Raw genomic sequence first — 56,514 nt, 5'->3', positions numbered from 1 at the left:
GTACGACGTCCCGGGCGCGGCCGAGGTCGAGGGCCGCGGTGGCACGGGCACGGGTCGCCTCCAGGCGCAGGGCTTCCGGGCGGGCGGCCGCGGTGCGGTCGGGGAGGTCGGCCAGGGCGGGGCCGTGCCAGAGGGCGAGGGCTTCGGTGAGGGTGCGGTGGGCGGTGGCGGGTTCGCCTCCGGTGAGGGCCCTGGTGCCCGCGTGGGTGAGGCGTTCGAAGACGTACAGGTCCACGTCGTCCTCGGTCGCTTCCAGGCGGTAGCCGCCCTGGGTGGAGACGACGGTGTGTCTGCCGAGGGTGCGGCGGAGGCGGGCGACGAGGGCCTGGAGGGCGGCGGGGGCGTCCTGGGGCGGGGTGTCCGCCCAGACCTCGTCGATCAGGGTCTCGGGGGTGGTGGTGCGGCCGGGGCGGAGGGCGAGGGCGGTGAGGAGGGTGCGGAGGCGTTGGCCGCCCAGGGGTAGGGGGGTGCCCTGATCGTCCGTCGCTTGGGTTACCCCCAGGATTCTGTACCGCACCGGGTCATTGTTGCGGGGGGCCGGGGGTTGGGCCACGGTGTTTCGGCTCCGGGAGTTTCCGGGTGCGGGTCGGCTGCAGGCCGTAACCGGAGCTGATCGGCGTCCGGAGCCGCGGTGGGCCGGGGGCGGGGTGGGCCGCAGGTGGGGTCGCCTGCCCGCGCTGACGGGGTGCCGCTGCGCCCACCCGTGCCGCCCGGGGCCCCCAGCTCTTGAAGGCACTGGGGGGAGGCACGACTGCCCGCAGCTACGTCCGGGCGGCCGGCCCTGTCCTGTTCAGGCTCCCGAGGCCAGGGCGTCTCTTCTGGGTTGGATTCCGGAGGGGACCGCGCGTGCGCGTGCGGGGGTGCCTGTCCAGCAGGTGCCTCGACGGGAGAGGAGACGGCGGAGCCAGAGCTCGAGGGAGATCAGGTCGGCGAGGCCGTCCAGGGGGAGGGTTTCGCCGGCCGCGGCGGCGCGTACGGCCTTGCGGACCACTCGGGCCTCCACCAGGCCGGCCTCGGCCAGGAGAGGTGTGGAGAACAGGTCCACCAGGGAGTCCGCGGCCAGCCGCAGCCCCGCGCGCGTGGCCGCCGCGGAGGAGGCGTGGGAGGGTGCGCCCCAGCCGGGCGGGAGGTTGGTGACGCCGGCGCCCTCCAGGACCGTACGCAGGACGGCGGAGCGGGCTCCGGGCTGGACGCGCAGGGATTCGGGAAGGGCGCGGCAGGCACGGACGACCTGGTTGTCGAGGAAGGGCGCGTGCAGCCGCTGGGAGCGGATCTCCGCGGCCTGCTCCAGGACGCGCAGGTCGGCCGCGTGGCGGGCGAGCACGGCACGCGCGCGGAACTCGCCGGGCCGCTGCGCGGAGCCCACGGAGGAGCGGTCCGCCCCGGCCTGCAGCAGAACCGATACTTCAGCCAGTGCCTCCCCTGTCAGCCAGCGCGCCGCCGGCCCGGGTCTCGCCCAGGCCAGCGCGGCGAGGGACGCACCGACCGCACCCCCCGGCTCGTCGAAGCGGTGCCGGATCAGCCGCTCGGCGAGCAGTTCCAGGCCGGACCGGTACGGGGTGCGGGCCAGCCGCCGGGCCGCGCCGTACACGCGCGCGGGGACCATCACCGAGCCGTCGGCCCGGGCGAGCGCCGCGACCGGCCGGACCAGGTGGCGCCGTTTGCGGTCCATGAGGAGGTCGGCGAGGCGGGCGGGGTGGGCGTCGAGGACCTGGCGGGCGCCGTGGCCGGTGAAGTGGTCGGCGCTGCCGGCGGCGAGGCGGGCCCGGTGGCGGGCCGCCGTGACCAGCGAGGGGCCGGGCTCGTCGGTGAGGGGGCCGTCGAGGTCGGCGTAGGGCAGGGTCTCCTCGCCGCCGGTGACCACCACGTGGTGCAGGCGCGGGTTGGCCGCGAGGGTTCCCGCGCGCTCCAGTTCGGCCTCGTGGCCGCCGACGGCCAGGTCGTTGAAGGTGACGGCGAGCAGTCGCTCGCCCGCGCCCGTGCCGTGGCCGAGCAGCGTGCCCGGTCTGCCGGGCAGCCCGGCGGCGAGCAGCGCCAGCGTGCCGGAGGCCGGTCCGCCGGACAGGTCGGCGCCGATGCCCGGCACCGGCATCCCGCGCGCGGCCCGCCGCTCGGCGGGCCCCATGCCCGGCACCGGACCGGGGTCGAGGTCGGGCACGTGCCGCGGCGCCGACAGCCGCGCGCGTACCGCCTCGACGAGCGCGTCCCGTACGGCGTCCACCGCGCGGTCCGGGTCGGCCGGGGGCGCGGCCACCGCGAGGGAGGCGACCGGCTCGTACCCGGCGATCTCACGCGCGCCCGCGCGCAGGACGAGTGCGTGCCCCGGCGGAATGCGCCGTACCCCGTCGTACGGGGTGGTGTCGCGCAGTGCGGCCGGTACGTCGGGGGCGGCGAGCAGGGCCGCCAGATGACCGAAGTCGAGGTTGGCCTCGATGAGGTCGGCGAGCGGCAGCGCGGCCGTGGCGTAGGCCGTACCGCCTGCCCAGGGGGTGTAGAACACCGGGCGGGCGCCCGCGAGATCGCCGCAGACGGTGACCCGGCGGCCCACCTGGACGACGGCCGTGTAGCTGCCGGGCCAGGTGGTCAGATGGCGCAGTGCGCCCCCGCGCGCGGTGAACAGACTGCGCCGGAGCTCCTCGTCGCCGACGCCGCAGGTGCCGAGGACGGCGATGCGGTTCTGTGCGTCGGCCTTCACCACACGCACCTCGTCCGGACGCCAGTCGCCCACGGCCCACAGGGGATCGGGGTCGCCCCACAGGAGCTGGGAGCCGACCGGGTGCAAGGTCTCGCCGTCGTATCCGGTCGCGCCCGCGGAACCGATCCCGGCGGCGCCCGCGGCGGTGCTGCTCCAACCCACCAACCACCGCATCGACGCCTCCACAGGCTGTGGACAACCAGTGCACCGCACGAACCGGCTCCCCATGCTGCCATGAAGAACGCGCCGCGGAGGGGCGGTGGCACCGCCTTCGATCGAGGGAAAATCACGGACGGGCCGACGCGGGGCACGGGAGGGGCGCCGTGCGGCGGCCGGGTGAAAGCCCGTACGGGTCAAGGCGGGTGGCGGGAGGGCTCCAGGCGAGTGCGACGCGAATGCGCCCCCGATACGCGCCCTGAAAGCGCCCTTCACGCCCTCAAGTTCCGTGGTGGGAGCAGGAATCGCCCGCGCGGGCCGGGGGCGATTTTCAGCCAATCCCACAGCGGCCCATCGGATTTGAGCACGCTCCGTACAGGCCTGGGGAGCGCGCGGCGGGACGGGAACGCGCACAGTCCGGGAGGCGGGCATCGCCTCCCGGACCGGTCCGCCACCCGCGGGGATGAAGGTGACGGTGTCCCCCAGCCCACTGGATCCAGTACAGCGGGCCGACCCACGCAAGAGCCATGGAACCGCTCCCCCGGTGGCCGGAGAAGAGCGCACGCACGGGCGCACGGCCACACGAGCGGGGGCACGCCGCGACAGCGTGTGCACGGTGCGTACAGGGCCGTACTCCCGTACGGACCACAATCCCGCCATCCGGAACAATGCCCCTTAACGCTTGGGATGCGGCGAACTACGCTGGGTTTACGAATGCCGCACGGTTATGCCAGCGCGGCAGCCGTCTGTGTCGAGGGGTGGCGCATGTCCAGGGAGCAACGCGGGCCGAACGAAAAACTCGGCGCCGTTCTCGCCCTCGCGGGAATCAGCAACGCAGGACTCGCGCGACGCGTCAACGACCTTGGCGCTCAACGCGGGTTGACTCTTCGCTACGACAAGACCTCGGTGGCGCGCTGGGTGTCGAAGGGGATGGTGCCGCAGGGAGCGGCGCCGCACCTCATCGCGGCCGCCATCGGCCAGAAGCTCGGCCGCCCGGTCCCGCTCCACGAGATCGGCCTGGCGGACGCGGATCCCGCACCCGAGGTGGGCCTCGCCTTCCCCAGAGACGTGGGACAGGCGGTGCGGTCGGCCACCGAGCTGTACCGGCTCGACCTGGCCGGGCGCCGGGCCGGCGCCGGCGGCATCTGGCAGTCGCTCGCGGGGTCGTTCGCAGTGAGCGCATACGCAACGCCTGCCTCACGTTGGCTGATAACCCCCGCCGACAGCTCGGTCGCGCGGGAGGCGAACCCTGCCGAGGGCTCCGGCGCACCGATCAAAGTCGGCCACAGCGATGTGCAGAAGCTGCGGGAGGCCGCCGAGGACGCCAGGCGCTGGGACTCCAAATACGGAGGCGGCGACTGGCGTTCGTCCATGGTGCCCGAGTGCTTAAGGGTGGAGGCGGCGCCGCTGCTGCTCGGCTCGTACTCCGACGAGGTCGGCCGGGCGCTGTTCGGGGCCTCTGCCGAACTCACCAGGCTGGCGGGCTGGATGGCCTTCGACACCGGCCAGCAGGAGGCGGCACAGCGGTACTACATCCAGGCGCTGCGGCTCGCGCGCGCGGCGGCCGACGTACCGCTCGGCGGCTATGTCCTGGCCACCATGTCACTGCAGGCGACGTACCGGGGCTTCGGCGACGAGGGCGTCGATCTGGCGCAGGCCGCGCTGGAGCGCAACCGCGGGCTGGCGACCTCGCGGACCATGAGCTTCTTCCGGCTGGTCGAGGCGCGGGCACACGCGCGCGCGGGAGACGCGCAGGCGGCGGGAGCGGCCCTGAAGGCCGCCGAGGGATGGCTCGAGCGGTCACGGGAGGGCGACAACGATCCTTCTTGGCTTGGTTTCTATGGATACGACCGTTTTGCCGCTGATGCGGCGGAGTGCTACCGGGATCTGAAGGCGCCACGGCAGGTGCGCAGGTTCACCGAGCAGGCCCTGTCCAAGCCGACGGAGGAGTTCGTGCGGTCGCACGGGCTGCGGTTGGTCGTCTCGGCCGTCGCCGAGCTGGAGTCGGGGAATCTGGACGCCGCCTGCGAGCAGGGGGTGCGGGCCGTGGAGGTGGCCGGGCGGATCTCCTCCGCCCGGACGACCGAGTACGTGAAGGATCTTCTGCACCGGCTGGAGCCCTACGGCGACGAACCGCGGGTGGTGGAGCTGCGGGAGCGGGCGCGGCCCCTGTTGATGGCCCCGGCGTAGGGCGCGGCGTTTGAAGGCGCTGTCAGTGGCGCAGTGCACTATCGAGGTGGGAGGTGGTGCAGGTGCGGGACGGTGCGTACGACTGCGACGTGCTGGTGATCGGGGGCGGCATCGTCGGGCTGTCGACGGCGTATGCGATCACGCGGGCCGCGCCGGGTACGCGGGTGACGGTGCTGGAGAAGGAGCCAGGGCCGGCCCGGCACCAGACCGGGCGCAACAGCGGGGTGATCCACAGCGGGATCTACTACCGGCCGGGCTCGCTCAAGGCGCGGTACGCGGTGCGGGGCGCCGCCGAGATGGTGAAGTTCTGCGCCGAGTACGGCATCGCGCACGCCGTCACCGGAAAGCTGATCGTCGCCACCGAGCGGGAGGAGCTGCCGCGGCTGCACGCGCTCGTGCAGCGCGGGCGGGAGAACGGGATCCCGGTACGGGAGCTGGGCGGCGCGCAGATCGGTGAGTACGAGCCGGAGGTGCGGGGACTGGCCGCGATACACGTCGGTACGACCGGTGTGTGCGACTTCGTGGGCGTCGCCCGGCAGCTGGCGCAAGGCTCGGGGGCGGAGATCCGGTACGGGGCGCGGGTCGTACGGGTGGACCGGCGGCCGGAGCGGGGCGTGGCCGTGCTGACGGCGGGCGGGGACGTCGTGCGCGGGCGGGTGCTGGTGAACTGCGCGGGGCTGTACTGCGACGAGGTGGCGCGGCTGACCGGGGACGAGCCCGGGGTGCGGATCGTGCCGTTCCGAGGTGAGTACTACGAGCTGGCGCGGCCCGAGCTGGTGCGGGGGCTGGTGTATCCGGTACCGGATCCGGCGTTCCCGTTCCTCGGGGTGCATCTGACGCGCGGGATCGACGGAGGTGTCCACATCGGGCCCAACGCGGTGCCGGCGCTGGCCCGGGAGGGATACGGCTGGGGGGTCGTACGGCCCCGGGAGCTGGGCGGGACGGTGGCGTGGCCGGGGTCGTGGGTGATCGCCCGGCGGCACTGGCGGTACGGGGCGGGGGAGCTGCGGCGGTCGGTGTCCAAGGGGGCCTTCCTCCAGGCGGTGCGCAGGTTGCTGCCGGCGGCCGAGGAGGGGGATCTGGTGCGGGCCCCTGCCGGGGTGCGGGCGCAGGCGGTGCTGCGGGACGGGACGCTGGTGGACGACTTCCTGATTCGGGAGGGGGCTCGGACCGTGCATGTGCTGAACGCGCCGTCTCCTGCGGCCACCGCTTCCTTGCCGATCGGCAGGGAGGTGGGGCGACGGGCCCTGTCCATGCTCGGCTCGCTGTGAGGTGCGGTGCGCTCTGCGGCTCGGCTCGGCTCGGCTCGGCTCGGCTCACTGTGACGTACCCCGCACTCGGGGCGCCGTACCAGGGGGCTCCCGGCCTGCGCCCACCCACCACCCGTCTCGGTCGGCCCAGAAGGCACCGTCCGGGGTTGCTCGGTAGGCCGAGAAGGCACCAGAGCGGTCGGCCGAGCGGGCACCCGTCAAGCAAGGAAGGGCTCTCGCCGTAAAATCGGGTTCACTGTGTCTGAGTCGTTGAATGCCTCCGAAGTCTCGCGAGCCGGTTCTGCCGGGTCGGTGTCCTCGCATGTTCCCGGTGTGTCCGTGCGGCACAGCCGGGCCAAGGGGGAGCCCCGGTTCCCGGACGGGCCCAAGGCCGATCCCGCCGGCTCGCACTTCGAGCGGCGGATCCGGAGTTTCCAGCCGCGGCGGAGCCGGGTGACGGCGGGGCAGGCCGATGCGCTGCAGCGGCTGTGGCCCACATGGGGTCTGGACATCGACGGGCAGTGCGTCATCGATCCGGGCGAGCTGTTCGGGAACGGCAACCCCGTCGTGCTCGAGATCGGGTTCGGCATGGGCGAGGCCACCGCGCGGATGGCGGCCGGGGACCCCGGAACGAACATCCTCGCCGTGGACGTGCACACGCCGGGGCAGGGCAACCTGCTCAACCTCGCCGACCAGAACGGGCTGTCCAACGTCCGGGTGGGCAACGGGGACGCCATCATCCTGCTGAGGGAGATGCTCCGGCCCGACTCGCTCGACGGGCTGCGCGTGTACTTCCCGGACCCCTGGCCCAAGAAGCGGCACCACAAGCGGCGGTTGATCCAGCCCGAGTTCCTGACGCTGGCCGCGACCCGGCTGAAGCCGGGGGCGGTCGTGCACTGCGCGACCGACTGGGAACCGTACGCCGAACAGATGCTCGAGGTGCTGACCGCACATCCGGACTTCGAGAACACCCAGGCCGACGGCGGTTTCGCGCCGCGTCCCGGGTTCCGGCCACTGACCCGTTTCGAGGGCCAGGGACTGGACAAGGGACATGTGGTGAACGATCTGCTCTTTCATCGCGTACCGCATCAGAACCCATAACCACGTCAGGACCAACAGCTCCGTCAGCAGCACCAGTCCCTTCGTCCGGTCACCGTTAGGGTCGATGCCGTGGCCACCAGTCCTCCGTACCCGACCTACTCACCCGGCCCCGGAAGCGGAGCGCACCCGCACTGGTGGCAGCGCCGGTGGGTGCGCTACGGGGCGCTGATCACGCTCCTGGCGCTGTCCGGACTGGTCATCCTCGCGATGGTGCGCAGGCAGACCGGCACCGAGGGTTTCCTGGTCGGGCTGGGGCTGGCCGTCCTGCCCGTGCCCTGGCTCATAGCCGCCTTCCGCTGGCTTGACCGGGTGGAGCCGGGCCCCTGGCGGAATCTGGTCTTCGCGTTCGCCTGGGGCGCCTGCGCGGCCGCACTGATCGCGATCGTCGCCAACAGCTTCGCGACGAAGTGGATCGCCACGGCGACCGCCGACCCGGCCAGTGCCGACACCCTCGGCGCGACCGTGATCGCGCCCGTGGTGGAGGAGTCCGCCAAGGCCGCGGCCGTGCTCCTGGTGTTCCTCTTCCGCAGAAGGGACTTCACCGGGATCGTCGACGGTGTCGTGATAGCGGGGATCACCGCCACCGGGTTCGCCTTCACCGAGAACATCCTCTACCTCGGCACGGCCTTCGGAACCGACCAGCTCACCGGCGGTCGCGGCATCGCCTCCGTCACCGCCGCCACCTTCTTCGTGCGCATCGTGATGTCCCCGTTCGCGCACCCCCTGTTCACCGTGCTCACCGGCATCGGCTTCGGCGTCGCCGCGCTCTCGGCCGAACGGCAGCACGCCCGGCGCATCCTGGTCCCGTTCGGCGGGCTGCTGCTCGCGATGAGCATGCACGCCTTCTGGAACGGCTCCTCGACCTTCGGCGAGCTCGGGTTCTTCGCCGTCTACGGCGCCTTCATGCTCCCTGCCTTCGGGCTGCTGACCTGGCTGGCGATCTGGACCAGGCAGCGGGAGCTGCGGACCGTGCGGGAGGAGCTGCCCGCGTATGTGTACGCCGGGTGGCTGGGCCCTACGGAGCCGTTCGTCCTCGGGTCGATGCGGGCGCGGCGGACGGCCCGGGACCACGCCCGCCGGCACTTCGGGGGGCGGCCCGCGGCCCGGGCGGTGGCGCAGTACGAGGCCTACGCCACCTCGCTCGCGTTCCTGCGGCACCGGGGACGGCGGGGACGGGCCGGAGCCGACTTCGCCGTACGGGAGCGGGAGCTGCTGGCCGAACTGTGGAAGCGGAAGGACGTCGCCCGGCCGGCGCTGGAGTACGCGGCCCGGGCTGCCGCCCCCGCACCGGGGTCCTGGGCGCCGTACGGCCACCCGGCCGTGCCGAATCCCGCGTACAACCCGTATCCCCTGTACAACCCGTACCGGTCGTAGACCCGCACGGCAGCGCTGGAAGGAGGCGTCAGGCCGACGCCTCCGTCAGCTTCCTCAGCTCCTCGTCCGTCAGCCGCAGCTCGGCCACCCCCAGCAGCGCCGGGAGCTGCTCCACCGTGCGGGCCGAGGCGATCGGGGCCGCCACCGTCGGCTGGGCGGCGAGCCACGCGAGGGCGACCCCGGCCACCGGGGCCTCGTGGGCGGTGGCGATCTCGTCCAGGGCCGTGAGGACCTGCCGGCCGCGCTCGGACTCGAGGTGCTTGGCGGCCGAGCCGGCACGGGCGCTGTCGACCTTCGTACCGGGCCGGTACTTGCCGGTCAGGAAGCCCGAGGCGAGGGCGAAGTACGGGACGGCCGCCAGGCCCTCACGGGCGGCGAGGTCCTGCAGCGGGCCCTCGTAGGTGTCGCGGGAGACCAGGTTGTAGTGGGGCTGGAGGGCGACGTACCGGGCGAGGCCCTCGCGGTCGGAGAACTCGAGGGAGGCCCGCAGCCGCTCGGGGCTGATGTTGGAGGCGGCGATCTGCCGGACCTTGCCCGCCTTCACCAGCTCGTCCAGCGCGCCGATGATCTCCTCCACCGGCACTTCGGGCTTGTCGAAGTGGGTGTAGTAGAGGTCGATGTAGTCGGTGTCCAGACGGCGCAGGGAGGCGTCCGCCGCGGCCTTGATGTTGGCCGCGGTGAGGCCCGGGTACTCCGGGTGCTGGCTGACCTTGGTCGCGATGACGACGTCCGAACGGTTGCCGCGGGCCTTGACCCACTTGCCGATGATCGTCTCCGACTCGCCGCCCTTGTTGCCCTCGATCCACGCCGAGTAGGAGTCGGCGGTGTCGACGAAGTTGCCGCCGGCGGCCGTGTAGGCGTCGAGGACGGCGAAGGAGCTCTCCTCGTCGGCGGTCCAGCCGAAGACGTTGCCGCCGAGGGCGAGCGGGAAGACCTCGAGGTCGGAGGAGCCGAGTTTGCGCAGAGAAGCAGTCATGCTTCTTTTCAACGGTCACTCCCGCACCGCCCATTCCGGGATTCCCGCGAACGGTGTGTGAACACACGACCGGCAGCCCTGACGTCGGGGGGTGCCGTCAGGGCTGCCGGGGAACTGGACGAGGGGGCCGGGCGGGGCCGGCTCAGCGGCCGGTCAGGGGGTGAGGCCCTTGCCGTGCAGCCACGCCATCGGGTCGATGCCCGTGGCCTGGCCGTTCGGGTGGACCTCCAGGTGGAGGTGCGGGCCGGTGACGTTGCCGGTGGCGCCGATCCGGCCGATGACGTCGCCGGTGCCGACCTTCTGGCCGACGGAGACGTTGATCGAGGACTGGTGGCAGAACCACAGCTCGGTGCCGTCGTCCAGGGTGAGGATCGTGCGGTAGCCGTAGGCACCGGCCCAGCCCGCCTCGGTGATGGTGCCACCGTGGACGGCCTTGATCAGCGTGCCCGTCGGGGCGGCGAAGTCGAGACCGGTGTGGTAGCCGGAGGACCACATCGAGCCGGGCTGACCGAAGGTACCGGTGATCGTGTACGAGACGACCGGCAGCTGGTACTGCTTGGCCAGTTCGGCCAGGCGCTCCGCCTCGGCCTGCTTCTTGGCGGCGGCCTCCGCCTGCTCCTTGGCGTCGGCGGCCTTGGCGGCGGCTTCCTTCTCCGCCTTGGCGGCCGCGTCGGCGGTCTGCTTCTCGGCGGCGGCGACGGCGGCCGCGGTGGCCTTGCTCTCGGCCTTGCTCTGCTGCTGCTCGGCCTGGGCCATGATCCGGTTGCGCAGGGCCTCGCCCGCGTCGCTCTCGTCGCTGTCGGCGGAGGCCGTGCCGACGGTGCTGAGCGAGGCCGTGGTGGCCTTGGGGGCGTCGGAGGAGCCGTCGCCGAACAGGGAGCCGACGGAGGGCAGGTCGGGCATGGAGATGGACACCGGCGGCTTGCCGGTGTTGGCGCTGGCCATGCCGCCCGCGCCGACAGCGGCTATGACGCCGACGCCGAGGACGGTGGAGCTGCGGGCGAGTCCGCCGCCGCGCTGCTTGGCGACGCGGTGCCGGCCGCGCACGGGACGGATGGAGTCCTCGGTGGGATTCCACTCCTCCCAGGGGCCCTCTTCGGTGCGGTACTCGCCGTAACCGAAGGTGTCGATCTCGCGCTGAGCCGGCACGAACGGGGCTTCTGGGGCAGGCCGGTTGGACGCCACGCGGGCGTACTCCTTTCCTTCCTCCGCCTACCGGGTTAGCTGACGGGTTCGGAGCAGGAAGGTCTCCTACGCGCGTAAACCAGATGTGGACCAGTGCGGTTCACAGCGGCATCCGCGTGATTCACCCCAAGGTGGTGGTTCCCCGGTTCCCTTACGGGATTCGGCGCGTGCGCACGGAGCCGCCTCTTGTGACGGCTGGGACGACCGCGCTGCGTTATCGAACGTTAATAGACCCACCTGTCAGATTCCAAGCCGTTCGGCTTGATCATTAACCTTTTCCCGGACGGACGTAACGTGCCAGGAGAGGCGGAAATCGGGCGAGTTGGCCGACACTCAGGAGTCACAACGGTTTTGATGGTGTCTCAGATGTTATGCGGAGGGCTTCCGTCCGATCACCGTCGGTGATACTGGTCAGGGTCGTCGTACGGCCAGCAGCGCCATGTCGTCCGTCATCCCGCCCCCGGAGTGCCGTCGCACCTCCGCGGCCAGGCGGACGAGCAGAGCGCGCGGGTCGGGGAAGCGGCGTCCGACGAGCCGGCGCCAGGGGTCGTAGAAGCGGCCGTGGGCGTCGCGGGCCTCGGACAGGCCGTCGGTGTAGAGCAGCAGGGTGGCACCGCTCGGGAAACCGGACTCGGTCGCGCGGTCGGGCCACAGGCCCAGATCGCTCATGCCTAGCGGCAGCGCGGGTTCGTGCGCGGTCAGGATCCGCAGGGTGCCGTCGTCGTGCAGCAGCAGCGGCGGGGGATGGCCGCGGTTGACGATCCGGACGACGCCGTCGCCGTGCGGGAGTTCGGCGAGGACGGCGGTGGTGAAGCCCTCGAAGGCGTCGATCCCGCCCCGCCGGGTGCCCTCGCGGGCCAGCGCGCGCTCCAGCCGTTCGGCGACCGCCTCCAGCGTGGCCTCCTGCTCGGCGGCCTCCCGGAACGCCCCGATCACCACGGCGACGGCGGCGACCGCGCCGATCCCCTTGCCGCGCACGTCCCCGACGACCAGCCGGACGCCGTACGGGCTGTCCTGCACCGCGTACAGGTCGCCGCCGATGAAGGCGTCCGCCTGCGCCGCCTCGTACCGGGCCGCGATGTCGAAGCCCGCGAGCCGCGCGTCGGGCTCGGGCAGCACGGCCCGCTGGGCGGCCTCGGCGATCTCCCGGGCGGAGGCGAGGCGCCGGTCGCCGAGGCGGACGACGCGGTTGATGGCGACGGCCAGCAGGGCGACGGTGGCCACGGTGACCACCTCGGTGACCAGGTTCACGTCCGTGCCGGTGCCGAAGCGGGCGTGCACGGCGAAGGTCGCGGCCAGGGCGGCGAGGCCGGTGAGCACCGTGGTGCGCAGCGAGGACAGGGGCGCGGCGACCAGCGGGGCGGCCGTGAAGAACGGGACGGCGGTGAAGTCGCGCGGGGTGAGCAGGTCGTACAGGATTCCGCCGGCGATCAGGAGCGCGGGCAGGGCGCGGGCCAGGCCGCGCGGCGTCGGACGGTGGCCGTGGCACTTCTCCGGCAGGAGGGGCGCGGGGTCCCGGCCGAGGCCGGGGCCGGGCACGGGGTCGCCGGGGAGCCGCCCGTCGGCCCTGGCGTACGGGCTCTCCTCCACCTCACCAGGGCGCACTGCTCGTCTCCCGTGTCCTTGACCTGCGTCCAGCGTGGCGGGAGCGGGTACGGCGGGCGACCGCTGTGGACCGAGCGGATGACTGACTGTGACGTACGCCACTCGACGTCAGGTGGGCGCGGCGGAAAAACACTCAGGGCCGGAATCCTTTGCTGGATTCCGGCCCTGAGCCTTCAGTAGCGGGGACAGGATTTGAACCTGCGACCTCTGGGTTATGAGCCCAGCGAGCTACCGAGCTGCTCCACCCCGCGTCGTTGTGACTCCAGTGTACGCCATCCGCAGAGGTCGAAGCACACGGGTTTTCCGTGAGGTGCCGCTCAGGGCAGCAGATGGGCGTTCGGCGCCTTCGCCGGACCCTCGTACTCCGGCAGCAGTACGACGTCCACGCCCGCGCCCGCCAGTACCCCGGCGCCGTCGGCCGCCGTCACGAAGGTGTCCGGCTCCCGCCAGGCCGTGACCACCCGGCGTACGCCCGCCCGCAGGATCAGCTCGGCGCAGGGGGCGGGGCGGGAGGCGCGGCGGGAGCAGGGCTCCAGGCTGCTGTAGACGGTGGCGCCGGGCAGCCGCGGGTCCGTGGGGTCGAGCTTGGCGAGGGCCGCCTCCTCCGCGTGCACCACGGGGTCGCCCCCCTCCCGGGAGTACCCGCGCGCCAGCTCCGTGCCGTCGGCGGCGACCACCACCGCGCCGACGCTGAAGGCGGTCCGCGAGGGCGGGCACAGGGCGGCCAGCTCGCAGGCGGTGCGCAGCCAGTGGCGGTCGGCGGCGGTGGGCAACCCGCCGGTGCCGGGGGCGGTGGGCTCGTAGCGCATGAGGACGACGTCCTCGATCCGGCGGGTGTCGGTGAGGCGGAGACGCCCGCCCTGGTAGGCCCCGGGGCCGAACAGGCGCGGGGCCGCCGGGTCGCCGACGAACAGCGGGGCGAGGACCAGCTGGAGTTCGTCGGCGAGGCCCTGCAGCAGGAGCTGGGTGTGGACGGTTCCGCCGCCCTCGACCATCAGGCGCCGTACACCGCGCACGTCGTGCAGATGCTCCAGCAGGGCCCGCCAGTCGAGGTCGGGGCCGAGGGGGACGACGTCGGCGGTCCGGCCGAGGGTGCGGGAGGCCCGTTCGGCGCCCTTGTCCGTCGTGTACACGAGCTTCTCGCCGCCGGTGTGCCAGAAGTTCGCGTCCGGGTCGAGGCCCCCGGAGGCGGTGACGGTGACCTTCAGGGGGTACGCGGGCCTGCCCCCGGCCACGCGGGCCGCGCGGCGCTCGGGTGAGTTCACCAGCAGGCGCGGGTTGTCGGCGCGGATGGTGCCGGCGCCGATCAGGATGGCGTCGACCGAGGCCCGTACCTCGTCGACCCGGTCGAAGTCGGCCGGGCCGGACAGCAGGAGCCGGTCGGGGCCGGTGTCGTCCAGGTAGCCGTCGAGGGAGACGGCGGCGGACAGCAGGACGTACGGGTACGGCATCGGCGCGCTCCCTCGCGGAGACCAAGACTGATCTTGGTTCAAGTTTGAAACAAACTTACACTGGCTGCATGACGACCCGCTGGCTCACCCCCGAGGAGCAGCGCGCCTGGCGCGCGTACATCGCCGCCTCCAGGCTCCTGGACGACGCGATCGACCGGAATCTCCAGCAGGAGGCCGGCATGCCGCACCTGTTCTACTCCGTGCTGGCCAACCTCTCCGAGGCGCCCGACCGGAGCCTGCGCATGACCGACCTCGCCGAGACGCTGAAGATCACACGCAGCAGGCTGACGTACGCGGTGACCCGGCTGGAGCGGGACGGACTCGTGCGGCGGGAGGACTGCAGCTGGGACCGGCGCAGCAGTATCGCGGTGCTGACGGACGAGGGGATGGCCGTGCTGGAGCGTACGGCACCCGGGCACGTCGAGACCGTCCGCGCGACCCTCTTCGACCGGCTCACTCCCGAGCAGGTGGGGCAGTTGGAGGAGATCTGCACGGAGGTCGCCCGGACACTGGAGGGGGAGGAGACGGGGGGTGCGGCGGAGGACGTGCCCTGGCGGCGGCGCTCTTCGCCCTGTTCCGGACCGCAGCAGGACCGGCTCCCGTGACGCGCGCCGCAAACTCGTTGCTTTAACTTTTAAACATGAGGTAGGGTCACCGACCGAGCAGCTGCTTCAAATCTGAAGCAGATGGCAGCAGCAAGGGAACGGAACCCGGAGGCCCGCATGCCCGACACCCCCGCCGCCACCCCGCGCGCCCGCGTCCGGGTACCGCTGCACTTCGGCGACGGCTACTCCGTCGACGCCGAACTCGTCACCTTCCACGGCCTGACCGACGGCCAGGAGCACGTCGCCGTGGTCCTCGGCGAGCCCGGTCCGGTCCCCCTGGTGCGGCTGCACTCCGAGTGCCTGACCGGGGACGTCTTCGGCTCGGCCCGCTGCGACTGCGGCCCCCAGATGCGCGAGGCGGTCGAGCGGATCGCCGAGCGCGGGGGCGTCCTGCTCTATCTGCGCCAGGAGGGACGCGGCATCGGCCTGTACAACAAGCTCGACGCCTACGCCCTGCAGGACGAGGGCCTCGACACCTACGAGGCGAACGCCGCGCTCGGCCTCCCGGAGGACGCCCGCGACTACACGGCCGCCGCGCAGATGCTGCGCGCCCTCGGCATCGGGGAACTGGACCTGCTCTCCAACAACCCGGACAAGGCGGAGCAGTTGCGCTCGCTCGGCGTGGTCGTCCGGGACCGGGTGCCGACCGGCGTCTTCACCACGGCCCACAACGTCCGTTACCTGCGCGCGAAGGTCCTGCAGACCCAGCACACGCTGCCGCTGGCGAAGTTGAGCGCCGGCTGAGCCGGGTTCCCCCGGCCCCGAAAAACGGACGTGCCCCCAGCTCGTGACGCACATGAGCTGGGGGCGTTTCCGTAGGCCCTGTGGGACTCGAACCCACAACCAATGGATTAAAAGTCCACTGCTCTGCCAATTGAGCTAAGGGCCCGGGCGATGTTGCCTGTCCGAGCATAGCCGGACGAGGCCGCGTCTCCGATCGGGTATCGGCGACCCGGCCGCGTCGGGGGGAGGAAGGGTTACTTTTCGACCGGCTCGGGCACGGGGCTGCGGGTGTGGGCCGGGTTGAGGAACCAGTGGCGGGCCGAGGTCAGCCACCAGGTCGCTGCGAAGCCCAGGACGACCAGGACGGCGACCGGGGCGTAGTTGAAGGTCTTCCAGGTGACCGGGGAGACCTGGGGCAGCATGAACAGGACGGTGATCACGGCCACCCAGGTGACGGACACCAGCCCGACCGCGACCGACCAGCGGCCCAGGTGCCACGGGCCGCGTTCGAAGGCCGCGCCCTTGCGGACCCGGAGGAAGGTCGGGACGACGTAGGCGATGTAGAGGCCGATCACCGCGATCGAGGTCACCGCCGCATAGGCGGTGGAATTGATCAGGTAGGGCAGCCCCAGGACCAGGGCGGCGAGCGCGGCCAGCCAGACCGCCGCCACGGGGGTGCGGGTGCGCGGGCTGACCGTGTGCCAGACGTGCGAGAAGGGCAGTGCGCCGTCGCGGGAGAAGGCGTAGATCATGCGGCTGTTGGCGGTGACCGAGGCCATGCCGCAGAAGAGCTGGGCGCCGATCACGACCAGCAGCAACAGCTTGCCCGTCGTCGCTCCCAGCGCGTCCAGGAGGATCTGGGCGGGGGGCGCGCCGGTCGGGGACGCCAGCTCCTTGTCGTACGACTGGATCGCGAAGGTGAAGCCCAGGAGCAGGACGAAGCCGGCGATCCAGGACGTCCAGATCGAGCGGACGATGCCCTTCGGGCCCGCCGTGGAGGCGTCGTGGGTCTCCTCCGTCATGTGGGCCGAGGCGTCGTAGCCCGTGAAGGTGTACTGGGCCATGAGGAGGCCGAGCAGGACCACGTAGAGGCCGCTGCCCCAGCCGGTCTCGTTCACGAACTTCGTGAAGACGAAGGACGCCGACCGGTGGTGGTCGGGCACGAGGGCCAGGGCGCCGACGATGACCGCGACCCCGAGGACGTGCCACCACACGCTCACGCTGTTCAGCAGGGCGACGATGCGGACCCCGAAGGTGTTCAGCAGGCCGTGCAGCAGCAGGATCGCCGCGAACAGCAGCACCGTACGGCCGGGTGTCACCTCGAAGTCGAACTGGAGGTTCAGGTAGGCGCCGAGGAAGGACGCCGCGCCGAAGTCGATGCCCGCCGTCACCGCCACCTGGCCCAGCACGTTGAACCAGCCCGTGAACCACGCCCACGCCGCCGCCGAGCGCGGGGGCGCGAGGCGGTGCGCCCAGAAGTACAGGCCCGCCGACGTCGGGTAGGCCGAACAGATCTCGGCCATCGACAGGCCCACGAACAGGGTCATCAGGCCGACCGCCACCCAGCCCCAGACGATCACCGCGGGGCCGCCGGTGATCATGCCGAAGAGGTAGAGGGTGAGGCAGCCGGACAGGACCGAGATGATCGTGAAGGAGACGGCGTAGTTCGAGAACGCCGACATCCGGCGGGCGAGGACCTGGGTGTAACCGAGCTGGGCCAGCCGTTCCTCGTCGGACAGCCCTTCCGCTCCACTGCGCACTGCCGCGTCATCTGTCATGCACCCAGCAATGCCCGCGGCGGCGCGGTGACATGCGCCCCGCCGTCGTCGCCCTAGCGTGGATCAGAGGTCCGCGGCCTCTCGTTCCCCCGCCCCGTCGCCACGAGGCCGCGGATCCCCTGGTCACACCGGGCACCCGCCTGCCGCTCCCCGCACTCCACCCCGACTCCCCCGCACCGGAGGGCGGGCCGCGGCACGCACGGAAACCGCCGCTCACGGCCACAGACGTCAGGAAGTACGGATGAACACACGCGTGGATCTGCTCACCAAGGAATTCCCGCCGGCCGTCTACGGCGGAGCCGGCGTGCACGTCACGGAACTGGCCCGGCAGCTGCGCACCCTGGTCGACCTCAGAGTGCGCTGCTTCGGCGAGCCGCGCGACGAGCCGGGCGTGGCCGCGTACCGGGAACCGCGTCTGGCGGACGGCGCGCACCCCGTGCTGCGCACCCTCGCCACGAACGTCGAGATGGGCGCCGGCTGCGCGGGGGCCGACCTGGTGCACAGCCACACCTGGTACGCGAACGCCGCCGGCCATCTGGCCCAGACCCTGTACGGCATCCCGCACGTGGTGACCACGCACAGCCTCGAACCGCTGCGGCCGTGGAAGGCGGAGCAGCTGGGGGGCGGTTACCGGCTGTCCTCGCTGGTGGAACGCACCGCCGTCACCTCGGCGGACGCGGTGGTCGCCGTGTCGCACGGGATGCGCGAGGACGTGCTGCGGGTGTACCCGGACGTCGATCCGGAGCGGGTGCACGTGGTGCACAACGGCATCGACACCGAGGTGCACCGGCCCGACCCGGGCACGGCCGCGCCGGCACGGTACGGCATCGATCCGGACCGGCCGCTCGTGCTCTTCGTGGGCCGGGTGACCCGGCAGAAGGGACTGCCCCATCTGCTGCGCGCCGCCTTCGAGATGGACCCCGCGGCTCAGCTGGTGCTGTGCTGCGGGCAGCCGGACACCCCCGAGATCGCGGCGGAGACGACCGCGCTGGTCGACGAGCTGCGCCGGGCCAGGAGCGGGGTCGTCCGCGTCGACGGCATGCTGGACACGGTCTCGCTGCGCCAACTGCTCACCCACGCCGACGTGTTCGTCTGCCCTTCGCTGTACGAGCCGATGGGCATCGTCAATCTGGAGGCGATGGCCTGCGGTACGGCCGTGGTGGCCACCGCCACCGGGGGGATTCCCGAGGTGGTGGCCGACGGGGTCACCGGGCTGCTGGTGCCCGTCGAGCAGGAACAGGACGGTTCGGGCAGCCCGCTGGATCCCAAGCGGTTCGCCTCCGACTTCGCCGCCGCGGTGAACCGGCTGCTGGCCGAGCCGGAGCGGGCCCGCGCGATGGGTGAGGCGGGGCGGGCGCGGGCCCGGGACCGCTTCTCCTGGCGGGCGGCGGCCGAGCGGGTGCTGGACATATACCGCGAGGTGCTGGCGTGACGGACGGCGCCGCCGGGGCCACGGGCCCGCTGGACCCCACGGCCGCCTTCCTGCTCGGCCTGTCCGTTCTGCTGTTCCTGACCCACGGCGCCGGCCGGCTGGCCCGCGCGGTCGGCCAGCCGCCGGTCGTCGCCGAGCTGACCGTCGGCATCCTGGCCGGCCCCTCGCTGCTGGGGACCCTCGCCCCACAAGCACACCACCTCCTCTTCGGCCCCCAGTCCCTCCCCGCCCTCGACACCCTCGCCCAACTGGGCGTGACCCTGTACGCCCTGGGGATCGGCCGCCGGTTGGCAGCCGACAGCGAGGGGTTCGGTGGGGGCGGGGGCGAGCGGGCCGGGACCGTGGCTGCTCTCGCGGTCGTGTCGTTCGGGTTGCCCATGGTGGTCGGGGTGTTGCTCGGCCTGGGGCCCGTGGGGCGGTTTGCCGGGGTGCACGGCGAGGCCGCCGGGTTCGCTCTGTTTCTCGGGTGTGCTCTGAGCGTCACGGCTTTGCCGGTGCTGGCGCGGCTGCTGGAGGCGGCGGGGCTGACCCGGACGCGGGTGGGTCGGCTGAGTCTGGGCGCGGCGGCCGTGGGGGACGCGGCGGCCTGGTGCGTGCTGACCGTGGCGCTGGTGGTCTCCGGTGCCGTACGAGCCGACCGGCTGGTCCCCGCGGGCTGCGGACTCGCGGCCGTCGCGGCGCTGTTGTGGGTGAGCCGGGGCCGTCGTGCGCGCCGGCCGGAGGCGGGGCTCCCCCTCCTGGCGGCGGGCGGGGTGCTGGCCGGCGGGGTCTCGGCGGCGCTGGGGCTGCACCAGTTGTTCGGCGCCCTGCTCTTCGGCTTGCTGCACGGCAGGCTGCGGCCCGGACCCCAGCCGGCGTTCGACACGCTGGAGAAGGTGGCCGGTGCGGTGCTCCTGCCGTGCTTCTTCCTCGGGTACGGGCAGAAGCTGGACCTCGGCGCGTTCGACTGGAGCGGGACCACGGTCGCCGTCGTCGGCGCGCTGGTGGTCGTCGCCTGCGTGGTGAAGGCGGCCGGCTGCGCGGCGGTGGGCGCGCTGCGCGGACTGCCCGCCGAAGAGTGGCTGCGGCTCGCGGTGCTGATGAACTCCCGGGGACTGACCGAGCTGGTGGTGCTCTCCGTCGGCTACCAGGCCGGACTGATCGACCGCACCCTGCTCCTCGCCCTCACCCTCATGGCCCTGATCACGACGGCACTCGTCGGCCCCGGCCTGTCCCTGCTGGACCGGCTTCGCCCGCTGACACCGGACTCCGCGAGCGCGGCCGGGGCGGCGGAGCGGGTGCGGGCGGAGGCGTAGAGGGCGAGGGCGGGACCGGCCGTCGCCGGATCCCGCCCTCCGCGTGCTGTCGTACGCCGTCCTCAGGAGTCGTGCAGGGTGTGGGGCACCGCGGGAGCGCGGGTCTCGACGAGGATCTGGCAGGACAGGCCGACCACCAGGACCGCTTCCAGGACCAGCGCGGGCAGGTCGCCGCCGGCCACGCCGAAGAGGGCGAACGCCGCCGCCAGGCCCAGGCGGGACCAGGCGCGCAGGTCGCCCCGCAGGCCCACGTTGAGGAGGTGGATGCCGCCGACCCCGAGCAGGAACACGGCCATGCCGAAGCACAGCACCGGACCGCCGTCCAGGGCCACGTGGCCGCGACCGCGGTTGGCCGCCTGGGCGGCGAGCAGTCCGCCGACACCGGTGACCGTGATGCCGCCGTGCACGAGGAGGTGGCCGTAGACGTACGCCTGGCCGGTCAGCCGCCACTTGCGCAGCGGTGAGGCGTCGACGTGGTCGAAGACCAGCCACCACTGGCAGGCGGCGATCAGGAAGGAGCCCGCCACCACGGCCAGGGTCTCGGTCCGCAGTCCGCTCGCGGCGATCCCGATCGCGTTGAGCGCGACGACCTCCCCCAGCACGATGATGGTGAACAGGCCGAACCTCTCCGGGATGTGCGAGGCGTTGAACGGCACCCGGGCCACCGCGGAGGCGGACAGGATCGGAGTGAGCAGCTCGGCCAGCAGGCCCGCCCCCCACAGCGCGTAGCAGGACGGCGCCGGCAGCAGCGCCGAGGCCCCCCAGACGGCCGCGCCCAGACCGTAGCCCTGGAGGAAGCGCCGGGTCAGGGTGCGGGCCCGGGGCACGTGGTAGTGGGCCCGCAGGTAGAGGCCGAGCAGGATCAGGCGTACGACGAAGTAGCCCAGGGCGAACCGCTTGGCGCCGGGGGTGCCCCGGAAGGCCTGGGGCACGGCCACCGACACCGAGAGCACCGCCATCATCGCGATGATCATGATCAGCCGGTAGATCCGGTCGTCGTTGTCGAACCGGTCGGCGTAGAAGGAGTAGCCGACCCAGGACCACCAGATCGGGACGAACAGTGCCCCGAAGCGCAGCACCCCCGCCCAGGTCGGGGCGTGCAGCAGGACCTCGGTCAGCTCCGCGACGGCCACCACGAAGACCAGGTCGAAGAAGAGCTCCAGGGGCGAGGCGGCCCGGTGGTGCCCCTCCTCGGGCACCCTGAGCCGCACCCGCCCCCGGTGCAGGCGCACCTTGCCGGTGTACGTGCCGCGCGCCCCGCCCGCCTCCGGCGCGCCCACCACCCCCCGCACCCCGATCAGCCCCCGGCGACCTGGGTGTGGGCGTCGTCGTGGTAGCCCTTGATCTCGGTGATCAGACCGTCGTCGCCGACCCGGAAGGTGTCGATGCCGCGGTCCTCGACGGTGCCGCCGTCCTTCTTGTGGGCGGTGATGTGGAAGGTGAACGCGGCCTCGTCACCGGAGATCACCACGTCGGTGACGCGGAACTCCACCCGGTCGATCACCTCGAAGACGCCGTCGAAGAAGGCGGTCACCGCGGCCCGGCCCCGGTTCGCGGGCGCGCCGACCGGCTCGTACTGGACCACGTCCGCGGCGAGCAGGGCGGCGAACCGCTCCCGGTCCCGCTTGGCGAAACTCTCCGCGTACCCCTCGACGGCGGCGCGGATCTGCTGCTGCTCCGGCATGACACTCTCCGTAACGTAGGTGTGGGGCGGTGCCCCGGGGTTCAGGCCGCCGCCTCGATCTCGCGGACGAAGGCGGCCATGAACTCCCGGGTCACCTGCGGGTGCTTGGCCGTGATCAGGTCGCCGTCGATCACCAGGTCCGCGGTGCCGTTGCCCGCGTAGACGATCTCGGCGCCGGCGTTCTCCACGTCGCAGACGATGTTGTGGGCACAGGTCACCCTGCGGTCGGCCAGCAGGGCGCGGTCGGCGCACAGCAGCCACAGCGAGTGGCAGATGGTGCCGACCTTCAGCCCGGGCGCGGCCATCGCGGCGCGCAGGAACTCCACGGCGGGCGCCTTGTTGCGGCTGCCCGGGCCCGGCACCTCGACCTGGTAGCGCAGCCGGTCCATGGCGTAGGCGCCGATCAGGATCACGCCCGCGTAGTCGGCCAGGTCCAGCGCGCCCACCTCGAGGGTGACGGTGACGTGCTCCTCGACGTAGCCGTTGTCGGGGTTGCTGCCGAACGTCAGCGAGGGCTGGCCCCACAGGTGGGAGACGTAGTCGACGACGTACCCCCGCTCGGGGAAGTAGGCGTTGAAGTCGCGGAACTCGGACGGGTCGAAGTGCTCCTCGATCAGGACCGCGATCCGGCCCTTGGGCGCAGGCACCGGCTCACGCTCCCAGACCGAGCGGGCCGAGCAGCTGGCGCGGGTCGAAGAAGGCGTGGACCTCCTTGATACGTCCGTCCTCGATCCGGAAGATGTTCGCGCCGCGGACCGTGATGCGCTCGCCGGTGGGCGCCGCGCCCATGAACACACCGTCGTGGGTGCCGGTGATGGTGAAGGACGCGGCGACCTTGTCCCCCTGCTCCAGCAGCTCGTCGATGGTGAAGACGCGGTCCGGGAATCCGCCGTACCAGCGCAGTGCGAACTCCTTGTAGGCCGGCAGGCCGTGGATGCCGTCCGGTGAGATCGGGTTGTCGAACACCACGTCGGGGGCGAGGATCTCGTCCGCGATCTTCAGATCGCCCGGGGCGGTCAGGAACTGCTCGTAGTACGTGCGGACGAGCTTGGAGCCCTCGTCGGAAACTTCGGCCATGGGTCAACTCCTCTGGCTTCGCTGTGCGGGGTACATGCCGGGTCCGGACCGCCCGGGGCTGTGCCGGCGGTCCGGACCCGGCCGGGTGGCTCAGGCGTCCGCGAGGAACCACTCGGCGGCGCGCTCGCCGATGACGTAGCAGGTCAGGTTGGGGTTGGCGCTGACGTGCGTGGGCATCACGGAGGCGTCGACCACGCTCAGGTTCTCGATGCCGTGCACCCGCAGCCGCTGGTCCACGACCGCGGTCCCGTCGCTGCTCGGGCCCATCTTCGCGGTGCCGACCGGGTGCCACAGGGTGGCGGAGTTCTCCCGGATGTACCGCAGCAGCGCTGTGTCGTCGTCCACCTGGCGCTGCGTCAGCCCGTCCGACAGACCGCTGGAGAGGTCCCGGATCTGCTTGGAGTTGGCGATGGCCCAGGCCTGCCGGACCCCGTCCAGGGCGATCCTGCGGTCGGCGTCGGTGCCGTAGGAGTTCAGGAAGATCTCGGGCTGCACCGTGGGGTCGGCGCTGCTGAGGGAGACCCGGCCACGGCACTCCGGCTTCTGCAGCACGCTCATCACGCTGATCGGCCGGTGGGTGACCGGGACGTAGCGGCTGACGAAGTACATCTGCATGTCGTTGAACTGCCGCGAGCCCGGGTTGGTGTAGCGGACCAGGACCTGGACGTCCGGGTCGTCCGGGTCGGTGACGCCCTCCTTGGGCAGCAGGCCCACGGTGATCTGCTGGTGCTCGATCAGGTTCTCGCCGACGTTCGGCTGGTCGAGGACGACCTCGATCCCGAGGGCGCGCAGCCGCTCCTGCGGGCCGACACCGGAACGCAGCAGGATCGCGGGCGAGTTGAGCGCACCGGCGGACAGGGTGACGCGGTCGCCGTAGACCTTCTCCAGCCGGCCGCCGGTCTCCACCTCGACGCCGACCGCCCTGGTGCCCTCGAAGAGCACCCGGTGCACGGTGGCGCCGGGGCGGATGGTGAGGTTCTTCCGCTTGCGGGCCTCGGTGAGGTAGGCGACCGCGGTGGAGACGCGCAGGTCGCCGCGGCGGTTCATGGGGATCATGCCGACGCCGGTGGACTCCGGGTCGTTGTGGTCCTCGACGTAGCCGAAGCCCTGGTCGAGGCAGGACTCCAGGTAGGCGGCCTGGAACGGCACCAGCTGGTCGCGGGTGTGCCGGACGATCGGGGTGGGGCCGCCCCTGCCGTGGTACGGGCCGTCGAAGTCCTGGTCGTCCTCGATCCGGCGGAAGTAGGGGAGGAGTTCGTCCCACGACCACGAGTCGTTGCCGAGCTGGGCCCACTCGTCGTAGTCCGCCGGGATGCCGCGCAGCGCGATGGCGCCGTTGACGGCCGAGCAGCCGCCGGCCACCTTGCCCCGGGCGTACGTCAGCGAACGGCCCGGGACGGCCTCGGCCGAGTAGCCCCAGTCGTGCTCCTCCACGGACACGGTCCGCGCGTTGGTGATGTCGCCGGGGATCTGGGAGACGTCCGCCCAGTCGGGTCCGGCCTCGAGGAGCAGGACGTTGACGCCGGCGTCCTCGGTGAGTCGGCTCGCGAGCACGGCACCCGAGGAGCCCGCGCCGACGACTATGTGGTCATACTTCATGGGTTCTCCCTCTCCGAACCGCTACCGGGGTCCGCCTTCACAGACCCGGGAACTCATCGGTCTCGATCCAGGTCTCGATGGCCTGCTTCTCCGCGAGATCGACGTACTCGTACCGGACCCCCAGGGCGTCGGGTTCCGTGATGATCCAGCCCGGGGTGGCGCCCTCCGCGCTCCGGGACACCGCCTCGACGCCGATCCCCTCGGCCTCGAGCGCCTCGAGGCGGCCCTCCATGTCCGGCTCCCAGAGACCCAGATAGAGGATCCGGCCCTCCTTGGCGGACGAGAAGATTCCCTCGTCCCCGTCGGACTCGATCAACTCGTAGTAGGGCGGACCCTGTTTCGAGAAGGCCACATGCACGACCTGCTCGTGCGGGTGCGGATCCTCGAGTCGCGGATTCGTCACGTGCGCGGGCTTGGTGAATTCCAGCCCGTGTATCCGCGAGTAGTATTCGATCGCCTTCTCCAGATCGGGGACGACCACGCCGATATGGAAATACGGCTGCTCGCTCATGTCCGCTCCCTGAATTTCCCGTTCACTGCTCGACCGGGACGTACGCGTCGAGCTGCGGCGGCTGCGCGAGGTACGTCAGCATCTCCGGGACGATTTCCGCCAGGTACTGCTTGGCGCTGTGCTCGGCGAGCGCCGCGTCGTCCACGTACTGCTCGACGACCAGGTACTTGCGGGGCGTGGTCCGGTGCCGTACGAACTCGAACACCGGGGTGCCGGGCTCGTTCTCCCTGACCTGCTTCACCAGGAGCTTCAGCAGCTTCTCGAAGGGCTCCTCGCTGCCCTCGGCGACGTCCAGGACGGTGGTGCACGTGATCACTGGTCCTCCAGTCTGCTCGGCCGGCAGGGGGGTCAGTGCAGCGGCGGCAGCAGGATGTCCGCCGTCTCGTCCTGGATCTTGGCCTCGGCCTCGGGGTAGTTGAACAGCTCGGTGCCGACCGGGCCGAACAGGGAGTACCCCTCGGCGGCGCGGGTGTCGAACCACATCGACATCTCGCGGCCGACCTCCTCGCCGAACAGGTGGTTGACCATCGCCAGCGTGCCGGCGTTGATCGAGGCGGCACCGGCGGTGGTCCAGATCCGGTCCTCGGGCACGCCGAGCCACATGCGGCGCGGCTCCACGACGTTGGCGCCCTCTTCCTTGAGCCGCCGCGAGATGGGCGGGCTGCAGGTCACCGGGGTCTTGCCGAGGATGCCGGCGCGCTGCAGGATGCCGACGCCGACGCAGTTGGCGCCGATGAACTTTCCGTTGACGTGGTGGTGCCGGATCGTGTCGAGGATCCGCTCGTTCTTGGTGGCGACACCGGAGCCGCGGCCGCCGGGGATGTACAGCACGTCGTAGAGGTCGTCGTCCTGCAGCACCGCGTGCGGCTCGACCCGCGCGCCCATCTGCATGGTGACCGGGCCCTCCTCCAGGGCCACCAGCTTGACCTCGATGTCCTCGCCGGTCGTCTCCTTCAGATAGACCGCGACACCGATCAGGATCTCCCAGGGAATGATGGTGTCCGACTCGCTGCATCGGTCGTACGCGAGTACCGCGATGCTCTTGATCTCAGTCATGGAATCCTTCTCCGCTCGACTCCGGAATACCGGTCCGGCATTCGCCCGACACTCGGACCCAGCACGGAATTACCGGTCTCTGGTGGCGAAGCTAGCGCGCCCCGGAATATCGTCAGAGCCTTCGGTGAATACTTCCTGACCTCCCAAGCGGGTGCCGGGCGGAACGGAATTCTTCGCGAACTCGTGGGTACTTCCTGAACTCGGACGCACGTTCAGGACGCCACGGGACGCCGCGGCACCCGGCGGGCCGGCGGGAGCAGCCCTGGCGGCCGCCGATGCCCCGCGCATCAGGCCGAGTTCACGAAGTCGATCCGGGTTTCTGGCCGCCCGCGTGGGCCTCGGCAAGCCTGACGCCATGACATCTGAGAGCTCTGAGCTGCTGACTCGGCCGTCCGGCGAGCGCCGGGCGGCACGGCGGAGCACCCGGACCGCTGGTCGTTTCATCGGCATTGTCGTGGGCAACTTCCTGGTCCTGCTCGACGCCTCCATCCTGAACGTGGCGGTGCCGGACCTGCGGGACGATCTGCACGCCTCGGCGAGCGCGCTGCCGTGGACGGTGGACGCGTACACCGTGGTGTTCGCCGGCCTGATGCTGGCCGCCGGTTCCATCGCGGACCGCTGGGGGCCGCGGCGGATCTACCGGGCGGCCCTGATCTCGTTCGGCATCGTCTCGGCGCTGTGCGCGGCGGCGAACTCCGCCGGGCTGCTCATCGTCGGACGTGCCCTGCTGGGCGTCGCCGCGGCGGGCCTGGTGCCCGCCTCGCTCGCCCTGCTCGCCGGGCTGTACCCGGACCCCGCCAAACGCTCCCGCGCCGTGGGCGCCTGGGCGGCGATCAGCGCACTCGGTCTGGTCTCGGGACCCGTGCTCGGCGGTGCCCTGGTCGCCCTCGGCGGCTGGCAGCTGGTCTTCCTCGTCAACCCGCCGATCGCGCTGATCACCGTGGTGCTGGCGCGGAAGCTGTCGGCCGACCGGCCCGCCACCCACCGGCCGATCGACTACCCCGGACTGCTGCTGTCCATCATCGGCCTGGGCGCGCTCACCTTCGGGCTCGTCGACGGCGGCACCGACGGCTGGGCGCGTCCCGTACCGGTGACCACCATCCTGATCGCGGTACTGGCCTTCGTCCTGCTCGCCGTCGTGGAGCGCCGCGCCGAGGAGCCCGCGCTGCCTCCGGCGCTGCTGTCGCTGACCCGGGTGCGGGCCGACCTGGTGGCCGGCTCGGCCGCCTCGTTCGCCTTCTACGGGCTGCTGTTCGCGATGACCCAGTGGATGGTCGAGGACCGGAACATGTCGGCGCTCCGGACCGGACTCGCGTTCCTGCCCATGACGCTGCCGCTCGCGGTGCTGCCGTTCTTCACCGGCCGCCTGGTCGCGAAGATCGGGACCAGGCCGCTCATCCTCTTCGGCCTCGCCGCCGGTGCCCTCTCCGGCACGATCCTGTCGTTCTCCGGGACCGAGACCCCGCTCGCGCTGCTCGTCGCGGCCCAGCTGGCCCTCGCGCTGTGCGCCACCACCGCGATCCCCGCCTCCACCGCCGACATGGCGACGGCCGCGCCGCAGCGCTTCGCCGCCACCGCCCAGGGCGCGCTGAACGCCTCCCGCCAGGCCGGCTCGGCGCTCGGCGTCGCCGTGCTCGGCACGCTGGGCTCGATGCACCGGATCGGCCTCGGCGTCGTGGTGCTCGGCCTCGGCTCGCTGCTCGTGGTGGGCCTGCTCAGCCGGCCGAAGGCCGCGCGGGACGCCTGAACGGCGCGGCGGCACACGTCACTTCCCCCTCTCGCCCCACCCACCCGACGAAAGGTAGCGAGCCATGACCACCGCCCAGGACGAGACCGTCAAGGCCCCGGTCCGGCGCAACGTCGCCTGGATCCGCTCCGCGCTGCAGACGGCGATCGAGCTGGAGCACTCGACCCTGCCCATCTACACCGCGGCGATGCTCTCGCTGGAGGTGCAGAACTTCACCAGCTACAACGCGATCCGCAGCGTGCTGATGGAGGAGATGGTGCACATGTCCATCGCCGCCAACATGCTCGCCGCGATCGGCGGCCGGCCCAGGATCAAGGACCTCGACCCGAAGTTCCCGTCGCACGGCCTGCCCGGCGGTGTGGAGCCGGACCTGCACATCGGGCTCGCCAGGCTCTCCAAGGCGCAGCTGCGCAACTTCATGCGGCTGGAGTCCCCGCTGTTCCTGCTGCCCGAGGAGTACGGACACGAGGACTTCCCGACGATCGGCAAGCTCTACGCCCAGATCAGGGACGCCATCGTCGCCAACGCGGCAGAACTCCGCGCCGCCGTGCAGGGGGGCGGGGTCGCCAACCAGGTCGGCGACAACATCGGCTTCAAGACCATCGTGCCGACGCCGGGCGTGGACCCGGTGGACCAGCTGCTCGAGGGCATCGACGAGATCCTGGAGCAGGGTGAGGGCGCGTCCAGCGGGACGATCCGGGCCGGTGCCGCCTACCAGAACGAGGAGTCCCACTACGGGAAGTTCGCGGAGCTCTGGTACGGGCGCACCTACCGCGAGCCGGAGCCGGCGGTGCCGCTGACCCCCGAGACCGAGGCCGTGCACTTCCAGGGCGCGAAGATCAGCTGGCCCTCGGTGATCAACACCCTCGCGGTCCCGTCCGACGGCTACGAGAAGCTGCTGGCCGAGGACCCGGACGGCGCGGAGATCAGGGAGGCGCTGCTCGTCTTCGACCAGGACTACACCGACATGATGGCCCACCTCGACGCCATGTGGAACGGCGACCCCGAGCAGCAGTGGCCGACCTTCGGCGAAGCGGTCCACAACATGATGAAGCTGCGGGTGTTCTCGTCCTTCACGTTCATGCAGCGCCGGATCCCGCAGGCGCTCATCGACGACCTGCCGCGCCTGTACCCGGCCGAGTTCGGCTTCCTGCACCAGTACAGCGACCTCGACCAGCCGGTGTTCTACGGCCCCCGCTTCCGCAACCTCGCCGCCTCCCAGGCCTGAAGTCCCCCGCAGGAGAGAGACCATGTCCCGTACGAAGAGGGTCCTCATCGTCCTCACCAGCCACGCGGAGCTGGGCGACACCGGCCGCAGCACCGGCTACTACATGCCCGAGGTCGCCCATCCCTGGCGGGTGTTCACCGAGGCGGGCCACCAGGTCGATCTCGCGTCCGTGCGCGGCGGCCGTCCCCCGGCCTCCGGGACCGACCTGAGCGACCCGGTCCAGAAGGCGTTCCTCGAAGACCCCGGGATGACCGCGAAACTCGCCGACACGCTCCGCCCGGAGGACGTGGACCCGTCCGCCTACGACGCGATCTTCTTCGCCGGCGGCCACGGCACCATGTGGGACTTCCCCGGCAACCCGGCCCTGTCCGCGCTCGCCCGCGACATCTACGAGGCGGGCGGCGTGGTCGCGGCGCTCTGCCACGGCCCGGCGGCCCTGGTCGGGGTGCGGCTCTCCGACGGCCGCCCGCTGGTGGACGGCAAGCGGCTGACCGCCTTCAGCAACGCCGAGGAGGCCGCCGTGGGCCTGACCGGCGTCGTCCCGTTCGCGCTGCAGACCGCGCTGGAGGAGCTGGGCGGCAAGCACGAGGCGGCCCCCGAGTTCGCCGCGCACGCGGTGCGCGACGGCCGCCTGGTCACCGGCCAGAACCCGGCGTCCGCCACGGACACGGCGGTGGCCACGGTCGAGGCCCTGGCGGACGCATGACGGCACCCGTGACCGGAGAGGCGGCCGACGACGACGCCGTGGCGGTGGCGGACCACGACGCCGTGGCCGTCCTCGTCCCGCAGCCGGCGGCGCCGACGGGCGCCGCCCGCTGGTTCGTCCTGGCCGTCGGACTCACCTGCACCTTCCTGGTCGTCGGCGGCGTCTCCATCGCCAACCTCGCGATGCCCTCCCTCCAGGAGACCCTGCACGTCGGGTTCGGGGCCGTGCAGTTCGTGGTGGCCGGGTACGGGCTGGTGTACGCCGTCTTCCTGATCACGGGCGGCCGGCTGGGCGACGTGCTGGGCCGCCGCCGCGTGCTGCTCTGGGGCCTCGTGCTGTTCACCGCCGCCGTCCTGGTCAGCGGCCTCGCACCCGACGCGCCCGTCCTCATCGGCGCCCGTCTGGTGCAGGGCTTCGGCGCCGCGCTGATCTACCCGCAGATCCTGTCGATCATCCAGGACACCTTCGAGGGCGCCGAACGCAACTTCGCACTGGGCCTGTTCGGCGCCACCATCGGCGTGGCCATCGTCGTCGGCCAGCTGGTCGGCGGCGCGCTGATCCAGCTGAACCTGGCCGGGCTCGCCTGGCGCCCCGCCTTCCTGGTGCTGGTCCCGCTCGGTACCGCGGCGCTGCTCACCGGCCGCCGGGTCATGGCCCGGGACCAGCCGGCCGGCCGGCCCCACCTGGACCTGGCCGGCACCGGTCTGCTCGGCGGCGCCCTGCTGCTGCTCGTGCTGCCGCTGCTGGTCGGCCCTGGGGCCGGCTGGGCCTGGTGGACGTGGGCGATGTTCGCCGCCGCCGTGCCCGCGTTCACCGTCTTCATCCGCTACGAGCGGCACCTGGACCGCATCGGCCGCACCCCGCTGCTGCGCCCGTCCCTCTTCGCACAGCGCGCGTTCGGCGTGGGCATCGCGATCGGCGTCCTGTACTTCATCACCATCGTCGGCCTCGCCGTCTACACCTCGCTGACCTTCCAGGTCGGCCTCGGCCTCAACCCGCTGCAGGCGGGGCTCGCCTTCGCCCCGGTCGGCATCGCTTTCTTCGCCTCGTCCCTGGTGGTGCCCCGGCTCGTCCCGCGGCTGGGCCGGGCCGTGCTGGTCCTCGGGCACGTCCTGCTGCTCGGCGGCCTGACCGCCGCCTGGGCCACCGTGCGCGGCGCCGGGTCCGGCCTGTCGGCGGGCGAGCTGGCGCTGCCGCTGCTGCTGGTCGGCACGGCCCAGGGCCTGACGATGTCCCCGCTGATCGGGATCGTCCTGACCGGCATCCGCCCCACCGACAAGGGCTCCGCGTCGGGTGCCCTGACCACCGCGTTCCAGATCGGCCAGGCCCTCGGGGTGGCCGGAATCGGCACGGTCTTCTCCGTCCTCGGTGCCCGCCCGGGCGTGGCCGGAGCGTCAAGCCGTTACCAAGTCGCGTATCAATCCGCCCTGTTGCTCATGGCGGCGCTTACGCTGGTCTCGTTCGTCCTGGTCTATGCACTTCCGAACCCGCACGACAGCCGGCCCCACCACCACTTCCTGTGGGTGCGGCACGGCCGCCGCACCGGGCTCGCCCAGGCCTTGTACCTGCTGACCGGCGGCCACGCGGTGGGCCGCCGGCTCAGCCACTGGTTCCACCACCACGAAGGGAAACACTGATGCGTCAGGTCGCTCTGGGCAGCCAGGGTCTGCGAGTCTCCGCGCAGGGGCTCGGCTGCATGGGCATGAGCCAGTCGTACGGAGTCGGCAACGACGAGGAGTCGATCAGGACCATCCACCGGGCCCTCGATCTGGGCGTCACTCTGTTCGACACGGCCAACGTGTACGGGGCGACCGGCCTGTACGGCGTCGGCGCCAACGAGAAGCTGGTCGGGTACGCGCTGCGGGAGCGCCGGGACGAGGTCGTCCTCGCCACCAAGTGCGGCATCGTCGACGTGAAGCCCGGCGCGGGCATGGTGCTGCGGGCCGACCCGGACTACATCCGGCGCTGCATCGACGAGTCGCTGGAACGGCTCGGCGTGGACCACGTCGACCTGTACTACCTGCACCGGGTCGACCCGAAGACCCCCGTCGAGGAGTCCGTCGGCGCCATGGCGGAGCTGGTGGAGGCGGGCAAGGTCCGCTACATCGGCGTCTCGGAGGTGACCGCCGACGAGCTCGACCGCGCCCACGCCGTGCACCCGATCACGGCCGTGCAGAGCGAGTACTCGCTGTGGAGCCGCGAGCTCGAGGCGGGGGTCCTGCCCACGGCCCGCCGGCTGGGCATCGGCGTGGTGCCCTTCTCGCCGCTCGGCCGGGGCTTCCTGACCGGCGCGGTCACCAGCCAGGACACCATGGCCGCGAACGACATGCGCCGCAACCTGCCCCGGTTCTCGCAGGACAACCTGGACGCCAACCAGAAGGTCGTGGACGTGATCCGGGAGATCGCCGCCGCCCACGAGGTGCAGCCCGGCCAGATCGCGCTGGCCTGGGTGCACGCCCAGGGCGGCGACATCGTTCCCATCCCGGGCACCAAGCGGGTCGGCTACCTGGAGCAGAACACGGCCGCCGCGGACATCACCCTGACCGAGGACGACCTGTCCCGACTGGCCGAGGCGGCCGCCCAGATCCAGGGCGCCCGCCGCTGAGCCGTGTGTGACCTCAGTCCGCCTTCAGCTCCGGCGGATGCAGGAAGTAGTTGGCGGCCGACGCCGCCTGTGCTCCCTCGTGGACGGCCGCCGTCACCTGGTGGGAGTGCAGCGCGGTGAGGTCGCCGGCCGCGTAGACGCCCGGCACACTGGTCTTCTGCTCGGAATCCACCTGGACGTATCCGGTGGGGGCGAGCCGGACGCCGAGCTGCCGGGCGAGCGTGGTCTCGGGGGTGGCGCCCTGGATGGAGAAGAGGGCGTCCAGCTCCAGCCGTCGGCCCGCGCGGGTCACCACCGCGGAGAGGATCCCGTCCGCGCCCTCGACCTCCCCGATCCGGTCGTGCACCACCGGGATGCCGGCGCCCTGCAGACGGCGCCGGAACTTCGGGCTGATCTCGTCGCTCGCGCTGTTCGTCAGCAGCCGCACCCGGTCGGTGAGACTGTGCAGCTGCATGGCCTCCCCCGCGGCCGCGTCGGTGTGGCCGACGACCAGGATGCTGTGCCCCCGGTTCTCGTACCCGTCGCAGGTGATGCACCAGAACATCGACCGGCCGACGTACGACTCCCAGCCCGCGAAGTGCGGGAAGTGGTCGAGGACACCGGTGGCCAGCACGAGGGACCGGGCCCGCCAGGAGTGCCCCTGGGAGCGGACCGTGAAGCCCCGCTCGGCATCGCCCTCGGCATGCGTGATCAGGTGGTGCAGAACCAGGGCGCCCGGGTAGCGGCCGAGCTGCTCCCGGCCGAGCTTGCGCAGGTCCACGGTCGGGATGCCCTCGGGGAAGCCGAGGTAGTTGTGGTTGGTCTGGTGGTGCGTGGAGCGCCCGTGGCCGGTGTCGAAGACCAGGACCTCGCGGTTGTAGCGGGCCAGGTAGAGCGCCGCGGAGAGACCGGCCGGGCCGCCCCCCACGACGATGGTGTCGGCGATCCTCATGGACGGGTCCCCTCCTCAGGTGGTGCGGCTCAGGGCCCCGGCCAGCTCCAGCTCCGCGTGCACCGCGCCGAGGCAGCGGTTCATGACCACGCGCAGGCCGCCCGCCTCGGCGATGTTCCGGGCCTCGTCGGAGACGATGCCGAGCTGCAGCCACAGGGAGCGCGCCCCGATCGCGAGGGCCTGCCGGGCCACGGCGGGGGTCTCGGGCGCCGGCCGGAAGACGTCGACGATGTCGACCGGTTCACCGATGTCGAGCAGCGAGGCGAAGGCCGGCCGGCCGAGCACCTCGCGGTGGTGCGGGTTGACCGGGATGACGTTGAAGCCCTTGCGCCGCAGATGGGCCGGGATCTCGTGGGCGGACTTGCCCGGCTCGGCGGAGGCGCCCACGACCGCGATCGTGCGCGCCCCCTCGAGGATGCGCCGGTACTCGTCCCACAGGTACTCGCTCATGCGTACGTCCCCTCTTCGTGTCGTTCGCCGCCCGCGGCCACGCGTCGCGGCCGCAGCCAGATGACGCCGAGGGGCGGCAGGGTGACCTCGGTGCTGAATTCCTGGCCCTGCCAGGGGTTCCGGCGGGCCCGCATCGGCCCGGGGTTGACCACGCCCGAGCCGCCGTAGCGGTGGGCGTCGGTGTTGAGGATCTCGGTCCACTCGCCGTCGGCGGGCAGGCCGATGCGGTAGCGGTGGCGCACACCCGGTCCGAAGTGGTGCACGCACACCAGGGGGGTGCCGTCGGTGTCGTGGCGGACGAAGGAGTACACGTTGTCCTCGGCCGCGTCGGCGTCCAGCCAGCGGAAACCCGCGGGGTCGGCGTCCAGGCGCCACAGGGCGGGGATCGCGAGGTAGTGCGCGTTGAGGTCGCGTACCAGGTCGCGCACGCCCGCGTGCGGGGCGTGCACGAGGGCGGCCCAGTCGAGGCCGGCGTCGTGCGACCACTCGCTCTCCTGGGCGAACTCCTGTCCCATGAAGAGCAGATGCTTGCCGGGGAAGCCCCACATGAGGGCGAGGTACGCCCGCACGTTGGCGAACCGCTGCCAGGGGTCGCCGGGCATCCTCCCGAGCAACGAGCCCTTGCCGTGCACCACTTCGTCGTGGCTGACCGGCAGCAGATGGTTCTCGGCGTAGGCGTACACCATGGGGAACGTCAGCGCGTGGTGGTGGTACTGCCGGTGCACCGGGTCCTTGCCCATGTAGAGCAGGGAGTCGTGCATCCAGCCCATGTTCCACTTGAACCCGAAGCCGAGCCCGCCATGGTCGGTGCGCCGGGTCACGCCCTCCCAGGCGGTGGACTCCTCGGCGACGGTGACCACCCCGGGGCAGCTGCGGTAGACGGCGGCGTTCATCTCCTGCAGGAACTCCACCGCCTCGAGATGCTCCCGGCCGCCGTAGGCGTTGGGCAGCCAGCCGCCCTCGGGGCGCGAGTAGTCGAGGTAGAGCATCGAGGCGACGGCGTCCACCCGGAGGCCGTCCACATGGAACTCGGTACACCAGTACAGGGCGTTGGCGACCAGGAAGTTGCGCACCTGCTCGCGGCCGTAGTCGAAGACGAGGGTGCCCCAGTCCGGGTGTTCGCCGCGCCGCGGGTCGGGGTGCTCGTACAGAGGGGCGCCGTCGAACCGGGCCAGCGCCCAGTCGTCCTTCGGGAAGTGCGCCGGCACCCAGTCGAGGATCACGCCGATGCCGGCCCGGTGCAGGGCGTCGACCAGGTACCGGAAGTCGTCGGGGGTGCCGAGCGCGGCCATGGGCGCGTAGTACGAGGTGACCTGGTAGCCCCAGGAGCCACGGAACGGGTGCTCGGCGACGGGCAGGAACTCCACGTGGGTGAAGCCCAGCGCCTTGACGTAGCCGGGCAGTTCGGTGGCCAGCTCGCGGTAGGTACGGCCGGGCCGCCAGGAGCCGAGGTGCAGCTCGTACACGCTCATCGGCGCCCGCTCGGCGGCCCGGCGGCCGCGTCCGGCCATCCACTCGCCGTCGGTCCACCGGTGGCGGGAGGTGAAGACCACGGAGGCGGTGCCGGGCGCCGCCTCCGCCGAGCGGGCGAGCGGGTCGGCCTTCTGCCGCCAGGTGCCGTCGGGTCCGAGGATCTCGTACTTGTACCGGCAGCCGTCGCCGGCGTCCGGCACGAACAGCTCCCACACGCCCGAGGCACCCAGCGACCGCATGGGGTGCCCGGTGCCGTCCCAGTGGTTGAAGTCCCCGACGACCCGGACGGCGCGGGCGTTCGGCGCCCAGACCCCGAACGCGGTGCCGGTGACGGAACGGTGCTCCAGCACCCGCGCGCCCAGCACGGTCCACAGCCGCTCGTGCCGGCCCTCGGCGATCAGGTACAGGTCCAGCTCGCCCGGCACGGGCGGGAAGCGGTACGGGTCGTCCGTCTCGCAGGCGCACTCGGCGTACCGCACCCGCAGCCGGTAGTCGCGGGTGCCGTAGGGCAGTTGCCCGGAGAAGACGCCGCCGCCCTCGTGGCCCAGCTCGGCCAGCACGTCCCCGGCCGCGTCGATCGCCCACACCGCCTCCGCGAGCGGTTTGAGGACGCGCAGGGTCGTGCCCCCGGGTCCCGGGTGCGGGCCGAGCAGCGCGTGGGGATCGCTGGTCTCGCCGGTGGTCAGGCGCCTGAGGTCGGTGGCCGGCAGCCGTGCGGGGGCCGTCCGGACGGGGTGGGGGGAAACCGGCGGGTTCACGAGAGGCGCGTCCTGTCCGTGATGATGTGGGCGACCTGGTGCTGCGGATCGAGGCGTACGTAGTTGTCGCGGCCCCAGCGGTACGTCTCGCCGGACAGCGCGTCGTGCGCGTCGAAGTGGTCGGCGCGGTCGAGGCCGAGGGCCGGCAGGTCGAGGTGGACCGTGGCCTCCCGCACGCTGTGCGGATCGAGGTTGAGGACCACCAGCACCCAGTCGTCCCCGACCCGCTTGGAGAAGCAGACCACCGCGTCGTTGTCCGCCCGGTGGAAGCGCAGGTTGCGCAGCCGGCGCAGGGCGGGATGGTCCCGGCGCAGCCGGTTGAGCGTGGTGATGAGCGGGGCGAGCGTGTCGCCCGAGGCGTCGGCCGCCTTCCAGTCCCGGGGCCGGTACTGGTACTTCTCCGAGTCGAGGTACTCCTCGCTGCCGGGCCCGGCGGGCACGTTCTCGTACAGCTCGTAGCCCGCGTAGACGCCCCAGGCCGGGGCGGCCGTCGCGGCGAGCACGGCGCGGACCGCGAAGGCCGCGCGGCCGCCGTACTGCAGGAAGGCGTTGAGGATGTCCGGGGTGTTCACGAAGAGGTTCGGCCGCAGGTAGGCCGCGCTCTCCTCGCCGCCGAGACCGGCGAGTTCGGCGAGGTAGGACTCCACCTCCTCCTTGGAGTTGCGCCAGGTGAAGTAGGTGTACGACTGGTGGAAGCCGACCCGGGCGAGGCTGTGCATCATCGCGGGACGGGTGAAGGCCTCGGCGAGGAACAGCACGTCGGGGTCGGTGGAGTGCACCTCCTCGATGAGCCGCTCCCAGAACCAGACCGGCTTGGTGTGCGGGTTGTCCACGCGGAAGATCCGCACGCCGTGCGCCATCCAGTGCCGCAGCACGCGCAGGCACTCCGCGTACAGCCCCTCGGGCTCGGTGTCGAAGTCGAGGGGGTAGATGTCCTGGTACTTCTTCGGCGGGTTCTCGGCGTAGGCGATCGAGCCGTCGAGCCGGTGCCGGAACCACTCCGGGTGCTCGGTGACCCAGGGGTGGTCGGGCGAGCACTGCAGCGCGAAGTCGAGCGCCACCTCCAGGCCGAGCTCACCGGCCCGGGCGACGAAGTGGTCGAAGTCGTCCAGGGTGCCGAGGTCCGGGTGGACGGCGTCGTGGCCGCCGTCCGGGGAGCCGATCGCCCACGGCGACCCCGGGTCGTGCGGGCCCGCGGCCAGGGTGTTGCCGCGGCCCTTGCGGTGGGTGGTGCCGATCGGGTGGACGGGCGGCAGGTACACCACGTCGAAGCCCATCGCGGCGACGGCGTCCAGGCGTTCCGCCGCGGTGCGCAGGGTCCCCGCGCGCGGGGGCTCCAGTACGCCCTCGGCGTTCACCGTGGCCGGCACGGCGCCCTCGGAGCGCGGGAAGAACTCGTACCAGGACCCGAACAGCGCGCGCTCGCGGTCGACGCGCAGCGGCAGTTCCTCGGAGGAGGTCACCAGCTCGCGCAGCGGCCGGGTGGCCAGGACACGGGTCACCTCGGCGTCCAGCGCGGCGGCGAGCCGGTCGTCGGGGCCGAGGGTGCCGTCCAGGAGCCGGTCGCGGGCCGCCGCGAGCACCTCGCGGGCCCGCTCCGGACCGTCGGCCGGCAGCTTGTGCAGCGCCCGCTCCAGCAGTAACGCGCCCTCCGCCAGGACCAGCTCCACGTCGATCCGGGCCGGGATCTTGATCCTCGCGGTGTGCCGCCAGGTGGCCAAGGGATCGGTCCACGCCTCCACCCGGTACGTCCACTCGCCCTCCCGGTCGGCCGAGACCTGGGCGGCGTACCGGTCGGTCCCCGGCGCGATCAGGCGCATGGGCGTCCAGGGGCCGGGCCGGCCGTCCGGACCGGTCAGGACGACGTTCGCGGCGACCGCGTCGTGTCCCTCCCGGAAGACGGTGGCGGACACCTCGAACAACTCGCCCGGCACGGCACGGGCGGGGCGGCGGCCCGCGTCCACCTGGGGGCGGACGTCCCGCACGGGTATCCGGCCGACGGTGGGGGCCGGCCGACGGACGTCGGGCTTGCCTTGCATGCTCATGCCTCCTGGCACCGAAGTAAGAGCCTGTGTCGCGTCGGCTCTGAGGTCGTGGACCCGGCTCTTGCAGGCACCGGGGGTCAGGGCAGGGAAGGGGGATGCGGCGCGGGCCGGCGCAGCGCCGTGGTCCCGTTGCTCACCTCGGCGATGATGCGGCGGTAGCCCGCCACCAGCGGATGGTGCGGATAGGCGGTGCTGAACAGGCGCTCCCCGGCCAGCGCCGCCATCTCGGGGGCGTAGGGCAGGGCCACGGTGATCGGGGTGCCGAAGGCGTTCTCCACCTTCGCGCGCAGCGGTTCCGGTGCCGTCCCGGCCGGCACCTGGTTCACCGCCACGCTCAGCTGCCCGCAGCCGAGGCGTTCGGCGAGCGACATCGTCTCGGCGGCGCCCGCCATGTCCAGGCGGTCCGCCCGGGTGACCACCACCAGGGCGTCCGAGCTGGCCATCGAGGTCACGGTCTCGTTGTTGAAACCGGCGTGGGTGTCGAGGAGCAGCACGTCGAGGGCGAGGGAGTCGATCAGCCGGTCGAAGCCCTCGCGCAGCAGCCCGACGTCGTAGCCGCGCCCCATGATCTCGTTGATGCCGGCGGCCCGGCTGCGGGCCGGCACCACGAAGAAGCCGTCGTGCCCGGCGTCCGCCTCCGCGGCGTAGGCGGCGTCCTCGATCTCGCAGCGCCCGATCAGGTAGTCGGTCAGGGAGCGCCGTACCGTCCCGAGCGCGTCCCCGAACATGACGTCCAGGGCGGGGGTCTGGATGTCGGTGTCCACCAGTGCGACCCGGCGTCCGGAGGAGGCCAGGAGCACCGCCAGGTTGGCGGCCGTGCTGGACTTGCCCGTACCGCCCCGGTACGAGTGCACGGTGATGATCTGCGACATGGTCTCCACCCGGGGTTCCGTCAGGAGTGGCGCCGGTGCACGGCCATCATGGTGATGTCGTCCGACTGCTCGGCCGGGCCGACGAACTCGCCCAGCACGCCGTCCATGTGGTCGAGGAGTTCCTCGCCGCGCACCGCCGCCTCGGTCAGCTGCTTGATCATCAGTTCGTTGCCGAAGAACCGTCCCGTCTCCGAGCGCGCCTCGGTCACCCCGTCGGTGTAGATGAAGAGGGTGTCGCCCGGGCTGATCTGCGCGTAGCCCAGCGAGAAGGTGACGTCCGGGATGACGCCGACCGCCGGTCCGGTGGGCTCCAGGAGCACCGGTTCGGCCCCGTCGGCGCTGACCAGGACCGGCGGGTTGTGGCCGCCGTTGATGTAGACGAGGTTGCCGGTGAGCGGGTCGAGGACGCCGAAGAAGAGGGTGGCGAAGTAGCCCTGCCGGATGTGGTTGCGGGTCAGGTAGTTGTTGGTGCCCACCACCGCGTTCAGCAGCGGGGTGGCCCCGACGACGGGGATCGCGCGGGTCTGCTCCTCCCAGACGGTGGACTCGTTCAGCACGTCGGCGGCGATCAGGCTCTGCAGCCCGCTCTGCTCCGCGGTGTGCCGCAGCAGGCTGCGGATCAGCGCCATGAACAGGGCGGCGCCCACGCCCTTGTCGCAGACGTCGGCCACGACCAGGGCCAGCCTGCGCCGGTTGACCAGTTCGAAGACGTCGTAGAAGTCCCCGGCGACGGTGCGGGCCGGCCGGAAGCGTACGTCTATCTCCCAGTCGTCCGGGCTGGGCAGGGTGTCCGGCAGGAAGCCGAGCTGGATCTCCCGGCCGATCTCCAGCTCCCTCTCGTAGCTGAGCAGTTCGGCGTGGGCGGTCACGTCCTCCAGGGTGCGGCTGAACTCGGCGCGCTCATGGCAGTTGCGCAGCCGGGCGCGGACCAGTTCGGGATGGAACGGTGGCACGAGATAGTCGGAGCCCGCCTGGACGTGACCTCCGAGCAGGTGGAGATCGTGGTCCGCGAACGCCACGACGGTCGGCTGCCGCCCCTCGTCGTCCAGCCGCCGCACGACCGCCTTCACCGTGGCCGGCGCGAGCCGGGCGGAGACGAGCAGCACCTCGGTCTCCCCCAGCTCGCCCGGCGCCAGCGCGAGCGCCTCGCCCGGGGTGCGGCGGCGGACCTCGAACCGCAGCGCGTCGAGGGTCGCCAGCAACTCGGCCGGGGCCCGGCGGTGTTCATCAAGGAGCAGCACCTTCGTCTGTGACATCTCGTCTCATCTATCCGTGGTGGTCGCGGTGGATCGTCAGCGTGCTGACGTTGCGCCCCGCCACCAGCTCGTAGTCGAAGCGGTCCACCGCCGTCAGCGCCAGGAACACCCCGAGCCCGCCGACGGCACGCCGGGCCAGCGGCACCTCCAGGTCGGGCGCCTTCATGCCGCCGCGTGGATCGAAGGCCGGGGCGTCGTCGGCGAAGCGCACCCACACCCGGTCGGGGGCGACCCCGCCGTCCACGCAGATGTCACCGGGCGCTCCGCAGTAGCCGTGCATGACGATGTTGGTGGCCAGCTCGTCGGCCGCCAGCCGCAGCCGGTAGGTCTCGCTGCTGCTCAGCCGGCCCGACCGCCCGAGCTCCAGGACGAACCGGGCGACCAGGTCCAGGGATTCGAGGTCGGCCGGGATCCGCAGGCCGGCCGCGGTCCGCGCGGCGAGCGGCAGGTCGCACCACTCCTGTCCGGCGGTGTGTTTGGCCGACGCGGCCCCGGAGTCGATCGCCATTTCGTGGCCCCTCTCAGGCGTCGATCAGCTCGATGCTGTGGTCGAAGCCGGCCAGCCGGATGGTCCGGCTCACCGGCTCCGGGGCCCCGATCACGGCGATGCGTACCTCGTCGCCCATCTTCTGGCGGGCGAAGACCAGGGAGCGCAGACCCGCGCTGGCCAGGAAGTCGAGGTGCCGGGCGTCTATCTCCAGCCGTACCGCGCCCTGCTCGGCGGCCCGGTCGATCAGGTCGTGGAAGCGGGGCGCGGTGGACGCGTCCAGCTCGCCCTTGATCTCGATCGTCGCGATGCCCTCGGACACGCTCAGGATTCCGTCGAACGACATGAACAGCTCTCCTTCTGTGAGGGGGTTCAGCCGGTGCGCCGGTCCCGGCCGACGAGGATCACCAGCGCGTGCGGGCCGAGGTGGTAGCGGCCCGGATGGTGCAGCTCGCTCTCGCCGCCCACCGGGCTGAGCCCGTGCGGAGCGGCGAGACCGGTGTCGGCGAACAGGTGCCAGGCCTGTCCGTCGGGCAGCCCGGGCAGCTCCAGGTCGTGGGACTCCCAGTGGGCGTTGACGGCGACGTAGACGTGGTCGTCGGCGACGGTGCCGCCCTTGGCGTGCCGGCCGCACCGCATCAGGCCGAGCACCCTGCTGTGTGCGGACCAGTCGGGGTGCCAGGCCCGTACGCCGTGCCAGCTGATGTCGGGATAGCCGCTGCCGACCCGGTCGGCGCCGACCGGGTGGTCGGCGGAGCGCAGGACCGGGTGGGCGTGCCGGAAGGCGATCAGGGCCCGGCTGAACTCGAGCAGTTCGGCGTTGGCCTCGACGAGCCCCCAGTCGAACCAGGAGAGTTCGTTGTCCTGGCAGTAGCCGTTGTTGTTGCCGAGCTGGGTGCGTCCGACCTCGTCGCCGGCCAGGATCATCGGAACGCCCTGGCTGGTCAGGAGGATGCCCAGCAGGTTCTTCATCTGGCGTGTGCGGAGGTCGCGGACGTGCGCCGAGGCGCTGGGTCCCTCCTCACCGCAGTTCCAGCTGTGGTTGTCGTTCCCGCCGTCGCGGTTGTCCTCGCCGTTGGCCTCGTTGTGCTTGTCGTTGTACGACACCAGGTCGTTGAGGGTGAATCCGTCGTGCGCGGTGACGAAGTTGACCGACGCCGAGGCGGTACGGCCCCGGTACAGGTCGGGGGAGCCGGCCATGCGGGTGGCCAGCTCGCCGACCAGGCCCGGCTCGCCCTTGACGAACCGGCGCACGGAATCCCGGTACTTGCCGTTCCACTCCGACCAGCGGCCGTAGTTCGGGAACGCGCCCACCTGGTAGAGGCCGGCCGCGTCCCAGGCCTCGGCGATCAGCTTGGTGTGGCGCAGGATCGGGTCGTGGGCCAGCTGCTCCAGCAGCGGCGGGTTGGGCAGCGGGGTGCCGTCCGGCGCCCGGTCCAGGATGGCCGCGAGATCGAAGCGGAAGCCGTCGATGTGGTACTCGGACACCCAGTAGCGCAGACAGGACAGCACGAAGTCGCGGACCACGGGGTGGTTGCAGTTGACGGTGTTGCCGGTGCCGCTGAAGTTGTAGTACTCGCCCTCGGGCGTGAGCATGTAGTAGGTGGCGTTGTCCAGGCCGCGGAACGAGATGGTCGGGCCGTACTCGTTGCCCTCGGCGGTGTGGTTGAACACCACGTCGAGCATGACCTCGATGCCGGCCCGGTGCAGCTCCCTGACGAGCGTCTTGAACTCGTCGGCCTGCATCCCGAACCGGCCGGTGGCCGCGTACCCGGCCTTGGGCGCGAAGAACGAGACGGTGTTGTAGCCCCAGTAGTTGTACAGGCGCCCGCCGGTGGCCGGGTCGGTGCGCGGGTTGTCCAGCTCGTCGAACTCGAACACCGGCAGCAGTTCCACACAGTTGACGCCGAGGTGCTTCAGATGGGGGATCTTCTCCCGCAGGCCCGCGTAGGTGCCCGGGGCGCTCACCGCGGAGGAGGGGTGGCGGGTGAAGCCGCGGACGTGGGTCTCGTAGATCACCAGGTCCTCGGTGGGGATGCCGAGCGGGGTGTCGTCGCCCCAGTCGAAGTCCTCGTCGAGCACCCTGGCGCGGTAGGGGTAGACGTCGTCCCAGTCCGGTTCCCGACCCCACACGTCCCGGCCGGAGACCAGCCGGGCGTAGGGGTCGCTGAGCACCTTGCCGGCGTCGAACCGGTCACCGGCCCGCGGGTCGAAGGGGCCGTCGGCGCGGAAGCCGTACTCCAGGTTCTCCGCGTCCAGGCCGAAGACCGTCATCGCGTACACGCTGCCGATGCGGAACTCCGGTGGGAACTCCAGTTCGGCGGTGGGGCGCCGGGCGCCCCGCTCGAAGAGGACCAGCCGCATCACCGTGGCGCGGTCGGAGTAGACGGAGAAGTTGATTCCCCCCGGCACCGGATGGGCACCGTACGGGAAGGGCCGTCCGGCCCGGACCCGGTAGCCGCCGATCCGGCGGGTGGGGAACGCGTCGACCCGCTCACGTACGTCCGGGGTGGTCATCGGCCCGTGCGTTCCCGTGCGGCGTCCAGGTCCTCCTCGATCCGGAAGAAGTCCAGGAACCCGGTGGCGGACATCACGAACCGCACCTCCTCCGAGAGGCCGACCAGGGTCACCCCGGTCTGCATCTGCTGGGCCCGGCGGTGCACGATCAGCAGGGTGCGCAGGCCCGCGCTGGAGACGTAGCTGACCCCGCTGAGGTCGATCAGCAGCCGGCTGCCCTGCCCGACGAACGGCAGCAGCTGGGCCTGGAGCCCGCCGGACGTGGTGGAGTTGATCTCTCCTTCGAGGACGACGACCGCGGTGTCGCCCTCGGTGCGGGAGCTGAGCTTGACGGTCATCGCGCCACCTCCGTCCGGGCCACGGGAGCCAGCCGGACCTTGACCTTGACCCGCCCCGACGTCTCGGGCAGCTGCACGAGCAGGCCCTCGGCGTCGAAGGCGGTGTGCGGCTCGCCGTCGATCTCGACGGACTCGATGCGCACGGATCCGCGCGGCAGCAGGTCCGGTGCCACCCGCAGCACCCGGCCCTCGATCAGCGCGGGGTCCGGCTTGAACCAGAAGTCCATGGCGCTGCCCCCCAGCAGCAGGTTGTTGTAGACGGCGGCGAGGTAGCACAGCTCGGCCGAGTGGTACATCGACATCGAGTGGCTGCCCTTGAGCCGCTCGACCCCGAGCAGGTACGGCAGCCCGTTCGCCAGCACGTTGAAGTAGACGGCGCCCTCGTCGTGGTCGAGGAAGAAGGCGTTGTAGAAGGCCTGTGCGTCCCGGGCCTCGCCCTGGAAGTCGGCCCGGCCCGTGGTGCCGTGCAGGATGAGGTAGGCGAGGATCGCCTGCTCCTGCTGCCACCAGGCCTTGCGGTCGTGCCAGGTGAACCGGTGCCGGTCCTCGCCCGCCACCCGGATCCGCTCCACCACGTCGTACCAGCCGCCGCGCTGCCGGTCCGCGCCCCACTCGGGCATGGTCTCGCCGATGCCGGTGGCCAGCTCCAGATAGCGCTCCTTGGGACGCAGCGCGTGCATCCGCATCAGGTTCCAGGCGATCTTGAGGTTGTGGCCGACGACCGCGCGGTTCTGCTGCCAGCCGTGCGTGGTGTCGTGGGACCAGTCCTTGTGGAACCGTTCCTGCACGAAGGGGCTGTGCTCGGCGTCGGGGAAGCGGCTGACGATGGTGTCGAAGGTGTACTCCAGCATGTCGGCGTACGTCTTCTCACCGGTGGCCAGGTACAGGTTGATCAGGTAGGCCGGGGCGTGGTCGCCGACGGAGTTCCAGTTCTTGCGGGCCCGGTTGGGGCCGAGCGACTCGTGCTCCGGGCTGAGCAGGATCGGGTCGATGTGCGAGAAGTACCCGCCGTGCTCCGGATCCAGGTAGAACCGGTCGAAGAGCCGGATGGTGGCGTCCGCGTCGGCCTTGATGCGCGGGTCGCCGGTGATCCGGTACGTCTGGATCGGGCCGGCCAGCGCGTAGATCTGCTCGTAGGCGGGCAGCGCGTCGTAGTCGTCGGAGAACTCCGAGGTGAACAGCTTCGTCTCGACGTCTCCGTCGACCTTGAGGCCGTGGTACCAGTACACGACGTTCTCGTCGGCGTCCACGAACCGCATGTGCTCGCGCAGGTACTCGGTGCCCCGCTCGGCGATCTCCAGGTACTCGTCGTCGCCGGTCAGCAGGAACGCGGAGGCCATGCCGTACACCAGCCGGGAGATGGTGTCCGTCTCCTGTACGTGGCTCGCGGTCTTGTCGCCGCTCAGCCGGATCTCGGTGCGGTACTGCGAGAAGTCGATCGGCCCGTCGCCGAACTGGGCCTTGCGGTAGAAGCCGGCGATCTCGCGGATCTGCCGGATCCACCAGCCGGCCTCCTCGAACCGGTGGTCGTCCGTCTGCCGACCGGTGAACACCAGCCGCTTGGCCTCGAAGCGGAGCCCGTCGGCCTGCGGGTAGAAGATGCCGTACGCCAGGACGTAGCGGCCCTCCTCCAGCAGCGCGTCGATGTGTCCGGACGCGTCCTGGTAGGGCTCCCCGAGGTTGTGCAGCAGCTCGGCACCCGGGCCGCCGTCCAGGGAGACCTCGAAGGGGCGGCCGTCGGCGGTGACGAGGGTGAAGACCCGCGCCTCGCGGTCGAATCCGGCCACCCGGCCCGCGATGGTGTCGGAGAACGTGAAGTTGACGGTGTCGGACATGGTCACACCCTTCGCATTATGAGTTTGAATTCGTCCGGGACTGATGAACCATCGAATCTCCCGTTCCTGACATTCCGCGAACGTGTCACATCTTCAGCGGGTCCGTACCGCACGGACAAAGAGCGTTCGTGGACTTCCTGAACTTTCAGATCTCGGGCCGGAATTCCTCGACGAGACCGTGTACGGCGGCGAGTGGAATCGGCAGCCAGGCGGGCCTGTTGTGGGCTTCGTACACCGCCTCGTACACCGCCTTGTCCGCCTCGAAGGCGCGCACCAGCAACGGGTCGCGGCGCGGGTCCTGACCGCCGCCCGCGGCATAACCGGCGCAATAGGCCTGCCGGTTGTGCACCGCCCACGCCCTGGCCCGGCGGGCGAGCCCGGCCGCCCGCGGGTCGTCGGTACGGGTCTCGTCCGGCGGCCGGCCCAGGACCTCGGCCAGGGCGTGGTGGGCGGCGTAGTCGAAGGAGCGCAGCATCGCCGCGACGTCGCGCAGGGCCGGCTGCGGCCGGCGGCGCTCCTCCGGCGAGTGCCCGGGCTCCCCCTCGAAGTCGATGAGCACCCAGCCCTGTTCGGTGCGCAGGACCTGTCCCAGGTGCAGATCGCCGTGGATCCGCTGGACCAGCGGCGGGCGGCCGCGCAGGACGCTCATCCGCAGGCTCTCGTGCAGGCTCCACAGCCCGTCGGCGTACGGCTCCAGCCGGGGCACGGCCCGCAGTCCCTCCGCCAGGCGCTCGCCCAGCAGATCGAGCAGGGCCAGGCTCTCCGGACCGGTCAGCGGCCGGCTGCCGAGCTGTTCGGCGAGCGCGGTGTGCACCCGGGCGGTGGCCAGCCCCAGCCCGTACGACTCCTCGGCGAAGGCGCCGAGCGGCTCCCTGCCGTCGCCCTCGCCCGCCAGGCAGGCGCGGGCCCGGCCGGTGGCGGCGGCCCAGCCGTCCCCGCGCGAGCGGACGAACTCCTGCAGGATGCCGAGCGTGAAGGCGCCCACCGGGGACTCGGCCGCGGTGCGCACATGGGCCAGCGGCGCCGCGCTCGGCACACCGCCGGCCCGCTGCAGCGCGCCGAGCAACTCCAGTTCCGGACTGGTGCCGCGCACCGGCCGGCGCAGCACCTTGAACATCGCCCGGTCCGCGAAGGCCACCGAGGTGTTGGACTGCTCCGCCGTACTCGCCACCCCCGGCACCCCGAAGGGCAGCTCGCTCCCGGGCAGGCGCTCGAAGCGCACCGGCCCCGGTCGCTCGACCCCGAAGCACTCCAGCAGCCTGGCCATCAGCTCCGGGTCCTGGGTGGCCTCGTACAGCGTCAGTACCGGGCCGCCGGGTCCCGTCAGCCGTCCGACCACCGCCTCGGGCGTCCCGGGGACGGGCCCCCGGCGCAGCCCGAGCAGCGCCTGGTACGGCCCGTCCGCCGCTCCGGCGTCGAACACCGCGAGCAGCAGCGCCGGATCACCCGGCAGCACCCGTTCCAGGAGCCGGACGGTGACCTCGGGCGCCCCGGCATCCTTGCCGGCGAACCAGCGCTGCCCCGGCAGCCAGGACGCGAGCAGCCCGCCGAGCGCCGCACGCACCCGCTCCAGCTCGGCATCCACAAGAGTGGTCATGCCGCCCGCACCCCCATCCGCTCGCGCGCCGCAGGCAGCAGGCACGCGAGGAACCCGTCGAACGCCGTGCACACCGGCCCCGGCTCCGTGACCACAGAGATGGTCATGCGCCCGGGACCCCCGTCCGCACCGCCACCGGCGGGCACGCGAGGAACCCGTCGAGCGCCGTGAACACCCGCACCGGCTCCGTCCACAGGAGTGGTCATGCCGCCCGCACCCCCATCCGCTCGCGCGCCGCAGGCATCCGTACCGGTGGCGGCCAGGCCTCGGTGGGCCGTGTCGCGGAGAGCACCGTGGCCGCGTGGGCCAGCGAGACCATCGTCATGTGGTGGTGCCAGCCGCGGAAGGACCGGCCCTCGAAGTCCCGGATGCCGAGCCCCTCGCTGACCTCGGCCAGGTCACGCGTGACGCGCTGCGCGAGCATGGCGGTGCGGTAGACCGTGCCGAGCTGGGACTGCGGCAGGTTCGACAGCCAGTACTCGCTCGGGGTGCGCCGCCCCGGATCCCGCCAGGCGCCGACCAGGATCAGCTCCTGCTGGTCCGCGGGGACCGGCCGGGGGGCGTCGGGGCCCGTCCGGCGCAACAGGACCCGGGCGGCGCCGACCGACGTCGCCCGCAGGGCGTCCGCCTCGTGGTCGTACCACTCCACCGGCAGGCACTGCCTGCCCAGTTCCGGCACCAGGGCGAGCGGAGAGCCGGGCGGGCACGGCGCACCCGTGTCCTCGGACACCTGTTCCGGACCGCCCGGGCGCACCGAGGGCCGCACCGGCCGCATGGCCAGACCGCGGGCCGCCGGGTCGATCCGGACGACGAAGGGCATACGGCGTTCCAGCAGCACCGCGCAGATGCCATGGGCGTCGCTCTCGCGCAGGTCCATCACCACCGGCCGGTGCGGCAGCCCCCAGTCCCCGGCCATCGCGGACACCGCCTCGACCGCGCACTGCTCGGGCGGGCAGGAGCCGACGTCCTCCGGGATGCAGGCCCGGCGCCGCAGCGTCGCCTCGCCCGCCCAGCTCTCGGGCAGGGCCAGGCGCCAGTCGACCGGACACGACGCCCGCTCGGAGGCGAGCCACACCCCGATCGCCTGCTGGCAGTTGACGACCCGTCCGAACTGCGACACCCACCGCCGCTCCACGCCCACCGAGTGCTGCCCCACCTTGGAGATCACCAGCGGATGCACCACCCAGGCGCGCGGTTCGAGCCGCAGCAGCAGGTCCGCCAGCTCCCGGCGCACCGGCTCGGCGGCCCACGGGGACTTGGTGATGAACTGATAGAGGCTCTGTTCCACACCGCCGCCCGCCTGGTCGGCGATCGCCCGCATCGTCTTCCGACCGGAAACCGAAAGCAGGCCTCTCACATAAAGCTCTCCCCAACGCCTCTGGTCACTGCGCGGAATGGATCGGAACGTGCGGGAAACGATCTCGGAGATCACTTTCTCGGAAATCTCGGCGGACTCCACGATTTGACGTTCGCCGGGCATGACTCAGCCCTCTCTGGAATGCGTGGTTCTTCGCCCGGGGCCGGCGCCGCGGACGCGGAGTGCGTCCGCCGGGGCGCCGGCCCCGGCAGGGACCCGCCGGCCCAGGGGGGTTGGCACCGGCGGGTGTGGGGACGGGGCGGGCGGTCGGGGGTGGTGCCCGCCCTCGTCGTCCGTACGGCCCCGGGACGGGGGCCGTACCGCTACGGCCGCAGGGCCGGCAGGGCGTCCGGGGTCAGCCTGCGGAACAGCGGATCCCAGTCCGCGGGGGCCGTGCCCGGCTCGTTGTAGACCTCGAAGGTGCGGCCCACGGCCGCCGTGGAGCCCAGCGCCCGGACACAGGCCTCGGCCACCGAGGCGCGCGAGACCCAGCCGTCACCGCGGTCGTCCTGTTCGAGCCGGACACCCGCGCCCGCGCTGCCGTCGTCGGTCAGCCAGCCGGGCCGTACGACCGTGTAGGCGAACCCCGAGTCGCGTACCGCGTCCTCGCCGCGCAACCGCCAGTCGAGGAGCCGTCCGTAGGCGTTCATCGGATGCTCGCGCCGGGTCACGAAGATCTGGCTCACCAGCACGAGGCGGGGCCGCTCCGCGTACTCGGCGGCCGCCGTCAGCACATTGCGCACTCCGCTGTACACGGTGGACTCCGGGCTGTCCGGCCCGGAGTCGGCCGTACCCGGCTCCACGCTGAACACCACGGCGGCCGAGCCGCGCAGCGCCGGTCCCAGCGTGTCCGCGTACCGTACGTCCGCCTGCCACAGCTCACAGCCGGGCGGCGGGGTCGCTCCCCGCTCCGGGTGCCGGCTCACCACGCGGACCCGTTCGCCCGCCTCGGCCAGTCTCCTGGTCACGAGGGCGCCGAGCCGGCCCGCCCCGCCGATCACCGCTATGGGGCCGTGCATGTGCATGATTCCCCCTAATTGTCTGACACCTGTCGTCCCCGGCCGGGTCACACCCAGCGCAGGACGTCGTCGGCGCTCGTCAGCTCGGTCGCGGCCGGCACGCCGGTCAGCGTGGGCACTCTCAGCCGCGGGTAGACGGTGACCCCGCGGAACCGCGACCCGGGCCGCAGCACGGCCCCGTCGCCGATCGCCGTGTGCCCCTCCAGCCGCGTGGGCCGGCCGCGCTCCGAATGGATCACCGCCATCGGGCCGACGTAGGAGTCCGAGACGTCGGCGTGGGCGCCGATCACCGCGGACTCGCCGACGGCGGAGTGCACGAGCGTGCCGCCCTCACGGATCTCGGCCCCGTCGCCGACGTCCGTGTGCTCCAGCCGCACGCCCGGTCCGATCTCGACGTCGTGACCGATGCGCACCCCGGGGCCGATCAGCACCGACCCGTCCTCGATCTTCTGGGCGAGGGTGGTGCCGGTCAGGTCGTCCTTCGTCTGCAGGCTGCTCTCGTGGATCCAGTGCGTCCCGGGCCGTCCGGACCGCTCCATGAGCCGGTTCATCTGCTCGTACGCGCCGTCGAGCACGAGCCGCAGGGTGTGCAGGTAGTCGGGTACGTTGCCCAGGTCGCCGAGCCGGCCGATGGCGTGGGTGGCGACCGGATGGCCGTGCCCGGCCAGCCAGGGCAGCAGGTCCCCGCCCCAGTCCAGCCGCTGGTGGGTCTGCCGGAACAGCTCCGGCTCCCGGGCCAGCAGCCGCAGCCGGCCGCAGTCCACCAGGTACATCCCGGCGTTGGTGGGCAGTGTCGCCCGCTCGTCGGCGACCGCGTCCGGGAACAGCTCGCGCAGCCGTCCGGCGGCCGGCTTCTCGACGAAGCCCGTCACCAGTCCCCGCGCGTCGGTGCGCATCACGCCGTACTTGCCGGCGATCTCCCGGACCGTCCGTTCCACGGCGGCCACGGTCACCACCGCACCGCGCCGGTCGTGCGTCGCGCGCAGGGCCTGCAGGTCGAAGTCGAAGAGCGAGTCGACGGGCAGCACCAGGGCCTGGCCCTGGAGGTCCCACTGTTCGAGGTTGTGCAGCGTGGCTCCGGCGGAGCCGACGTTGTAGCGGTCCAGGCGCGACCGGGAGTACCGGACGTCCACCCCGTGGCGCTCGCCGTGACCCAGCACGAGCTTGATCTGATTACGGTTCTCCAGACCGTGGGCCACCACGTAGAAACGGCGGATGCCCTGGTCCCTGCAGGCCTCGACGATCCATTCGACGAGCCGCCTTCCGACGAACGGAATGAGCGCCTTGCTGCGAATGTAGTCGGAGGATTCCAGAGTGATGGGCTTGGCCCGCTCGCCTCTGCCGCCCGCGAGAATGATTCCGACGGTCTCCGGATTCCGACGAGGCACTTTGGCTTCCCCCTATGAGTTCGTCGGACGTCCGCCCGGGCCTTCGGTCAGCCCCATTCCGGGTCGTGGTCGGGGGTGTGGGCCGACTGGACGGCCGACTGGATGTGCGCGGCCTGTTCGGCCGACTGGACGCCCAGTCCGAGGAGGAGCATCAGGGTGAATATCGCGGTGAATCGCTTGGCGGTCGTTCCCATGGAATTCATGTGGATTCCCTCCCAGGTGGCTGATAGGCGCTGTCGCCTCCGCCGTAAGAAGCATGCCGCAGTCAGGGGCCGGATTTCTTCGCTTGGTAGCCTCGTGATCGCGCATTGCGCATTTCTGAAGGGGGAACGAATGTGCAGGAAGTCGGACAATCTCTCCCATCCCCATGTGGTCAGGCTCTGCGACGAGGGTCTGGCCCGCTACCGGGAAGCGCTTTCGAAAGGTCCGATTGATGGGGATGTCCCTGACTGCCTCGTCGAGTTGGGCCTGATGCGGCCGTTGGCCGAAAACCCGCGGATCATGGGCGTTGTGCCGCCCGACATCGCGGTGAGCGAGTTCTGCCGGCCCATCGAGCGCGCCATCCTGGTCCAGCAGCAGGCCGTGGCGGCCGTGCGCGAGGCCCTGAGCGCAGCGGAGGACGTCTACCGCGAGGAACAGGGCACCGCCTCCGCGGACATCCGTCTGCTGCACGGCGAGGACGTGATCAGCGCGGCACTGCAGAAGTCGGCCGACGCCTGCCGCGCGGAACTGCTGACCGCCCAGCCCGGCGGGGGACGGGCCACCGCGCTGCTCAGCAAGGCGCTGCGCCGGACCCTGGAGCTGGCCGAGCGCGACATCCGCCAGCGCACCCTGTACCAGCACTCGGTGCGCACGCACGGCCCCACGCTCGCCTACATCGAGCAGGTGACCGCGGTGGGCGTCGAAGTACGCACCCTGAACGAGCTGTTCGACCGCCTGATCATCTTCGACCGCAAGATCGCCTTCATCCCGGACCCGCGGCACGACCTGAAGACCACGGCCCTGACCATCGAGCACCCGGCGATCGTCCACTACCTGGCCACGGTCTTCGACCACGCCTGGCAGCGCGCGGAACCGCTGAGCATCACCCAGGAGCAGGCACGCCCCCCGCTGATGACCGACGAGACCCGGCGGACCGTCCTGCGGCTGATGATCGAGGGCCACACCGACGCGGCGATAGCCAAGCGCCTGGGCATCAGCGCCCGCACCGTCTCCACCCACATCGGCCGCGCGGCGGAGGCCCTCAACAGCAAGAGCAGAGCCCAACTGGCCTACGCCCTGGCCCAGTCCCGCCTCCTGGAGGACATCCTCGACTGACCACCGACCACACCCGGCACCCCACCACGCCCTGGAGGGCCCAGCCACCCCCTACGACGAGCCCACCCGCGAACACCACACCCGCACCCGCCGACCGCAGACCGCCGGCCCGCCCACGGGCAACGCGCCCCGCACGAGCCCGCCGCCCCGCGGGCCCCCACACGTACGCTCCGGCCGCCGACGACGAGCCCACCCCGGGCCCACTCCGACGGATCTGCGGGCCGCCGGCGGCGAGTCGGCCGTGCGGGGGCCACCCGCGGCCGGCGACGACGGCCGCGGGTGGTGCGGGCGGGAAGACCGTCCCGCCGGAGGCGAGGCCGAGGCGTGCTACCCCGCCGGCACCCCCGCCACAGCGGCCAGCACCTGAGCCACGTCCCCCTGCCCCACCCGCACCCCCGCCGGCACCCCCAGCACCACCCGCTCCGCCATCCGCCCCCGCAGCACCCGCAGCACGGAATCCAGCAGCCGGGGCACCGCGACCACCACCAACTTTCCCGGCACACCGTCGAGTTCGACGGCCGCGGCGGCCAACCGGGCCTCGTCCACATACACGAGGTGGGCATGCCCCAGCCCCGGCGCGGCCACCCGCGCCGCCAGCGCCAGCCGCGTACCGGCCTCGCCGACGGAGATCAACCGGGCGGCCGAACCCACGGCCTCGCCGAACTCCCAGGAGACAAGAGGCACTTCACCTTCCGTCCCGTACGCCCGAGCCGTCCCCGGCCCCTCCCCCAGCACCAGACAGTGCGGCCGCTCGGACCGGGCGGCCTGCCGTACCACCGCCCGGGTCTCCTCCTCCCCGCAGGGCACCGCCAGCGGCACCCCGGCCATCCGCCGCACCTCGTCGTACCCGCCGGGAAAGCCCTCCGGCGGCATCACCACCGTCGCTCCGGCCTCCAGACAGTCGCGCCACCACGGCCGCGGCACCCCCGTACGCCCGTCCACCGCACCCGGCGTGACGACCACGAACGGCCTGAACCCCGCCGCCCCCAGCCCCGTCACCATCTGCGTCAGCACCGAGCCCACGTTCGGCAGCGAGAAGAAGCGGTCGGGATGAGCCGCCTGGAACGGATGGTCCTTGTCGCGGGGCAGCGTCTCCAGGCAGACGACCCGGCCGTCCCGCCCGGCGACCGCCGTGAGCTCACTGCGAAAGGCGTCCCGCCCCGACAGGGTCACCACGCCACCACTTCCCCCGGTCGGCGGGCCCCGGCGGTCGCACCCCGCGACCCCGTGCCCGCGTCCAACTGCTCCCTGAGCGGCCGCGAAAGGTGCCGTACCACCCCGCTCCGGCCCTCACCGGGCCACCTTCCGCGGGACACCGGCCGGCACGGCGGGCCCACAGGCCGTGCGCGGCGTTCTCGCGGACCGCGCCCTCGGCGGTCATCACCTCGAGCCCTTGCCCGCCTCAGCCGCGCCCCGCGCCGGCGTCCGCGCGGATCTCCAGCAGCAGGTGCTCGACGACGTCGTCGCCGTACTCCCCCTCCACCAGCTCCACCGACCGCACCACCCGCAGCTCCCGCCCGCACTCCCGGGCGATCGTGTGCAGCTCGCCGAGAACACCGCGGCTGCTGAAGTGCAGCAGTGCCCGGCCGCCCGGGGCGAGCATCCGCGGAACCTCGGCCAGATAGCGCCGGTGCGCGCGGTAGCCCGGGTCCACATAGGCACGCTCGTGCATGGAGCGGTACGTGTACTCCTCGGGCGCCCGTACGTAGTTGGAGCTCCAGAAGACCTTGTCGAAACGTTCCTGCTGAAGCGCGGAGAACAGGTCGCTCCGCACCGCCCGCACCCGCTTGCCCACCCCGTGCCGCGCCGCGTTGAGCTCCGCGTTCTCCACCGCCCGGGGATTCACGTCCGCGGCGACCACCCGCTCGCACCCGCCGAGCGCGGCCCGTACGGCGATGACACCGGTCCCGCAGCCGATCTCCAGGAACGAACCCGACCAGTCACCCGGGCCCACCTCCGCGAGACCGAGCAGTTCGAGCGCGACCCCGGTCGACGGCGAGAAGACCGGGGCAAACACTTCGTCAAGAAGATCCCAGCGCAGGCCCGCCAGATCGAACTCGGCCGGCCGGTCCGGGCGTGTCATCGACAACCGGCTGCGCTCCAACGACCGTACATAGCTCTGTGTTCCCGACATGCTTCCGTCCCCCCGTCGGACGCTCCGTGACCGCGCGCCGCCGACTTCCCGGTGCGCTGTCAGGGCTTATTGTCAGGTAACCGGACGTCACGGGGGAATGTGCAGGGGTAACCGCTGCGGACCGGGCGGACGGTGCTCCGGTCACCGTGGGGCGGACCCAGGTATGTGGAATCGGCCAAAGGTCAGCCCAAGGGTACTGGTTTTAGCCATCGTTGACGCCTGTCGTGCGCGCAATCTAGGTTCACTCAGGCTCGGCAGAGCCACGCGCCGCAGGCGCCGCAGATCAACTGGGGGTGAGGTCGATGCGGCACACGGACGACTTCGTACAGGACGAATTGCTCAGACTTCTCGAACTGCTCGCGGCCGAGGCCCCGCCCCACCGCTTCGAACCGCCCCCGGACGCCGGATCCGTCGAGCCCGTGCCGGCCGAGTCCTTGGCCCTCCTCGACCGCGCGCGCACCCTCGCCCTCGACATCCACGGCCTGTTCGCCCGCCGCCAGCAGCGCGAGGCCGCCCTCTCCGCACTCGTGGACACCGCACGGGAACTGACCCTCCCGTACGACGTGGACGCGCTGCTGCAGGTGATCACCCGCCGGGCCCGGCTGCTCCTCAACTTCGACATGTCGTGGATCAGCCTCAGGGACCCGGCCGACGGCCGCTCCTACGTCCGCATATCCGACGGACACGCCTCCACGCTGACCCCGGGCTTCGTGGTCCCGGCCCAGGGCGGCGTCGGCAACGCGGCGGCCGACCGCTCCGGCCCCTTCTGGACCGCCGACTACCTCACCGACGACCGCTTCCCGCACTCCGCCGCCACCGACGAGGTGGTCGCCGCGGAGGGTCTGCACGGTCTGATGGCGGTGCCCCTGAAGGAGGGCAGCGACACCTTCGGCGCCCTCTACGGCGCCGACCGTTCGGTGCGCCACCTCACGCCCGACGAGATCACCCTGATGTCCTCCCTGGGCGATCTCGCCTCACTGGCCATCAAGAAGGCCCGGCTGCTCGCCCAGACACAGTCGGAACTGAGCGAACTGGAACTCGACGTGTCCCGGGCGCTGGACTCCTCCACCGCCGAACGCCTGGTCAGCGGCGTGCACACCCGGCTCATCGACATGGTGCTGAGCGGCCACGGGCTCGGCGAGGTGGCCGCCCGCGCCGCCGCCGAGCTGGGCGGAGCCCTGATGGTGCGCGACTCCACCGGCCGGACCCTGGCCGTCACGGACGGCTTCCCGGACATCGACGAGGCGGAACTGTTCCAGCGCACCCTGGACGCGCACACCGAACTCGCCCCCATCCGCTCGGCGGACGGCCTGTGGCTCTGTCCGGCCACCGCGGGCCGCGAGGTGCTCGGCACGCTGATCCTGGCCCCCGCCGGCCCGGCGATCGAGTACCAGCTGCGGCTGCTGCGGGCCACGGCCCAGTCCACCGCGGTGCTGCTGCGCATGCAGGCCGGCGCCGAGACCTCCCCCGACGGGGGCCGCAGCAAGCTGCTGCAGGACCTGATCGGCGACTCGCCCCGCGCACCCGAGCAACTCGCGGTGCACGCCCGGCGCCTCGGCGTCGCCCTCGACGACCCGCACGTCGTGCTGATCGCCCGGCCGGACGGCGGGGCGAGCGGCCGCGCCCTGGTCTGGGCCTCGTCGTACGCCCACCGCATGGCGGGACTGCAGACCATCGTGGACGACTGCCTGGTGCTGCTGATCCCGGGCACCGACTCGGGGGCCGCGGGCCGGGCGGTCACCGCCGAGCTGTCCACCGTGACCGGCCGCCGGGTGACGGTCGGCTCGGCCGGTCCGGTCGCCCATCCGGGCCTGGTCCACGGCACCTATCAGGAGGCCAGGCGGTGCCTGGAGGCGCTCACCGCGCTGGGCACCGACGGGGGCAGCGCCTCGGCACAGGAACTGGGCTTCCTCGGCCTGCTGCTCGCGGACAGCCCCGACATCACGGCGTTCGTGCAGACCACGATCGGCCCGGTGCTCGCCTACGACGACCAGCACTGCACCGATCTGGTCCACACCCTCGAGGCCTATTTCGCCTCCGGCGGCAGTCCGCGCCGGGCCGCCGAGGCCCTGCACGTCCACCCCAACACCGTCTCCCGGCGTCTGGACCGGATCAACGACCTGCTCGGGCCCACCTGGCAGGAACCCGTGCGGGCCCTGGAGGTGCAGCTCGCGCTGCGGCTGCAGCGCACCCGGCACGCGATCCGCTCTCCGCTGTCCACCTGCTGAAACGCAAAAAGGCCGCGAGCCCCGGAAGTTCCGGGGCCCGCGGCCTGGGCCGGAGGACCGGCGATCAGCCGGTCACTCGGTGTCAGCCGTTGCGCTTCCAGCGCGGCTTGTCGTCGCGGCGGCCGAAGGAGCCGGTGCCGCGGTGGTCGTCACGACGGCCGTAGGGGCGGTCGTGGGCGGCCGAGCGGAAACCCGGGCGGTCGTCGCGGCGCTCGCGGTTGAAGGGACGGTCGCTGCCGCGGTGCCCGCCGCGCTCGTCACGACGGAAGCCACCCCGCTCGTCACGGCGCTCGAAGGAACGGCCACCGCGGTCGCGGTCGAACGGACGACGCTCGTCACGGCGCTCGAAGTTGCGCCCACCACGGTCACCGCGGTCGTCACGACGCTCGAAGTTGCGCCCACCACGGTCGCCCCGGTCGTCACGACGCTCGAAACCACGGTCGCCACGGTCGCCACGGTCCCGGTCGAACGGACGACGCTCGT

At 72.0% G+C, this 56,514-nt stretch carries 48 protein-coding genes, 2 tRNA genes, 1 pseudogene and 1 riboswitch (1 of these 52 cut by a window edge); of the genes and pseudogenes, 15 read left to right on the top strand and 36 right to left on the bottom strand.

The genetic code is table 11. The annotated features are described in order from the left end of the window. A protein-coding gene (locus AC07CM_RS07180) for an AfsR/SARP family transcriptional regulator (RefSeq protein ID WP_478875314.1) crosses the window boundary here: on the bottom strand, positions 1-517 show its beginning. The gene continues 2,774 nt to the left of window position 1, outside the view; the window shows 517 of its 3,291 coding nt (coding positions 1-517); its start codon is at positions 515-517; its stop codon lies beyond the left edge, outside the window. Positions 518-790: 273 nt separating this feature from the next. After that, complete coding sequence (locus AC07CM_RS07175) at positions 791-2,869, bottom strand: asparagine synthase-related protein (RefSeq protein WP_478875313.1); 2,079 nt, start codon at positions 2,867-2,869, stop codon at positions 791-793. Between the two features lie 747 nt (positions 2,870-3,616). On the opposite strand from AC07CM_RS07175, the gene AC07CM_RS07170 reads away from it, so the two are divergent. The 4 genes from AC07CM_RS07170 to AC07CM_RS07155 all read left to right on the top strand — a co-directional run bounded on the left by AC07CM_RS07170 (position 3,617) and on the right by AC07CM_RS07155 (position 8,766). Beyond that, positions 3,617-5,041: an MFS transporter gene (locus AC07CM_RS07170; RefSeq protein ID WP_478875312.1), complete on the top strand. Its 1,425-nt coding sequence runs from the start codon at positions 3,617-3,619 to the stop codon at positions 5,039-5,041. A gap of 53 nt (positions 5,042-5,094) precedes the next feature. Next, positions 5,095-6,312, top strand: a complete 1,218-nt coding sequence (lhgO, locus tag AC07CM_RS07165; RefSeq protein WP_478875311.1) for an L-2-hydroxyglutarate oxidase — start codon at positions 5,095-5,097, stop codon at positions 6,310-6,312. Positions 6,313-6,549: 237 nt separating this feature from the next. Next, positions 6,550-7,392 (top strand): tRNA (guanosine(46)-N7)-methyltransferase TrmB, encoded by an 843-nt coding sequence (gene trmB / locus AC07CM_RS07160; protein WP_478875310.1) that lies wholly within the window; start codon positions 6,550-6,552, stop codon positions 7,390-7,392. 69 nt (positions 7,393-7,461) lie between these two features. Further along, positions 7,462-8,766, top strand: a complete 1,305-nt coding sequence (locus AC07CM_RS07155) for a PrsW family intramembrane metalloprotease (protein WP_478875309.1) — start codon at positions 7,462-7,464, stop codon at positions 8,764-8,766. A gap of 28 nt (positions 8,767-8,794) precedes the next feature. Here the strand turns inward: AC07CM_RS07155 and AC07CM_RS07150 are convergent, their stop codons facing one another. The 5 genes from AC07CM_RS07150 to AC07CM_RS07130 all read right to left on the bottom strand — a co-directional run bounded on the left by AC07CM_RS07150 (position 8,795) and on the right by AC07CM_RS07130 (position 13,983). Next, positions 8,795-9,742: an aldo/keto reductase gene (locus tag AC07CM_RS07150; protein WP_478875308.1), complete on the bottom strand. Its 948-nt coding sequence runs from the start codon at positions 9,740-9,742 to the stop codon at positions 8,795-8,797. 153 nt (positions 9,743-9,895) lie between these two features. After that, the gene (locus tag AC07CM_RS07145; protein ID WP_478875307.1) at positions 9,896-10,927 is read right to left on the bottom strand and encodes a M23 family metallopeptidase; all 1,032 of its coding nucleotides are present in this window, start codon (positions 10,925-10,927) and stop codon (positions 9,896-9,898) included. A 9-nt stretch (positions 10,928-10,936) separates the two neighbouring features. Next, a riboswitch (cyclic di-AMP (ydaO/yuaA leader) is annotated at positions 10,937-11,103 on the bottom strand. Between the two features lie 235 nt (positions 11,104-11,338). Beyond that, entirely contained in the window at positions 11,339-12,532 is a 1,194-nt protein-coding gene (locus AC07CM_RS07140) for a PP2C family protein-serine/threonine phosphatase (RefSeq protein ID WP_478875306.1), read from the bottom strand. Between the two features lie 177 nt (positions 12,533-12,709). After that, positions 12,710-12,783: transfer RNA gene (locus AC07CM_RS07135), tRNA-Met, on the bottom strand. Positions 12,784-12,849: 66 nt separating this feature from the next. Next, positions 12,850-13,983: a dihydrofolate reductase family protein gene (locus tag AC07CM_RS07130; protein ID WP_478875305.1), complete on the bottom strand. Its 1,134-nt coding sequence runs from the start codon at positions 13,981-13,983 to the stop codon at positions 12,850-12,852. Between the two features lie 68 nt (positions 13,984-14,051). On the opposite strand from AC07CM_RS07130, the gene AC07CM_RS07125 reads away from it, so the two are divergent. After that, positions 14,052-14,588, top strand: coding sequence for a MarR family winged helix-turn-helix transcriptional regulator (locus tag AC07CM_RS07125; protein ID WP_478875304.1), 537 nt, complete (start codon positions 14,052-14,054; stop codon positions 14,586-14,588). A gap of 117 nt (positions 14,589-14,705) precedes the next feature. Next, positions 14,706-15,332, top strand: a complete 627-nt coding sequence (locus tag AC07CM_RS07120; RefSeq protein ID WP_478875303.1) for a GTP cyclohydrolase II — start codon at positions 14,706-14,708, stop codon at positions 15,330-15,332. A 72-nt stretch (positions 15,333-15,404) separates the two neighbouring features. Here AC07CM_RS07120 and AC07CM_RS07115 read toward each other — a convergent pair. Together AC07CM_RS07115 and AC07CM_RS07110 are read right to left on the bottom strand one after the other, a co-directional pair. Next, a tRNA-Lys gene (locus tag AC07CM_RS07115) sits at positions 15,405-15,477 on the bottom strand. Between the two features lie 88 nt (positions 15,478-15,565). Beyond that, positions 15,566-17,089: an amino acid permease gene (locus tag AC07CM_RS07110; RefSeq protein WP_478875302.1), complete on the bottom strand. Its 1,524-nt coding sequence runs from the start codon at positions 17,087-17,089 to the stop codon at positions 15,566-15,568. Between the two features lie 241 nt (positions 17,090-17,330). On the opposite strand from AC07CM_RS07110, the gene glgA reads away from it, so the two are divergent. Beyond that, complete coding sequence (glgA, locus tag AC07CM_RS07105) at positions 17,331-18,521, top strand: glycogen synthase (protein ID WP_478875301.1); 1,191 nt, start codon at positions 17,331-17,333, stop codon at positions 18,519-18,521. Then, entirely contained in the window at positions 18,518-19,816 is a 1,299-nt protein-coding gene (locus AC07CM_RS07100) for a cation:proton antiporter domain-containing protein (protein ID WP_478875300.1), read from the top strand. Before glgA ends, AC07CM_RS07100 begins: the two co-directional genes overlap by 4 nt. A gap of 62 nt (positions 19,817-19,878) precedes the next feature. Here the strand turns inward: AC07CM_RS07100 and AC07CM_RS07095 are convergent, their stop codons facing one another. The 8 genes from AC07CM_RS07095 to AC07CM_RS07060 all read right to left on the bottom strand — a co-directional run bounded on the left by AC07CM_RS07095 (position 19,879) and on the right by AC07CM_RS07060 (position 25,743). Next, positions 19,879-21,099 (bottom strand): low temperature requirement protein A, encoded by a 1,221-nt coding sequence (locus tag AC07CM_RS07095; protein WP_478875299.1) that lies wholly within the window; start codon positions 21,097-21,099, stop codon positions 19,879-19,881. A 14-nt stretch (positions 21,100-21,113) separates the two neighbouring features. Continuing rightward, complete coding sequence (locus tag AC07CM_RS07090; RefSeq protein WP_478875298.1) at positions 21,114-21,500, bottom strand: nuclear transport factor 2 family protein; 387 nt, start codon at positions 21,498-21,500, stop codon at positions 21,114-21,116. Positions 21,501-21,541: 41 nt separating this feature from the next. Then, positions 21,542-22,147 carry a DJ-1/PfpI family protein gene (locus AC07CM_RS07085; RefSeq protein WP_478875297.1) on the bottom strand — a complete coding sequence of 202 codons (606 nt, stop codon included), beginning with the start codon at positions 22,145-22,147 and terminating at the stop codon, positions 21,542-21,544. A 4-nt stretch (positions 22,148-22,151) separates the two neighbouring features. Then, positions 22,152-22,577, bottom strand: a complete 426-nt coding sequence (locus AC07CM_RS07080) for an ester cyclase (RefSeq protein WP_478875296.1) — start codon at positions 22,575-22,577, stop codon at positions 22,152-22,154. A 90-nt stretch (positions 22,578-22,667) separates the two neighbouring features. Then, positions 22,668-24,176, bottom strand: coding sequence for a mycofactocin dehydrogenase MftG (mftG, locus tag AC07CM_RS07075; protein ID WP_478875295.1), 1,509 nt, complete (start codon positions 24,174-24,176; stop codon positions 22,668-22,670). Positions 24,177-24,213: 37 nt separating this feature from the next. Beyond that, positions 24,214-24,687, bottom strand: coding sequence for a VOC family protein (locus tag AC07CM_RS07070; RefSeq protein WP_478875294.1), 474 nt, complete (start codon positions 24,685-24,687; stop codon positions 24,214-24,216). A gap of 22 nt (positions 24,688-24,709) precedes the next feature. Then, on the bottom strand, positions 24,710-25,003 hold the full coding sequence (locus tag AC07CM_RS07065; RefSeq protein ID WP_478875293.1) for a putative quinol monooxygenase: 294 nt from the start codon (positions 25,001-25,003) through the stop codon (positions 24,710-24,712). Positions 25,004-25,035: 32 nt separating this feature from the next. After that, entirely contained in the window at positions 25,036-25,743 is a 708-nt protein-coding gene (locus AC07CM_RS07060) for a DJ-1/PfpI family protein (RefSeq protein WP_478875292.1), read from the bottom strand. A gap of 355 nt (positions 25,744-26,098) precedes the next feature. Between AC07CM_RS07060 and AC07CM_RS07055 the strand changes: the two genes are divergently transcribed. The 5 genes from AC07CM_RS07055 (at position 26,099) to AC07CM_RS07035 (ending at position 32,029) form a co-directional block, all read left to right on the top strand. Beyond that, positions 26,099-27,490 carry an MFS transporter gene (locus tag AC07CM_RS07055; RefSeq protein ID WP_478875291.1) on the top strand — a complete coding sequence of 464 codons (1,392 nt, stop codon included), beginning with the start codon at positions 26,099-26,101 and terminating at the stop codon, positions 27,488-27,490. Between the two features lie 64 nt (positions 27,491-27,554). Next, the gene (locus AC07CM_RS07050) at positions 27,555-28,718 is read left to right on the top strand and encodes a ferritin-like domain-containing protein (RefSeq protein WP_478875290.1); all 1,164 of its coding nucleotides are present in this window, start codon (positions 27,555-27,557) and stop codon (positions 28,716-28,718) included. Between the two features lie 22 nt (positions 28,719-28,740). Further along, positions 28,741-29,424 (top strand): type 1 glutamine amidotransferase domain-containing protein, encoded by a 684-nt coding sequence (locus AC07CM_RS07045; RefSeq protein ID WP_478875289.1) that lies wholly within the window; start codon positions 28,741-28,743, stop codon positions 29,422-29,424. After that, complete coding sequence (locus AC07CM_RS07040) at positions 29,421-31,061, top strand: MFS transporter (RefSeq protein ID WP_478875288.1); 1,641 nt, start codon at positions 29,421-29,423, stop codon at positions 31,059-31,061. Before AC07CM_RS07045 ends, AC07CM_RS07040 begins: the two co-directional genes overlap by 4 nt. Beyond that, positions 31,061-32,029: an aldo/keto reductase gene (locus AC07CM_RS07035; protein ID WP_478875287.1), complete on the top strand. Its 969-nt coding sequence runs from the start codon at positions 31,061-31,063 to the stop codon at positions 32,027-32,029. The genes AC07CM_RS07040 and AC07CM_RS07035 overlap by 1 nt, the downstream gene beginning before the upstream one ends. Before the next feature lie 13 nt (positions 32,030-32,042). Here the strand turns inward: AC07CM_RS07035 and AC07CM_RS07030 are convergent, their stop codons facing one another. From AC07CM_RS07030 to AC07CM_RS06955, 16 genes are all read right to left on the bottom strand, one after another. Next, positions 32,043-32,960 (bottom strand): NAD(P)/FAD-dependent oxidoreductase, encoded by a 918-nt coding sequence (locus AC07CM_RS07030; RefSeq protein ID WP_478875286.1) that lies wholly within the window; start codon positions 32,958-32,960, stop codon positions 32,043-32,045. Positions 32,961-32,975: 15 nt separating this feature from the next. Next, entirely contained in the window at positions 32,976-33,410 is a 435-nt protein-coding gene (locus AC07CM_RS07025; protein WP_478875285.1) for a CoA-binding protein, read from the bottom strand. Further along, positions 33,407-35,641, bottom strand: a complete 2,235-nt coding sequence (glgB, locus tag AC07CM_RS07020) for a 1,4-alpha-glucan branching protein GlgB (RefSeq protein WP_478875284.1) — start codon at positions 35,639-35,641, stop codon at positions 33,407-33,409. Before glgB ends, AC07CM_RS07025 begins: the two co-directional genes overlap by 4 nt. Beyond that, positions 35,638-37,680: an alpha-1,4-glucan--maltose-1-phosphate maltosyltransferase gene (locus tag AC07CM_RS07015; RefSeq protein WP_478875337.1), complete on the bottom strand. Its 2,043-nt coding sequence runs from the start codon at positions 37,678-37,680 to the stop codon at positions 35,638-35,640. The genes glgB and AC07CM_RS07015 overlap by 4 nt, the downstream gene beginning before the upstream one ends. Before the next feature lie 83 nt (positions 37,681-37,763). Further along, positions 37,764-38,558 carry a MinD/ParA family ATP-binding protein gene (locus AC07CM_RS07010; protein WP_478875283.1) on the bottom strand — a complete coding sequence of 265 codons (795 nt, stop codon included), beginning with the start codon at positions 38,556-38,558 and terminating at the stop codon, positions 37,764-37,766. A 20-nt stretch (positions 38,559-38,578) separates the two neighbouring features. Continuing rightward, complete coding sequence (locus tag AC07CM_RS07005) at positions 38,579-39,814, bottom strand: PP2C family protein-serine/threonine phosphatase (protein ID WP_478875282.1); 1,236 nt, start codon at positions 39,812-39,814, stop codon at positions 38,579-38,581. A 10-nt stretch (positions 39,815-39,824) separates the two neighbouring features. Then, the gene (locus AC07CM_RS07000; RefSeq protein ID WP_478875281.1) at positions 39,825-40,322 is read right to left on the bottom strand and encodes an ATP-binding protein; all 498 of its coding nucleotides are present in this window, start codon (positions 40,320-40,322) and stop codon (positions 39,825-39,827) included. Between the two features lie 13 nt (positions 40,323-40,335). After that, the gene (locus AC07CM_RS06995; protein ID WP_478875280.1) at positions 40,336-40,647 is read right to left on the bottom strand and encodes an STAS domain-containing protein; all 312 of its coding nucleotides are present in this window, start codon (positions 40,645-40,647) and stop codon (positions 40,336-40,338) included. Positions 40,648-40,673: 26 nt separating this feature from the next. Next, the gene (glgX, locus tag AC07CM_RS06990; RefSeq protein ID WP_478875279.1) at positions 40,674-42,818 is read right to left on the bottom strand and encodes a glycogen debranching protein GlgX; all 2,145 of its coding nucleotides are present in this window, start codon (positions 42,816-42,818) and stop codon (positions 40,674-40,676) included. Beyond that, complete coding sequence (locus tag AC07CM_RS06985; protein WP_478875278.1) at positions 42,815-43,156, bottom strand: STAS domain-containing protein; 342 nt, start codon at positions 43,154-43,156, stop codon at positions 42,815-42,817. Before AC07CM_RS06985 ends, glgX begins: the two co-directional genes overlap by 4 nt. Next, positions 43,153-44,991: an AGE family epimerase/isomerase gene (locus AC07CM_RS06980; RefSeq protein WP_478875277.1), complete on the bottom strand. Its 1,839-nt coding sequence runs from the start codon at positions 44,989-44,991 to the stop codon at positions 43,153-43,155. The genes AC07CM_RS06985 and AC07CM_RS06980 overlap by 4 nt, the downstream gene beginning before the upstream one ends. A gap of 145 nt (positions 44,992-45,136) precedes the next feature. After that, positions 45,137-46,588: a maltokinase N-terminal cap-like domain-containing protein gene (locus AC07CM_RS06975; protein ID WP_478875276.1), complete on the bottom strand. Its 1,452-nt coding sequence runs from the start codon at positions 46,586-46,588 to the stop codon at positions 45,137-45,139. Between the two features lie 202 nt (positions 46,589-46,790). Further along, positions 46,791-48,068: an IS701 family transposase gene (locus tag AC07CM_RS06970; RefSeq protein WP_478875275.1), complete on the bottom strand. Its 1,278-nt coding sequence runs from the start codon at positions 48,066-48,068 to the stop codon at positions 46,791-46,793. 200 nt (positions 48,069-48,268) lie between these two features. Further along, positions 48,269-48,970: an SDR family oxidoreductase gene (locus AC07CM_RS06965; RefSeq protein ID WP_478875274.1), complete on the bottom strand. Its 702-nt coding sequence runs from the start codon at positions 48,968-48,970 to the stop codon at positions 48,269-48,271. 41 nt (positions 48,971-49,011) lie between these two features. Then, a complete protein-coding gene (locus tag AC07CM_RS06960) occupies positions 49,012-50,352 on the bottom strand; it encodes a sugar phosphate nucleotidyltransferase (protein WP_478875273.1) in 1,341 nt (446 codons plus the stop codon). A 47-nt stretch (positions 50,353-50,399) separates the two neighbouring features. Further along, positions 50,400-50,555: a hypothetical protein gene (locus tag AC07CM_RS06955; protein ID WP_478875272.1), complete on the bottom strand. Its 156-nt coding sequence runs from the start codon at positions 50,553-50,555 to the stop codon at positions 50,400-50,402. Positions 50,556-50,853: 298 nt separating this feature from the next. Here AC07CM_RS06955 and AC07CM_RS06950 point away from each other — a divergent pair, with 298 nt between their 5' ends. Then, entirely contained in the window at positions 50,854-51,669 is an 816-nt protein-coding gene (locus tag AC07CM_RS06950) for a helix-turn-helix transcriptional regulator (RefSeq protein WP_478875271.1), read from the top strand. 327 nt (positions 51,670-51,996) lie between these two features. Here the strand turns inward: AC07CM_RS06950 and AC07CM_RS06945 are convergent, their stop codons facing one another. Both AC07CM_RS06945 and AC07CM_RS06940 read right to left on the bottom strand, forming a co-directional pair. After that, positions 51,997-52,845: a transketolase family protein gene (locus AC07CM_RS06945; RefSeq protein WP_478875270.1), complete on the bottom strand. Its 849-nt coding sequence runs from the start codon at positions 52,843-52,845 to the stop codon at positions 51,997-51,999. A 226-nt stretch (positions 52,846-53,071) separates the two neighbouring features. Continuing rightward, positions 53,072-53,803, bottom strand: coding sequence for a methyltransferase domain-containing protein (locus tag AC07CM_RS06940; RefSeq protein ID WP_478875269.1), 732 nt, complete (start codon positions 53,801-53,803; stop codon positions 53,072-53,074). A gap of 302 nt (positions 53,804-54,105) precedes the next feature. Here AC07CM_RS06940 and AC07CM_RS06935 point away from each other — a divergent pair, with 302 nt between their 5' ends. Then, the gene (locus AC07CM_RS06935; RefSeq protein WP_478875268.1) at positions 54,106-56,031 is read left to right on the top strand and encodes a helix-turn-helix domain-containing protein; all 1,926 of its coding nucleotides are present in this window, start codon (positions 54,106-54,108) and stop codon (positions 56,029-56,031) included. 82 nt (positions 56,032-56,113) lie between these two features. On the opposite strand, the pseudogene AC07CM_RS06930 reads toward AC07CM_RS06935, so the two are convergent. Then, positions 56,114-56,514, bottom strand: a pseudogene (locus AC07CM_RS06930) (DEAD/DEAH box helicase); the annotation flags it as partial.

Source organism: Streptomyces sp. NPDC044061 (assembly GCF_056434305.1).
Note: the sequence above shows the minus strand (reverse complement) of the source record. Positions and strands in the feature narration are given on the sequence as shown.

What these genes read in the sequence shown, in the direction of transcription:
- AC07CM_RS06970 (WP_478875275.1), bottom strand. Translation starts at nt 48,068, where the DNA reads ATGCCCGGCGAACGTCAAATCGTGGAGTCCGCCGAGATTTCCGAGAAA.
- AC07CM_RS07010 (WP_478875283.1), bottom strand. Translation starts at nt 38,558, where the DNA reads ATGTCGCAGATCATCACCGTGCACTCGTACCGGGGCGGTACGGGCAAG.
- AC07CM_RS07055 (WP_478875291.1), top strand. Translation starts at nt 26,099, where the DNA reads ATGACATCTGAGAGCTCTGAGCTGCTGACTCGGCCGTCCGGCGAGCGC.
- AC07CM_RS07025 (WP_478875285.1), bottom strand. Translation starts at nt 33,410, where the DNA reads ATGAGCGAGTACCTGTGGGACGAGTACCGGCGCATCCTCGAGGGGGCG.
- AC07CM_RS07040 (WP_478875288.1), top strand. Translation starts at nt 29,421, where the DNA reads ATGACGGCACCCGTGACCGGAGAGGCGGCCGACGACGACGCCGTGGCG.
- AC07CM_RS07070 (WP_478875294.1), bottom strand. Translation starts at nt 24,687, where the DNA reads ATGAGCGAGCAGCCGTATTTCCATATCGGCGTGGTCGTCCCCGATCTG.
- AC07CM_RS07035 (WP_478875287.1), top strand. Translation starts at nt 31,061, where the DNA reads ATGCGTCAGGTCGCTCTGGGCAGCCAGGGTCTGCGAGTCTCCGCGCAG.
- mftG (WP_478875295.1), bottom strand. Translation starts at nt 24,176, where the DNA reads ATGAAGTATGACCACATAGTCGTCGGCGCGGGCTCCTCGGGTGCCGTG.
- AC07CM_RS07030 (WP_478875286.1), bottom strand. Translation starts at nt 32,960, where the DNA reads ATGAGGATCGCCGACACCATCGTCGTGGGGGGCGGCCCGGCCGGTCTC.
- glgA (WP_478875301.1), top strand. Translation starts at nt 17,331, where the DNA reads ATGAACACACGCGTGGATCTGCTCACCAAGGAATTCCCGCCGGCCGTC.
- AC07CM_RS06955 (WP_478875272.1), bottom strand. Translation starts at nt 50,555, where the DNA reads ATGAATTCCATGGGAACGACCGCCAAGCGATTCACCGCGATATTCACC.
- AC07CM_RS07120 (WP_478875303.1), top strand. Translation starts at nt 14,706, where the DNA reads ATGCCCGACACCCCCGCCGCCACCCCGCGCGCCCGCGTCCGGGTACCG.
- AC07CM_RS07110 (WP_478875302.1), bottom strand. Translation starts at nt 17,089, where the DNA reads ATGACAGATGACGCGGCAGTGCGCAGTGGAGCGGAAGGGCTGTCCGAC.
- AC07CM_RS07005 (WP_478875282.1), bottom strand. Translation starts at nt 39,814, where the DNA reads ATGTCACAGACGAAGGTGCTGCTCCTTGATGAACACCGCCGGGCCCCG.
- AC07CM_RS07150 (WP_478875308.1), bottom strand. Translation starts at nt 9,742, where the DNA reads ATGACTGCTTCTCTGCGCAAACTCGGCTCCTCCGACCTCGAGGTCTTC.
- AC07CM_RS06935 (WP_478875268.1), top strand. Translation starts at nt 54,106, where the DNA reads ATGCGGCACACGGACGACTTCGTACAGGACGAATTGCTCAGACTTCTC.
- AC07CM_RS06985 (WP_478875278.1), bottom strand. Translation starts at nt 43,156, where the DNA reads ATGACCGTCAAGCTCAGCTCCCGCACCGAGGGCGACACCGCGGTCGTC.
- glgX (WP_478875279.1), bottom strand. Translation starts at nt 42,818, where the DNA reads ATGACCACCCCGGACGTACGTGAGCGGGTCGACGCGTTCCCCACCCGC.
- AC07CM_RS06940 (WP_478875269.1), bottom strand. Translation starts at nt 53,803, where the DNA reads ATGTCGGGAACACAGAGCTATGTACGGTCGTTGGAGCGCAGCCGGTTG.
- AC07CM_RS07125 (WP_478875304.1), top strand. Translation starts at nt 14,052, where the DNA reads ATGACGACCCGCTGGCTCACCCCCGAGGAGCAGCGCGCCTGGCGCGCG.
- AC07CM_RS07090 (WP_478875298.1), bottom strand. Translation starts at nt 21,500, where the DNA reads ATGCCGGAGCAGCAGCAGATCCGCGCCGCCGTCGAGGGGTACGCGGAG.
- AC07CM_RS07170 (WP_478875312.1), top strand. Translation starts at nt 3,617, where the DNA reads ATGTCCAGGGAGCAACGCGGGCCGAACGAAAAACTCGGCGCCGTTCTC.
- AC07CM_RS07060 (WP_478875292.1), bottom strand. Translation starts at nt 25,743, where the DNA reads ATGACTGAGATCAAGAGCATCGCGGTACTCGCGTACGACCGATGCAGC.
- AC07CM_RS07050 (WP_478875290.1), top strand. Translation starts at nt 27,555, where the DNA reads ATGACCACCGCCCAGGACGAGACCGTCAAGGCCCCGGTCCGGCGCAAC.
- AC07CM_RS07015 (WP_478875337.1), bottom strand. Translation starts at nt 37,680, where the DNA reads ATGCAAGGCAAGCCCGACGTCCGTCGGCCGGCCCCCACCGTCGGCCGG.
- AC07CM_RS06975 (WP_478875276.1), bottom strand. Translation starts at nt 46,588, where the DNA reads ATGACCACTCTTGTGGATGCCGAGCTGGAGCGGGTGCGTGCGGCGCTC.
- AC07CM_RS07045 (WP_478875289.1), top strand. Translation starts at nt 28,741, where the DNA reads ATGTCCCGTACGAAGAGGGTCCTCATCGTCCTCACCAGCCACGCGGAG.
- AC07CM_RS07175 (WP_478875313.1), bottom strand. Translation starts at nt 2,869, where the DNA reads ATGCGGTGGTTGGTGGGTTGGAGCAGCACCGCCGCGGGCGCCGCCGGG.
- AC07CM_RS06950 (WP_478875271.1), top strand. Translation starts at nt 50,854, where the DNA reads ATGGGCGTTGTGCCGCCCGACATCGCGGTGAGCGAGTTCTGCCGGCCC.
- AC07CM_RS07000 (WP_478875281.1), bottom strand. Translation starts at nt 40,322, where the DNA reads ATGGCGATCGACTCCGGGGCCGCGTCGGCCAAACACACCGCCGGACAG.
- AC07CM_RS06980 (WP_478875277.1), bottom strand. Translation starts at nt 44,991, where the DNA reads ATGTCCGACACCGTCAACTTCACGTTCTCCGACACCATCGCGGGCCGG.
- AC07CM_RS07130 (WP_478875305.1), bottom strand. Translation starts at nt 13,983, where the DNA reads ATGCCGTACCCGTACGTCCTGCTGTCCGCCGCCGTCTCCCTCGACGGC.
- AC07CM_RS07080 (WP_478875296.1), bottom strand. Translation starts at nt 22,577, where the DNA reads ATGGCCGAAGTTTCCGACGAGGGCTCCAAGCTCGTCCGCACGTACTAC.
- AC07CM_RS06965 (WP_478875274.1), bottom strand. Translation starts at nt 48,970, where the DNA reads ATGCACATGCACGGCCCCATAGCGGTGATCGGCGGGGCGGGCCGGCTC.
- AC07CM_RS06995 (WP_478875280.1), bottom strand. Translation starts at nt 40,647, where the DNA reads ATGTCGTTCGACGGAATCCTGAGCGTGTCCGAGGGCATCGCGACGATC.